This window comes from Bacillus sp. SG20033, from assembly GCF_044570195.1.
In the GTDB taxonomy this organism is placed as follows: domain Bacteria; phylum Bacillota; class Bacilli; order Bacillales; family Bacillaceae; genus Bacillus; species Bacillus subtilis.
Genome location: NZ_CP172606.1, coordinates 1 through 57,671, shown reverse-complemented (window position 1 = coordinate 57,671; position 57,671 = coordinate 1). Strand labels below are relative to the sequence as shown.

The window sequence follows — 57,671 nt, the reverse complement described above, 5'->3', positions numbered from 1 at the left end:
GCTGTGATTGGCTCACGGGATCTTGCTTTTCTGTCTTGACGCGCATAACCGTAATAAGGAATAACAATGTTAATCGTTTTTGCAGAAGCGCGTTTTAACGCATCTACCATAATCAGCAGTTCCATAATATGCTCGTTAACGGGGTCACTTGTAGACTGGATGATGTAACAATCACATCCGCGAATACTTTCTTCGATATTAATTTGGACTTCCCCGTCACTAAATCTTGTGACAGAACATTTCCCTAATTGAACTCCAACTATATCTGCGATTTCTTTTGCAAGCTCTGGATTCGAATTCAAAGAAAAAATCTTTAAATTCTTATCTCCGTATTGATTAGACATGGATAAACCTCCGAATTTAGGATTATTTTTTATGAATATTTTTCACATAATCGTCTTTATTTACTTGTCTCGCTCTGGCAATAGCAAGTGCTTTTCCAGGTACATCTTCCGTAACAGTGGAACCTGCCGCCACATAAGCGCCTTCTCCGACTGTAACAGGGGCAACCAAGTTGGAATTGCAGCCGATAAACGCGCCATCTTCAATTTTTGTCAAATACTTATTCTTTCCATCATAATTGACAGTAATTGAACCGCAGCCCAGGTTTACATCAGTGCCTACCTCAGCATCGCCGACATAGCTTAGATGAGATGCCTTGCTTCGGTCTCCGAATTGAGTCTTTTTAATTTCTACAAAATTCCCGATCTTCACTTCATTCCCGATGACAGAATCAGGTCTGATGTGAGCAAAAGGTCCTATGTTTACATCATTCCCCACTTTACTGTGATTGACTACCGATTGTTTAATAACCGTACGGCTGCCAATGGCACTATTCATAATCTCCGTATGAGGGCCAATAATCGTATCTTCTCCGATTTGCACCTCACCTTTAATTACAGTTCCAGGGTAAATCACAGTATCGCTTCCGATAACAGCGTCAGGAGAAATATACGTATTCATCGGGTCGATCAACGTCACGCCATTTTGCATATGCCGTTTATTAATGCGCTCTTTCATAAATTGTTCTGCCTGAGAAAGAGCAACTCTATCATTAACTCCGAGCGTTTCTTGGAAATTACCAGTCTGGTAAGCGGCAACAGTTTCGCCTTCATTTTTAAGAATCTCTATGACATCCGGCAAATAATACTCGCCTTGGGCATTATCATTAGACACCTGATCAATAGCCCAAAATAGCGCTTCATTGTCAAAACAATACGTACCGGTGTTGATCTCAGTTACAAGACGTTCTTCTTCAGAGGCGTCCTTATGCTCAACGATTTTTTGAACCGCTCCGTTTTCGCTGCGAATAATGCGGCCGTATCCGGTTGGATCTTCTGCAACCGCAGTTAAAATCGTAGCTTTTGCTTCTCTTTGTGTATGTTCTTTCAGCATCTGTTCCATCGTCTCTGCTGTCAAAAGCGGCGTATCTCCGCAAATGACAATCGTGACGCCTTTTTCGTCAGCAAGAAATGGCTGTGCCTGTTTTACAGCATGAGCAGTGCCAAGCTGTTCTGCTTGAAGCGCGTACTCGCTTTTATCACCAAGCTGCTTTTTCACTTCTTCCGCACCATGTCCGACAATCGTGACAAGCTTCGATAAAGATAATTTTAAGGCTTCGTCCACGACGTGCTCTACCATAGGCTTACCGCAAACTGGATGAAGGACTTTATAAAGCTTCGATTTCATTCTCGTTCCTTGTCCAGCCGCTAAAACAACTGCAAACCGCTTATCCATTTATTGGCCTCCAATATCCCTTTTATCCATAGAAAAATATATCCTAAATATCTTCTGATTTCAAGGAGACTTCATGAAGTGCAAGAATTTTCTATTGAGTGCAACTAAGTTTGAAAAATCAGAATTAAAAAAGGACCGCCGGCAAAAGGCTTATGTCAGCCCTTTCAGCAGTCCTTGCTTTTTGGTTATTTTTTAAGAAGCTCCAGCTTCTTCGAATTCTAATGCTTCAGTGTCACCCAGACGATGATACTCATTTAACACGGCATCTTGAATCTTTCCTCGCGTGCTTGAATTAATAGGATGAGCAATATCGCGGAACTCTCCATCAGGGGTGCGTTTACTCGGCATCGCAACGAAAAGACCATTGTTTCCATCAATCACACGAATATCATGTACAACAAATTCGTGATCCAGCGTGATGGATGCAATCGCTCTCATGCGACCATCGGTATTCACGCGGCGTAATCTTACGTCAGTAACTTCCACAGTAGTTCACCACCTTTTCCCTATATAAAAGCATTAGTGTATCAATTCCACGATTTTTTCTGAAATCCTGCTCGTTTTTAAAATATTTTTTGAAAAAATAGGATATAGTTACACAATTAGGTCATAAAGCTTTCATTTCGGGCATAAGGTAAATAAAAAAGTGATCCCGGGCTCTCCCAGAATCACTTTTCTTATTATTTCACCAGTGCAATAACTTCAATCTCGACTAACGCATCCTTCGGGAGTCTCGCGACTTCAACACAAGATCTCGCCGGTTTGTGAGTGTCAAAGTATTGTCCGTACACTTCGTTTACTTCCGCAAACTGTTCCATATCCGCGATAAATACAGTTGCTTTTACAACTGTTTCAAAAGAAGCACCCGCTTCTTCCAGAACCGCCTTTAAATTGCTGAATACTTGATGAGTCTGCTCCTTAATATCGCCGTTCACCATTTCGCCTGAAGGAGTCAAAGGGATTTGGCCTGAGCTGTAAAACATATTGTTGACGATAATCCCTTGTGAATAAGGCCCGATTGCCGCTGGGGCATGTTTTGTGTGGACTGCTTTTGTCATGATTCTGTCTCTCCATTCTTTAAAAGATTGTCTTTAAAAAAACGCAGAAAATTGCCATTCTGAATTTCAATGGACTTCTCTTTCATGTTGATGGTTGAAAGAGTAAGAAGTGACATATATTCATCAACAAGACGTTCATCTACTCCTTCGGCTTCAACTAAGACGCCGATTCCCGCCACATTTGCGTTAAACTCATCCAACAGGTTAATCATACCATTAATTGTGCCGCCTGCTTTCATAAAGTCATCAATAATGAGTACGTTTGAACCCGTTTTCATGCTTCTTTTCGCAAGTGACATTGTTTGAATGCGGTTTGAGGAGCCTGAAACGTAATTAATGCTGACTGTGGAGCCCTCTGTTACCTTATTGTCTTTACGAACGATCACAACAGGCACATTCAAATAGCTTGCAGCTGCGTACGCAAGAGGGATGCCTTTCGTGGCAACGGTCATGACAACATCAATTTCGCGCTCTGCAAACACGGAAGCAAACAGCTTCCCTACCTTGGAGAGTACAGATGGCTTTCCTAAGATATCCGTTAAATATACATAACCGCCCGGAAGGATACGCTCAGGATTTGCCAGCGACTGTCCAAGTGTCTGCACAAACTCTTCAGCTTCAGCCTGCTTCATTTTCGGAATATATTTAACGCCTCCGGCAGCTCCAGGAACAGTAAGCAAAGTACCAATCCCCTGCTGTTCAAAGGTTTGTTTAATAATTGTTAAATCTTCACTGATGGATGATTTTGCAGATTCATACCGCTCAGAGAAAAAGGTTAGCGGTATTAACTCGTGCGGATGGGTTAACAAATAATTTGTTAAGTCCACCAATCTGCCGCTGCGACGAAACTTCATGAACTTACCCCCAAAATCCGAATATTTTAAGATCAATATAACTTAACATACGGATTTAATCAAGAGCGTTCTGTTCGCCGATCATTCTCACCGCATAAACTTGATCGCAGAAGCCTCTTAACCCGTTATAAATTCTCTGCACCTTCGACTCATACTGAACCAGTCCAAACACTGTCGGGCCGCTCCCGCTCATTAACACGGCATCTGCACCAAAGCGTTTCATCTGGTTTTTGATCATCGCAACTTCAGGATGCATATCGAGTGTAACAGATTCAAGCACATTGCCTAAACGGCTGCACATCTTCTGAAAACTCTTTTCTTCTATCGCCTCGATCATGCCTTGTACATCAGGATGCTCTATACCATCCAGTTTCAGCGCTCTGTACACTTCAGCAGTTGAAACACCAATTGTCGGCTTCGCTAAAATGACCCAGCAGTGCGGAGGCGTGCTGATATGTTTAATTTTCTCGCCGCGCCCTGTTGCTAATGCAGTTCCGCCATAGACACAAAATGAAACGTCAGAGCCAATCTCCGCTCCAAGCTCAGCAAGCGTTTCCGCAGACAGATTTAAATTCCACAGTCTGTTCAGCCCTCTGAGCGTCGCCGCCGCATCACTGCTTCCGCCGGCAAGACCGGCAGCCACCGGAATTACCTTCGTAATCATGATGGAAACTCCCTTTTTCACGTTGTATCTGTCCTTGATCAGCTTGGCAGCCTGATAAGCTAAGTTTCTTTGGTCATCAGGCACAAATCGGTTGTGGGAGGAAACCCTCACTTCATCCTCTGCAAGCTCCGTCAATTCAATTCGATCAGCTAAATCAATTGTCGTCATGATCATTTCGACTTCATGATAGCCATCCGGGCGTTTTCGGGTGACGTCAAGTGACAGATTGATCTTAGCTGGCGCTTTTTCTAAAATACGCATAGCTTTCACCTACTTCTCCATCTAAACATAAGTATGAACATTGTATCACATTTGAAGTACAGGATGAACATATCCATATTCAGCCCATTATGTATTTATATCCAAAATAAAAAAACCAGGGAACAGCACGTCCCCCGGGTCACATCCTTATCGGTTATTCTGATTCTGAGCCATTTGCTGTTCGGCGATTTCAATGGCACGCTTCACCATGTTACCGGCATCGCGGGCCCGAATTTCACCCCAGCCGCCATTTTTTACTGTGTCATAAAAACCAAGGTCTTTAGCCAGCTCATATTTAAACTCATCTGACATAACTCCACGACGTCTGCCCAAACGAAACAACCCCTTTTTTAGAAGTGATAGCCATTCGTGCACGTCACGATAATATGTGACTGTTTTATCTTTTGTTAAATCAGATGGAACTTTCGTTAAAATTATTGGAAACCAAAAAAGGGCAAAACAAAAAGCAGTAAACAAAAGGTTCACTGCCCGTTAAAATGCCACTGAGCTTGCGGCGTCATCATTAAATGTCAGCTCAACAGTCTCAGTCAAAATATCAGCATAACTGTATGAAACTCTTTCAAACGAGTTCTCGTCTTGATCTAGTTGTATCACAAAAACAGAAGGGTACGTCTCAGCTAAAATGCCCGAACGCTCAATCGTTTTTCGGCGGCCACCGTTTGCTTTTAACGTCAGCCTTTTACCTAAATTCCCATCAAGCGATCTTTTAATATCGGACAACGTCTTCGCCATTGCATCCACCTCACTACATTTATTGTACAACACGAGCCCATTTTTGTCAAATAAAATTTAAATTATATCAACGTTAATAAGACGTTGTCAATAAAATTATTTTGACAAAATTCTATGATTCCTCAATTATGTTCCGCAAGTTTCGGTAAATTATGTATCATTATGTAAAATAAAAAACCCGCATAGCTCTCCTATGCAGGTTTTTAACTGTTAATTGGACTTATAAGGCATACCAATTCTCAGAACTCCTCTTGTTTCAATACCTCCAAGCCCTTTCTCTCTTGTCAGCGTATTACGGAGCACTTCCCATACATTAATCCGTTCCATAAACGGCGTAAAGCTGATCTTCGCGACGATATATACCGGATCAAGCGCATGAATATTGACTCTTGACGGTGAACTTGCAAAATTCGCACCCGCTCTGATGAGTGATTCAAAATGGGATTGGCAGGCCCCCGCAAAAATAACAAGCTGATCTAAGTGAGGGATCTTTTTTCGGGCTGTTTGAACAGTTTCAACAAAGTGCTTAGAATGTCTGTACGCATTCAAATCATCAATACCGCCCTTTTGCTTCGAATACGCATCATGCCCTGTGATCACCAGGATATCAGGTCGATATTTGTCGAGCAATTCTTCAATAGAAGCAGACATTTTCTTTTCATGGCAATGGATGCCATAGACCGGCACTCCAATTTTTTTATAGACATTCAGGCATTTTTTCAGATATGCTTCGTCACCATCCAGATGAAGCACTTTGCCCGGCATATGGAAATAATGCTCCTGATGCTGATATTGGCTTGTCGCATAGTACTCCTGTTTTTCTCTGAGCAGTTTATAATCCTGGCGGAGCAATTCGAGCGACTCATTCATTCTGCTCTCATCTTTCTTTTTCCGCATCATCTGCTCATCTTTTTTCACTGCTACCAGATCAGAAAAATCCGAATCAGCAATCAGCCTGACTTCATCTCCATGCAAAATGGCAATTGAATTTCCTTTGCTTGTTTGCTCTATTCCTATAATTCGAAACAAAACATCCATCTGATAGGATTTTCTGGCTACCATATCCCCTATTTGAAATTGCACGTTCCTCACTCCACACATAGACTAAGCCTCATCATGAAAGAAAGAGCCTTGAGAAAGCGCCTTTTTTCGCTGAGTCCAAGTTTTTTCTTATCATTGAATGAAAGGTCCTTCTCTAGCCTATGTAGCGGCAGTCCATGTGGTGCGCAAAACAAAAAGCCCTTTTAGAAAAGGGCTTTATACAATCCGTTAGACAGCGCTGCGAACTCCTCAATAGACAGGGATTCACCTCGGCGCTTACCGTCAATATTTGTTTCTTCGAGCACTTGCTCAATCGTTGATTTTTGTGCTTTTCCTTCAGGCAGATTGTTAACTAAGTTATTGAGCAGCGTTTTACGGCGCTGTGCAAAGCTTGCCTTGATGAGCTGAAAGAAAAAGGATTCGTTTTCCACGTCCACTGCCGGGCCGTCTCGGAGAACCAGACGGATGACTGCGGAATCGACATTAGGCTGAGGAACAAATACGGTTTTCGGAACGATCATCACCGTTTTGGCTTCTGTATAAAACTGCACCGCGATTGAAAGCGAGCCGTACTCCTTAGATGAAGGATCAGCCGCCATGCGCTCAGCCACTTCTTTTTGCAGCATGACCACAATTCCTTTCAGCGGAAGATGTTCTTCAAGCAGTTTCATGATAATCGGTGTTGTTACGTAATAAGGAAGGTTGGCAACTACCATGATCTCATCACAATCTTGAAATTGTTCTTCAATGACCGATTTGACATCAGCCTTTAACACGTCATGATGAATGACAGTAACATTGTCGTAAGGTGACAGCGTATCCTTCAGAATCGGCAATAATCGCTGATCAATCTCAAATGCCACGACCTTTTTCGCCCGCTTGGCAAGCTGTTCGGTTAAAGCCCCGATTCCCGGGCCGATTTCAATGACACCTGTTTTCTCAGTCACTTCCGCGTGATCAACAATTCTGTTTAAAATGTTCGTATCAATTAAGAAATTCTGTCCTAAGCTCTTTTTAAAAGAAAAACCGTATTTCTTCAGTATCTCTTTCGTTCTAATCGGTGTCGCAATATCTTTATTCATTCTGTTCCTCCCGCATAACGGTATCGAGCGCACTCATAAAATCACTTTTTTTAATTTGAAACATTTGCAGCCGTTTTTGAAGCTGTTTGCCATTTGTATAGCCGATTTTCAACAGATCACCCAGTCGTTCCCGGCGGCGTTTGGCCGCAGGCCCGCCTATTAGTCCGGCATGAATCAAATCCTCAGCTGAAATGTCACTCGGCTGCGCTTCCATCTCCTCATGCACATTTTCTAAACATGCCCTAATGCTTTCAACCGATGCATGCTCTACACCAATTCCCCGCTTGTTTTTAGGTTTGGCAAGATGTTTTGGCAAAAATGCATGCTTACAGCCGGGTACAGCCTCTGAGATGGTTTTGCGAATCTTCTCTCCCGGAAAGTCCGGATCCGTTAAAATAATGACGCCTCTGGTCTTCTGGGCCAAACGGATTTGGTCAATCACATGATCATCGATGGCTGAACCATTTGTTTCAATTGTGTCTGCATCAACAGCCAATTTGATGCGGGCCGTATCGTCACGCCCCTCGACCACAATGATCTCTTTAATTTTCATTATTTCCTCCAAGACAAAATAAAAACTTTTGTATATTCATGAAACTTTTTCTTATATCGAGCGTCTAATAAGCAGAAAATGCACTTTGTCTATTATAACGAAAAAAACAGAGGGCGCAAAACCCTCTGAATACATAAGTATATATTAATTTAAGATTTTAATTTTGACTGTTTTATTTCCCCATCGGTACGCCGATGATTTCTCTGGGAAAAAGACGTCTATTTTGTTCCCTTTAATCGCTGAACCGGTATCTGCAGCAATGGCATATCCATAGCCTTCCACGTGGACTTTGGAGCCTAGCGGAATGACATTTGGATCCACAGCGATGACTTTGGCATTCGGATTATTTTTCAAATTGACGCCTGTCGCTGTATGTCCTGAACAACCGCTGCAGCTTGCCGTATAAGCCGTAGATGATACAGTCATGACTTTGCCTGTTGATTCATTGCTGCGGGACACAACTGTTTTTGAATCACCTGAAGCACTGACCGTTTCAACTTTTGGACTGCTTTGCTTTGTGCCGACAGCAATCACTTTATCTTTGCTTTGCTCAGCTGTTTCTTCTTTTACAAGCTCTCTGGACACTTCTTTGCCGTTTTCTTTAACGACTTCAAAATGTTTTTTTAGCTTGCCTTCTTTTCCTTTTTGGACGACCTTTTCTTTCCCTTTTTCAAGAGAAGCGTCTTCTTGCTTTTTCACATCGAACGCAATCTTCTCTTCAACTACATCGGTGACCTTTTCGATACGAGTAATTGTAATATCAGCCTTTCCTTTCGTCAGCTTTGCATCTAACGCAGGCTTGATTTTATCTTCGTCTTTTATGTTCATCTTTTGCTGTTTTAAAAAGTCAGCGACCGTAGTCGAAGTCGTCCAGATTTTCTTTTGTTTCCCTGCATCATTCACAGTAACCTGAAATGCGGGCTCTATGTTAATCTTCATGTCTTTCGAAATATCTGTATCTATTGCAGGATCAATTTGATCTTGTTCTTTCACATCAACATCTTGTTCGTCCAGTAATGCACCGACCGTTTTTGCTGTTGACCATAACGTCTTTTCTTCCCCGTTTATTGTAAGCTTCACAGGTTTTGCAGCCTCATACACAACGTCCATGTCTGCTGTTATCTTTGTCTGTTTAGCAGGTGTGATCTTGTCCTCGTCTCTTGTCTTTATATCAAGCGTCTCCAAAAGATCACCGACTGTATTTGCATGTGTGCGTATATGTTTCTTTTTGCCATTGATAGAAACTGAGACTGATTGTTTCGTCAGCTCATGAGCCGCGTACGCAGTCCCGCTTCCTGCCAAAAGCAAACAAGCAGCAACCAGAATGACTTTGCTTTTGCTAAGCTTTACGGAAAACAGCTTTTTCATTTTTTGTGTGATGAAAAACGCCTCCTTCTCCTCGGAGAGATTATATAGAGTATCTAAAAGGCTGTCAACCCTCCCTTCTCTTTCTCCCAAAAGCTCAGTGTCTTCTTCATTATCCTGAAATACACTGAGAAACGGAAGAAAGACTTGTCGACAAACCTATCCTATGAGGAGAAGAAAGCATGTAGAACTTTTATAGAAAAACGCTGTAAGGGACAAGCTCTTACAAAACCCGCTAGCGTTTTTTGTCAGTTTATACGGAAAAGTCTTTTCGCATTTTCAGTCGTGATGGAAGCAATCTCTTCAAAGGTCATTTCTTTTAATTCGGCGATTTGTTCTGCCACATATTTCACATAGCTTGGCTCATTTCTTTTCCCGCGGAAAGGGTGCGGTGTGAGAAACGGGCAGTCCGTTTCAATCAGCAGCCAGTCATTGGGAATTTCCTTCACTACTTCCTTCGGTTTCTTCGCATTTTTAAATGTCACCGGTCCCCCAAATGATAAATAAAAATTCATTTTCATGCATTCTCTTGCCACTTCCGCACTTCCTGTAAAGCAGTGCATGATTCCGCCCACAGCTTCTGCGCCTTCCTCTTTCAAAATGGTCACGACATCCTCCGTTGCATCACGGTTATGAATGATAATAGGCAAATTGACCTCTTTCGCTAAGGCGATTTGTTTTCTAAACACCTCTTTTTGAATATCTTTAGGTGATTTATCCCAATGATAATCCAGTCCCATTTCCCCTATCGCTACCACTTTCTCATGAGCAGAAAGCTCTTTAATCCACGCCAAGTCTTCCTCTGTCATGTCAATAGCGTCAACAGGGTGCCAGCCAATGGCTGCATAAATAAAATCATATTCCTCAATCATTTCCATCGCACGGTTAATCGTCGGACGGTCAAAACCAACTACGACAATTCGTTCAACTTTTTCAGCTTTTGCCCGTTCAATAACCTCTTCAAGATCAGTATCATATTGTTCTGCATTTAAATGCGCGTGTGTGTCAAACAACATAAGTGAAAAACTCCTTTCTTGTCGAAACACAAAAGGTGTTCGACGAATTGTTACACGTGAAACACCTTTTGTTTTATCATTATTTAATTTTTGTGCCTTTTGGTAACGACTGATCGATAGACACGACCTTTAAAACGCCGTCTGCTTCTCCTGCAAGGATCATACCTTGAGAAAGCTCTCCTCTGAGTTTAACCGGTTTTAGATTTGTTACACAAACGAGTTTTTTTCCAACAAGCTCTTCAGGCGTATAATGCTTCGCAATGCCGGATACCACTTGGCGCTTTTCAAAACCAAGATCAAGCTGCAGCTTCAATAAACGGTCTGCTTTTTTCACTGGCTCTGCCTCAATGACCTCAGCTACGCGAAGCTCTACATCCATGAATTGATCAATCGTAATTTCAGGTAAACGATCGACCTCTTGCGGCTCTTCTTCTCTTGTTTCTTCTTTCGCTGGTGCCGAACCTTGCATTTTCCCTTTGATGTAAGCAATTTCTTCTTCTGCCTCTAAACGAGGGAACAACGGCTCGCCTTTTTGTACTTTTGTATCTTTCAGCTGGCCGAAAGCTGTAATGCTGTCCCAAGCTTTTAGAGAGTCATCAGTAATGCCCAGCTGCTCGAACATTTTTTCAGGTGTTTTTGTTAAGAATGGCTGAAGCAGTACCGCTGAAATACGCAATGATTCAGCGAGATGATACATAACTGATCGCAATTCTTCTTCTTTTGCCGGATCTTTCGCAAGCACCCATGGAGCTGTCTCATCAATGTATTTGTTTGTGCGGCTGATGAGCTGCCATAAAGTCGAAAGTGCTACCGAGAACTCCATATTTTCCATTGCTTTCTCATAAGCTTTCACTGTTTCTTCAGCAACAGAAGTGAGCGTTTGGTCAAATTCCGTAACAGCACCTTTGTAAGAACCAATTTGTCCGTCAAAATACTTATTGATCATCGCAACAGTACGATTCAATAGATTTCCTAAATCATTCGCTAAATCATAGTTGATTCGCTCAACAAATCCTTCCGGCGTGAAAACACCGTCTGATCCGAACGGCACTTCGCGAAGCAAGTAATAGCGAAGTTCGTCTAAACCATAGCGTTCAATTAATGTAACCGGATCTACAACGTTTCCTTTTGATTTCGACATTTTTCCGTCTTTCATCAAAAGCCATCCATGCGCGAATACTTGCTTTGGCAGCGGAAGATCCAGCGCCATCAGCATAATTGGCCAGTAAATAGTATGGAATCGTACAATCTCCTTACCGACTAAATGAACATCGGCAGGCCAATATTTTTGATAAAGCTCATCATTTTCTGTATCATAACCGAGTGCCGTTAAATAGTTAAATAGTGCGTCAATCCAAACATATACAACATGCTTTGGATTTTCCGGCACCTTCACGCCCCAATCAAAAGTGGTACGTGATACTGCCAAATCCTCAAGTCCAGGTTTGATAAAGTTATTAACCATTTCGTTTTTGCGTGATTCTGGCTGAATGAATGTCGGGTTTTCTTCATAGTATTTCAGAAGTCGATCCGCGTATTTCCCCATGCGGAAGAAATAAGATTCCTCTTTGATCAATTCAACTGGGTGACCGCTGTCAGGGCTTTTTCCGCCGATGACCTCTCCCTTTTCATTCCGCTCAATATCAACGAGCTGAGTTTCCGTGTAGAACGTTTCATCAGGGATGCTGTACCAGCCTTCATACTCATCAAGATAGATGTCCCCGTTATCAAGAAGCTTTTGAAACACCTTTTCAATGACAACTTTATGCCGTTTTTCTGTCGTGCGGATAAAGTCGTCGTTTGAGATTTCAAGCTGCTTCCACAGTTTTTGAATATCTGCCGCTGCGCGATCCACATACTCCTGAGGTGTAATGTTTTCCTGTTCAGCTTTTTGCTGGATCTTTTGTCCATGCTCGTCCGTTCCCGTTAAATAGCGAACATCGAACCCTTTTAATCTTTTGTAACGTGCCATTGCATCTCCCGCGACTGTCGTATATGCATGGCCGATATGTAATTTTCCGCTCGGATAATAAATCGGTGTTGTAATGTAAAATGTATTGTTTTCTTGCGGCATCTTGAAACCTCCTAATCAGAATGTCAAAAAGCTCCCGCCCAAAGGACGAGAGCGGCGATAAGTGCAAATCATATATGAATATTATTTATATTTATCCTTTATCTATGATACCATCTTAGCCTTTAAGATCAAGAATATATACATACGCCCTGAAAAAGAATAATTAAAATTAAAAATCTTTAATGAAAATAAAAAAAGTCTGTTCGTGTCGAATTTTGTCGTATATAATCAAATGAAATAAAAAACTTTGGTTCGAAAGTCTTGATTTAAAAGGATTTTTAGTAGGATAATAGCTTTATTAAATATTTATAAAATGCTGTTATTTCGGTAGTTTCTAAGACATTACTGACTATAAGAACTAATTCTTACAATCAATAGTAAACAAAATGATTGACGATTATTGGAAACCTTGTTATGCTATGAAGGTAAGGATTTTGTCGAATAATGACGAAGAAAAATATAATTTAAACAAATAAGTATCTCTTGGGAGGAGAATGTTTATGAAATCTACTGGTATTGTACGTAAAGTTGATGAATTAGGACGTGTAGTTATTCCTATCGAACTGCGTCGTACTCTTGGAATCGCAGAAAAAGATGCTCTTGAAATCTATGTTGATGATGAAAAAATCATCCTTAAAAAATATAAACCAAACATGACTTGCCAAGTAACTGGTGAAGTTTCTGATGATAACCTTAAACTTGCAGGCGGTAAATTGGTTCTTAGTAAAGAAGGCGCTGAGCAAATCATCAGCGAAATCCAAAACCAGCTTCAAAACCTTAAATAATCATTTCTTGTACAAAAAACGTTCTTGTTATGACACAAGAACGTTTTTTTATTGCTTAATATGGTAAGCATCGTACACTTCACGCTTTGGTACATTGCGATCGACTGCTGCTTTTTTAATGGCTTCTTTAGACGTAGCGCCTTTCGAGATGTAATGCTCGACATGTTCTTTCGCAGTGAGGGTTTCCCACCATTGTTCTTCCTCATCTACCTCTTCATTATTACTTCCTTCTACGACAAGACAAAACTCGCCGCGTATCTGATCCTCGTTTGCCCATCCAATGACCTCAGATATGGTTCCTCGGATAAACTCTTCATATTTCTTAGTGAGTTCACGCGTTACAGCAATTTCCCGATCTCCTAATATCTCTGCCATCACTGACAAGGTTTCCTTCAATCTGTGAGGCGCTTCATAAAAAATGATCGTTTCCCGCCGTTTTTTAAGGGCTTCAAGCTCCTTCTTCTTTTCTTTTTTCTGTCTGTTGAGAAAACCGTAAAAGAAAAAAGGCTGCGGTACAATACCTGAAGCAATAAGAGCTGTTAATGCAGCATTTGCTCCCGGCAACGGAACAACATAACCGCCTATATCCGTAAAATCCTTTACAATTTCCGCTCCGGGATCAGAAATCGTCGGCAGACCGGCATCACTGACAAGAGCAATGTTTTTTCCCGATTTCAGCCATTCAATAATTTTGTGCCCACTGCTTTCTTTATTGTGTTCGTGATAGCTGACGAGCGGTGTTTCAATTTCATATACATGACAAAGCTTTTTCGTTTGCCTCGTATCTTCCGCAGCAATCGCATCCACTGATTTCAGCGTGTCGATCGCCCGGAATGTCATGTCCTCTAGATTTCCGATTGGGGTTGGGACCAAGTAAAGAATTCCCATGTCCGACTTTCCATTAAAGCTCATTTGGCGCCTTAACATATACAGCCTCCTTGGTGTTCCGCTTTTCTTCTATATAAAGCTCTTTTTTCTTTCGAGTTAGTTTTTTGAAATAATATTCCGCCTGCATAGCTTCCCGCTTTGTTGAAAAGCTCTCGGCAAAAATTAATTCAACCGGACGTCTTACTTTAGTGTACTTTGCGCCCTTTCCATCATTGTGTGTTTTCACTCGTTTATGCAGATCGTTGGTATACCCGGCATACCAGCTATTGTCCTTACATTTCACGACGTAGAAGAAATGGTTATTTGTCTCCATATAAAATGGTCCTGATTTCTTTTGTATATTCATTTTGTTCATCATAAACGAATAAAGGAGGAAGAATTTTTAAATCCGGGCGCCCGCCTTTGATACCTTCAACCAAAATGGTATTGGCTTCTTTCCCTTGCTTCGGATAGACAAATTGTACACGTTTTGGCTCGATTTGATAAGCCTTCATCAGTTCAAAAATCTCTAGAAGCCTTCCCGGCCGGTGAACAAGAGCTGCTTTTCCCCCTTGCTTGAGTAGCTTGCTGCTGACTGAAATGACATCCTCCAGTGTGCAGTGGATTTCATGTCTTGCAATTCGGAGATGCTCATTCATGTTTTGTTCAGTTTGTTTCGGTGTTTTAAAATACGGCGGATTGCAGGTGACAACATCATATCGATTATGTCCAAGTTTCTCCGGCATGTTTTTCAGGTCATCATGTATGATCTGAATCTGATCCTGCAGCTTATTATACTCCACGCTGCGAACAGCCATATCATGCAGCCTTTCTTGTATTTCGACTCCCAGAATGTCTGCTTTTGATCTTGTACTGAGCAGCAGCGGCACAATACCATTGCCGGTGCATAAATCAACGATTTTCCCTTTTTGAATCGGAACGTACGCAAATTTGGACAGAAGCACAGCGTCCAACGAAAAAGCAAACACTGTTGGGCTTTGTATGATTTTCATGTCCTCTGCCAGCAAATAGTCTAATCTTTCATCATCATGTAATGAAACCATCTTCTTATCCTTTCAGTACCTTTGAAAAAGGCTCCCGTCTTATGCGGAAGCCTTTTCCCTATTTTTTATTTAAGAATGACAGACAGAAAAGACAATCCTCTTTTCGAACACTTCCATAGTGGACATTGCAGATATGAAATCCTTCTTGATACAGACGTGCTAGATTATCATATCCTTCCCCTATATCAGTTTGCTCTGTCTTCTGTGTTTTTGATTCTTTTTTATCAGCTTTGAACTTTTCAATCTGTTGCGTCGTATCGTCCAGCCGTTTGCGCAAATGCTTGTTTTCAAGCTGTAAATGATGATTTTCCTCAATCATCTCACCGATATGCTGCTTCAAATCCCCCAGCTGCCGGTACAGTGAGCCAATTTGTTCTTCTAAGTTAATGACTGTATCAAATAACTCTTTTTTATCCAAGGTTCCACACCTCGTTAATCTGTGGTTTGTGCGGATACGACGCCCTCTTCCAAGAGCTCTTCCCAAGTATATTCTATCACTTTTTCACGGTTTATCAGTTCCACCTGAAGCACCCGTTCCAGAATATTTAGTCCGACGACCTTCGCGGGACCGTTTGCTGTCGTAATCATTTCTCCTATATCCGGAAGCTGTTCTTTTGCCGTCTCATACTCATCGTTCTCATATTTTAGACAGCACATCAATCGTCCGCAAAGACCCGAAATCTTCGTAGGATTTAAAGACAAGTTCTGATCCTTGGCCATTTTAATGGAAACGGGTTCAAAATCTCCAAGAAACGTTGAACAGCAAAGCATTCTTCCACAAGGGCCGATCCCTCCGAGCATTTTTGCCTCATCCCTTACTCCGATTTGGCGCAGTTCAATTCTTGTCTTAAAGATAGAAGCCAAATCCTTTACAAGCTCTCTAAAGTCGACTCGGCCGTCAGCAGTGAAGTAAAAAATGACTTTATTGCGATCAAACGTGAATTCAACATCGACCAGCTTCATATCCAAGCCATGCTCAATCACTTTCTTTTGGCAGATATCAAATGCTGATAGTGCTTCCTGTTTATTTTCTTCTACAATGAGAAGATCGCGCTCGTCTGCCACACGTATCACTTTTCGAAGGGGAAGCACCACATCATGCTCATCCACCTGTTTATTTGCAATTACGACCTGGCCGTACTCAACGCCTCTGACAGTTTCTACAATTACGCAGCTGTCATGTTCTATATGAAATCCATTCGGATCAAAATAATATATTTTACCCGCTTTCTTAAAGCGGACACCAATTACATTGTACAAGCTTATCCCTCCTGCAACATTAACACCAAGTGCTCCATTAATCCTTGTACATTCACATTGGAATGAAGCCGTTTCTTTGCTTCTAAAACAGCAAGTATCTGATTCGTAACGCTTTGTTGTGTTGATTGTAGCGCATGCTGTTTTATTGATTGGAATAAGTCTTGATAAATCAATTTATCTTCATTTCCTATTTGGATGGACAACACATCACGATATATCAATAAGAGCATATCAAGACCCATTTCTTGATGGGTTTTTTCTTTGAAAAAGGGCATCCATTGATCTTGAATAAAGAAAAAAGCATGTCCTTTCCGCTGGTGTAGGACTTCATACAATTTTATCACTTTCGCTCTAGACTCTGCAAACTCATCATTTCGACTTAATTCGACTGCTTCTGCTACATTATTAGTCATGTTGGCCAGAAGCCTTGCCATATGAGGCGAGACGTCCTGTTCGATCAGTCTGTCTTCAATTGCCTTCGGCTGCAAAGGCTGAAAAGGAAGGGTTTGGCATCTTGAAATGATGGTATCCAATAACCTTTGGGGCTGCTCAGTGATGAGGACGGCCATAGTGTCTTTGTTCGGTTCTTCTAAAAATTTCAGCAGGCTGTTCGCCGCATTTGCTGTCATTTGATCTGCGTGCGAAATAATATACAGCTTTTTATGCGATTCAAGTCCTGTCTTAGAAAACTCTTCTTGGAGCGCTTGAATTTGCGCCTTTTTGATTGATAAGCCATCAGGCTGAACAAGATGGAGATCAGGATGGTTCCCTGACTCTATCCGTTTACAGTTTCGGCAGCTCTCACAAGGCTCCGCGCCATCCTCCAGACAAAAGAAGCTTTTTGCAAGAAGCAGCGCGGCATCAAGCTTGCCTGTTCCTTTTTTCCCCTCAAACAAATAAGCGTGTGATAGTCTGTCCTTCTCAATACTATTATATAAAAGCTTCATCACTCTGGGCTGAAGCTCGTTCATTTCCTTCCAGGATATTGCCATTGTATCACTCTCTATGTGTAAAGGTTAATTAATAAACCTTTTATTTCGCCAATACGCTGCAGCAAATCTATTGCCGGTTTTTCCTGATCCATCATCTCTTCCGTAAGCTGTATCAATTTGTCATCTATTTCTTTCACAAGTCCCAGCGTTCTGCTGTTCCCGTAAAGGTCAAAGCTTTTCGATGTTTCATGTGAAAGACCGCTGTCCACAGCTTCTTTGACAAAACGTTTCACAAGTCCTTTAAATCTCGCTAAGTCTTTAAAATTCCGAGATTTCGTTAGCCTTTTTCCGAATGCCTCTATATCAGATAACAGCCTGGTAAGCTGATCAAGCTTCATTTTGCTGCTTTGGTTTTCCATTGATGTTTTAAACGATGCTGTGATCTCTGATGTTTTCACAGAGGGAATCTGCTTATTATCTATAAATGTACGTATATCTTTATTAATTTTCACAGTTTCAGATCCTTAAAATTGATGAAATTCATCGACTGGAAGGACAAATACTGTCGCTCCGCCAACTTCAACTTCAACTGGATAAGGGACATAAGAATCAGCATTTCCACCCATTGGAGATACAGGGGCAATCATCTGATCACGTTTCTGCCCGTTTTCTTTAATGAGACTCAACGCTTTATTGACGCGTATATCCTCGACACCGATCATAAACGTTGTATTGCCTGATTTAAGAAATCCTCCTGTCGTCGCAAGCTTTGTGACTCTGAAGTTGTGATCCGTTAAGGTTTTCAAAAGTCTGTTGCTGTCCTGATCTTGTACAACTGCCACTATCAATTTCATCTGTGAAGGCCTCCTTTAGATTGGAAACAACGTGATCTCGTTTACATTATTATATCAACTATTGGGAAACAGGTCACAATTGAATTTTTTTCAACGCTTCATCGATTACCTTTAGAACATCCTGAACGACGAGGTCTTTGGATTGCCCGGCATCAACTGAATGAAATCTTTCCGGAAATCGCTTCATCAGCTCTTGATAACCTTCTTGTACTTTTGTATGGAAGTCCAGTTTCTCTAAATCGAGCCTGTTTTTCTCCCGTGAGCCGTTTGCGTAAATACGCTTCAGTCCTTCTTCCGGATCAATTGAAAAATAAACCGTTACATGGGGCATCATATCTCCAATGGCAAATTCATTAATGGACAGAACCTCATCAATTCCAAGCCCTCTTGCATATCCTTGATACGCAAGAGAACTGTCTATGAATCTGTCGCAAAGAACGATAAACCCCTGTTCTAAAGCAGGTTTTACTTTTTCAACTAAATGCTGGCGTCTTGCAGCCGCATATAAGAGAGCTTCTGTTTTTGGGTCCATTAATGTATTGTTCTCATTCAGAATAACCTCTCGAATTTGTTCTGCAATATCTATTCCGCCTGGCTCTCGAGTTGCCATAACCTGAAGGCCTTCTGCTGTCAGTATGTTTTTGATCTCCTGCAGAACAGTCGTTTTCCCTGCACCTTCAGGACCTTCGAATGTAATAAATAAACCGCTCATGATTTCTCCTCTTCTATATAAACAAGTAGTTGTTTCTCTTTGATTTTCATATTCCCTTGAACATGCGTTTTCATGCTGATCAAGCGGCTGAGCTTTTGCACACTTTCTTTTGTTATTCTTTCTCCCGCCATAATCATCGGGATACCCGGAGGATAAGGGATGATATCTTCTGCATTCAGCCGGCCAGCTGCTTCCTCAAAGCTCACATATTCTTTCTTAAACGAATGTAAGACCTTTTTTGGATAAGGCAAGACAGTAACAGGCTGCACACCCCATTCTGCAGAAACAAACGTCTGATCCGGAGGCGTTTTCTCAATTTCTTCATCGATGCTTCTAATGGTTTCAGCGTTTATTCTCCGTTTTCCTCCCAATGGGAGAACGAGCAGAACTTGATTTTCATCAGCAAGCTCAGTGAATATGTTGGCACGCTCTAAAATGCTTTGCAGCGTATAGCCAGAATGCCCGCGTTTTGAACGAATTGTGAGCTTCAGCGGGTCCGTGATGATCAGTGGATTAGCAGGGTTAACAGCTTCTGCATTTGTAAGTGAATCAAACGTTTGTTTAAGTGTTTGTATCCGCTGCAGAATGTCAGAAAGCTTTTGTTCTTCTATAATATGCTGTACATAAGCGCGGGCAATATCTAACGAAGCCATAATCGGATAAGACGGGCTGCTGCTTTGTAATCGGTTTAAATACTCTGCAACCCGATCCCTGTTAATCCTGCAGCTGCTGTTGAGATGCAAATAAGAACCCATCGTCATGGCAGGCAACGTTTTGTGGGCCGACTGAACAACAATATCTGCCCCCATTTTTAAAGCTGAGACCGGAAAAGGCTCACCTAAAATAAAATGTGCGCCATGCGCTTCATCGACCAAAACAGGAATCCCGTAATGATGGGCTTCAGTAATGATCTCAGTCAAATCAGCACTATGTCCGTAATATGTCGGATTGGTCAGTACCAAGCCTTTCGCATCTGGATATGCTTCCAGGGCCTCTTTAATTGTTCCAAGCGGAACATGCGTAGGCACATGCATCGCTGAATCAACGTCAGGTGCAAGATAAACCGGCTCAGCACCGGACAAATCAACAGCATGAAATACAGATTTATGACAGTTTCTTTGAACCAGAATTGTATCACCAGGTTCACAAACAGATAAAACCATCGCTAAGTTTCCGACAGTCGTACCATTTACCAGAAAAAAACTTTCTGCTGATCCATATAATTGACTGGCAAGCTCCTGAGCTTCCTTAATCACCCCGGAAGGATGATGGAGATCATCCAGTCCTGCCAGTTCAGTTACATCAATGGTGAGAAGCGGATTGAATATTGACTTAGCGTCATCAAAAAAGACATCTCCATTGTGATGTCCCGGAACATGAAATGAATGAGAATTTCTTCTCGCATGTTGAATTAATGCTTTATATAAAGGTGTGTTCATGAAAACAATCCTTTGAATGTGTCTTCTTACACCTTATTATATCGTGCCTCTGAGAGAACTTAAAGCCAGACTTACTGGTAACTATCTTTCCTTTATTGTAAGCAGCTTTTGCTTCAGATCGCCTTCCATCATCATGAGCTCTTCTTCTGCCTGACGGCGTTTGATCCGTCCTTCTTCTTGTATAGTCAGTGTTTCTTCAAGCGTGCTTATTAAGCTTTCCTGCACCTTCTTCAAGGTATCTATATCAACAAGGCCTCGTTCATTTGCCCGTGCAGTTTCAATTGTATTGGTTTTTAAAAGCTCCGCATTTTTCAACAAAAGCTCATTGGTTGTATCAGATACTTTCTGCTGTGCATCCACTGCATTGCGCTGCCTTAAAAGCGTCAGTGCAATGGCAACTTGATTTTTCCATAACGGAATTGCTGTCACAATGGATGACTGAATCTTTTCAGCTAACGCTTGGTTTGTATTTTGAATCAGCCTGATTTGCGGTGCACTTTGGATTGTAATTTGCCTGCTCAGCAACAAATCATGAACCCTTTTATCTAACCGGTCAGCAAATTGAATTAAATCATTCACCTCTTGAACGGCCATTTGGTTATGATCACTCGATTCAGCCTGTTGCTTCAGTTCAGGAATTGTTTTAGTTTTTAATTCCTCCAGCTTCAGTTCTCCTGCAGCAATATAAACATTCAGCGCGGCAAAATATTCTTTATTTTTTTCATATAACTGCTCTAACAGCTTGTTGTCACTGATTAAAGCATTTTTAGAGTGCTCCAGCTTCAAGCTGATTCTGTCTATCTGCACACTGGTCTTTTGGTATTTAGACAGCACCTCTTGAAGAGAACTTGATACTCTTCCAAACATGCGTGCCAAAAAACCCTTTTTCTTAGATTGGAGATCATCAGGATTTACTTGCTCCAGCTTTTTCATCAGCTCTCCAAGTATTTCGCCAATCTCCCCGACATCCTTCTTTTGAACATGATTAATCATATCATGAGAAAAGTTCAGCAGTTTAGATTGAGCTTGTGAACCGTATAAGACAATGCTTTGCATATTTTTATGATCAATCTGTCCAGCAAGCTGAATTGCTTTTTCCTTGTTTTCCTCAGGAAGAACATCAACAAGCCGTACTTGCTCTTTCTCTGCTTTTACAGCTTCCGAACCTGGTATCTCTATGTTACCACCAAAAGGATCTGCCAATAATTCATCTATATGAAGGTCGCTTTGGTCTCGGTTCATCGCTCTTACCCTCTTCCCTTATTTCTTTAATGAATGTTTTGCTGCGTCTAATTCAAACTGCAACTCGTCAATTTCATCACCCATTACTTGAGTTAAATCTTCCTCTAAACGCTTGGTCAGTTCAGTAAGAGTGATGCGTGTCTCACTTAACGACATCGACAGTTCTTTGCTTTTTTTTGGGTGAGATGATAGAAAAGCATACTTCTCTGTCAATTCAACAACCGAATCGAGAGTTTGATAAAAAAATCGTTCTGCCTGATAAAACCGCTTTGGCTCTTTTTTGGTGAGGAGATAAATCCTTCTCACAATCCTTAGCATTTCTGCATTTTGCTTAAACATTTGAATGCTTTTAGCCTGAAACAAGGCTTTCCTAAGACGGATCATTTTCTGCCTTGCTTCCTCTAAGTTTTTCTTAATGTAAGCATACTCTCTTCCTGTCAATTCATGCTTTTTAAGAAATAACCGTCTTGCATTCCAGATGCCAGCTATATATACGGCTGCTCCAGAAGCAAGCCCATAAACAAAAGATAAAAAAAGCGACTGGTTTAAACCAAAAAAGCTCAATATTCCTATGAAAACAAAAGTCGCACTGCTAGTTAAACTCCACATCAAAAAGTGAAAAAATCTCTGCATGAGATAATCGACTCCTGTGTCTATACTCAGTTTTAATATTATTATCTACTACGTTCAATCCTTAAACAAGTTTCATCTTCTTTTTATTATTAAGAGTACAAAAAAAGACCTTTTCAGGTCTATGAATATAATGGCGGTGTATGAATGCTCTTTAGTTTTTTTACGTAAAACGCATAGTCAGGATCAGAAGTTGATGTAGAAATTACTTTTCTCTCACAATCTAAGCATATGAATTTCGTATAAAGATGAATGCCTCTATTCTTCTCTTGATCACAAATCACACATGTATGATTAAGTTTAACTTTTTCGTCCATCTTCTCCACCTCCGTACAATTAGCCTCCCCTTAAAACGGATATTGTATACACTATTTAGATCTTTTCGAAACTTGAAATCAGTATATGGGCTGTATAAGCCCTCGGTGTTTGTATTTGTTTGATTTTCTCGATCTTGAGTAAACAAAAAACCCAGCTCAATGAGCTGGGTTTAAGCTTGCTTGGCGGCGTCCTACTCTCACAGGGGGAAACCCCCGACTACCATCGGCGCTGAAGAGCTTAACTTCCGTGTTCGGTATGGGAACGGGTGTGACCTCTTCGCTATCGCCACCAAACAAATTGAGAGTGTTCTCTCAAAACTAGATAACAGGTGTGACATCATTCAAAAATATGGTTAAGTCCTCGATCGATTAGTATCTGTCAGCTCCATGTGTCGCCACACTTCCACCTCAGACCTATCAACCTGATCATCTTTCAGGGATCTTACTTCCTTGCGGAATGGGAAATCTCATCTTGAGGGGGGCTTCATGCTTAGATGCTTTCAGCACTTATCCCGTCCGCACATAGCTACCCAGCGATGCCCTTGGCAGAACAACTGGTACACCAGCGGTGCGTCCATCCCGGTCCTCTCGTACTAAGGACAGCTCCTCTCAAATTTCCTGCGCCCGCGACGGATAGGGACCGAACTGTCTCACGACGTTCTGAACCCAGCTCGCGTACCGCTTTAATGGGCGAACAGCCCAACCCTTGGGACCGACTACAGCCCCAGGATGCGATGAGCCGACATCGAGGTGCCAAACCTCCCCGTCGATGTGGACTCTTGGGGGAGATAAGCCTGTTATCCCCGGGGTAGCTTTTATCCGTTGAGCGATGGCCCTTCCATGCGGAACCACCGGATCACTAAGCCCGACTTTCGTCCCTGCTCGACTTGTAGGTCTCGCAGTCAAGCTCCCTTGTGCCTTTACACTCTGCGAATGATTTCCAACCATTCTGAGGGAACCTTTGGGCGCCTCCGTTACCTTTTAGGAGGCGACCGCCCCAGTCAAACTGCCCACCTGACACTGTCTCCCCGCCCGATAAGGGCGGCGGGTTAGAAGGTCAATACAGCCAGGGTAGTATCCCACCGATGCCTCCACCGAAGCTGGCGCTCCGGTTTCCAAGGCTCCTACCTATCCTGTACAAGCTGTACCAACATTCAATATCAGGCTGCAGTAAAGCTCCACGGGGTCTTTCCGTCCTGTCGCGGGTAACCTGCATCTTCACAGGTACTATAATTTCACCGAGTCTCTCGTTGAGACAGTGCCCAGATCGTTGCGCCTTTCGTGCGGGTCGGAACTTACCCGACAAGGAATTTCGCTACCTTAGGACCGTTATAGTTACGGCCGCCGTTTACTGGGGCTTCAATTCGCACCTTCGCTTACGCTAAGCGCTCCTCTTAACCTTCCAGCACCGGGCAGGCGTCAGCCCCTATACTTCGCCTTACGGCTTCGCAGAGACCTGTGTTTTTGCTAAACAGTCGCCTGGGCCTATTCACTGCGGCTCTCTCGGGCTTGCACCCTAACAGAGCACCCCTTCTCCCGAAGTTACGGGGTCATTTTGCCGAGTTCCTTAACGAGAGTTCTCTCGATCACCTTAGGATTCTCTCCTCGCCTACCTGTGTCGGTTTGCGGTACGGGCACCTCTCACCTCGCTAGAGGCTTTTCTTGGCAGTGTGGAATCAGGAACTTCGCTACTATATTTCGCTCGCCATCACAGCTCAGCCTTATGGGAAACGGATTTGCCTATTTCCCAGCCTAACTGCTTGGACGCGGATATCCAATACCGCGCTTACCCTATCCTCCTGCGTCCCCCCATTGCTCAAATGGTGAGGAGGTGGTACAGGAATATCAACCTGTTGTCCATCGCCTACGCCTTTCGGCCTCGGCTTAGGTCCCGACTAACCCTGAGCGGACGAGCCTTCCTCAGGAAACCTTAGGCATTCGGTGGAGGGGATTCTCACCCCTCTTTCGCTACTCATACCGGCATTCTCACTTCTAAGCGCTCCACCAGTCCTTCCGGTCTGGCTTCACAGCCCTTAGAACGCTCTCCTACCACTGTTCGAAGAACAGTCCGCAGCTTCGGTGATACGTTTAGCCCCGGTACATTTTCGGCGCAGAGTCACTCGACCAGTGAGCTATTACGCACTCTTTAAATGGTGGCTGCTTCTAAGCCAACATCCTGGTTGTCTAAGCAACTCCACATCCTTTTCCACTTAACGTATACTTTGGGACCTTAGCTGGCGGTCTGGGCTGTTTCCCTTTCGACTACGGATCTTATCACTCGCAGTCTGACTCCCAAGGATAAGTCATTGGCATTCGGAGTTTGACTGAATTCGGTAACCCGGTAGGGGCCCCTAGTCCAATCAGTGCTCTACCTCCAAGACTCTTACCTTGAGGCTAGCCCTAAAGCTATTTCGGAGAGAACCAGCTATCTCCAGGTTCGATTGGCATTTCACCCCTACCCACACCTCATCCCCGCACTTTTCAACGTGCGTGGGTTCGGGCCTCCATTCAGTGTTACCTGAACTTCACCCTGGACATGGGTAGATCACCTGGTTTCGGGTCTACGACCACGTACTCATGCGCCCTATTCAGACTCGCTTTCGCTGCGGCTCCGCATCTTCTGCTTAACCTTGCACGGGATCGTAACTCGCCGGTTCATTCTACAAAAGGCACGCCATCACCCGTTAACGGGCTCTGACTACTTGTAGGCACACGGTTTCAGGATCTCTTTCACTCCCCTTCCGGGGTGCTTTTCACCTTTCCCTCACGGTACTGGTTCACTATCGGTCACTAGGGAGTATTTAGCCTTGGGAGATGGTCCTCCCGGATTCCGACGGAATTTCACGTGTTCCGCCGTACTCAGGATCCACTCAGGAGAGAACGAAGTTTTGACTACAGGGCTGTTACCTCCTATGGCGGGCCTTTCCAGACCTCTTCATCTACCTCGTTCTTTTGTAACTCCGTACAGAGTGTCCTACAACCCCAAGAGGCAAGCCTCTTGGTTTGGGCTAATCCCGTTTCGCTCGCCGCTACTCAGGGAATCGCATTTGCTTTCTCTTCCTCCGGGTACTTAGATGTTTCAGTTCCCCGGGTCTGCCTTCTCATATCCTATGAATTCAGATATGGATACCACTCCATTACGAGTGGTGGGTTTCCCCATTCGGAAATCTCCGGATCAAAGCTTGCTTACAGCTCCCCGAAGCATATCGGTGTTCGTCCCGTCCTTCATCGGCTCCTAGTGCCAAGGCATCCACCGTGCGCCCTTTCTAACTTAACCGTTAAAAAGAATCACTATGTGATATCTTGTATTACTAATTGAATGTGATGTCTACTGTTATCTAGTTTTCAAAGAACACGTTGGTGGAGCCTAGCGGGATCGAACCGCTGACCTCCTGCGTGCAAAGCAGGCGCTCTCCCAGCTGAGCTAAGGCCCCGTTATATAAGATGGTGGGCCTGAGTGGACTCGAACCACCGACCTCACGCTTATCAGGCGTGCGCTCTAACCAGCTGAGCTACAGGCCCATCTTAACTTATTCAAGGAACAAAGTTCCTTCAAAACTAAACAAGACAGGGAACGTTCTGTTTATAAGACCCAAGGTCTTATATTCCGTATAATATCCTTAGAAAGGAGGTGATCCAGCCGCACCTTCCGATACGGCTACCTTGTTACGACTTCACCCCAATCATCTGTCCCACCTTCGGCGGCTGGCTCCTAAAAGGTTACCTCACCGACTTCGGGTGTTACAAACTCTCGTGGTGTGACGGGCGGTGTGTACAAGGCCCGGGAACGTATTCACCGCGGCATGCTGATCCGCGATTACTAGCGATTCCAGCTTCACGCAGTCGAGTTGCAGACTGCGATCCGAACTGAGAACAGATTTGTGGGATTGGCTTAACCTCGCGGTTTCGCTGCCCTTTGTTCTGTCCATTGTAGCACGTGTGTAGCCCAGGTCATAAGGGGCATGATGATTTGACGTCATCCCCACCTTCCTCCGGTTTGTCACCGGCAGTCACCTTAGAGTGCCCAACTGAATGCTGGCAACTAAGATCAAGGGTTGCGCTCGTTGCGGGACTTAACCCAACATCTCACGACACGAGCTGACGACAACCATGCACCACCTGTCACTCTGCCCCCGAAGGGGACGTCCTATCTCTAGGATTGTCAGAGGATGTCAAGACCTGGTAAGGTTCTTCGCGTTGCTTCGAATTAAACCACATGCTCCACCGCTTGTGCGGGCCCCCGTCAATTCCTTTGAGTTTCAGTCTTGCGACCGTACTCCCCAGGCGGAGTGCTTAATGCGTTAGCTGCAGCACTAAGGGGCGGAAACCCCCTAACACTTAGCACTCATCGTTTACGGCGTGGACTACCAGGGTATCTAATCCTGTTCGCTCCCCACGCTTTCGCTCCTCAGCGTCAGTTACAGACCAGAGAGTCGCCTTCGCCACTGGTGTTCCTCCACATCTCTACGCATTTCACCGCTACACGTGGAATTCCACTCTCCTCTTCTGCACTCAAGTTCCCCAGTTTCCAATGACCCTCCCCGGTTGAGCCGGGGGCTTTCACATCAGACTTAAGAAACCGCCTGCGAGCCCTTTACGCCCAATAATTCCGGACAACGCTTGCCACCTACGTATTACCGCGGCTGCTGGCACGTAGTTAGCCGTGGCTTTCTGGTTAGGTACCGTCAAGGTACCGCCCTATTCGAACGGTACTTGTTCTTCCCTAACAACAGAGCTTTACGATCCGAAAACCTTCATCACTCACGCGGCGTTGCTCCGTCAGACTTTCGTCCATTGCGGAAGATTCCCTACTGCTGCCTCCCGTAGGAGTCTGGGCCGTGTCTCAGTCCCAGTGTGGCCGATCACCCTCTCAGGTCGGCTACGCATCGTCGCCTTGGTGAGCCGTTACCTCACCAACTAGCTAATGCGCCGCGGGTCCATCTGTAAGTGGTAGCCGAAGCCACCTTTTATGTTTGAACCATGCGGTTCAAACAACCATCCGGTATTAGCCCCGGTTTCCCGGAGTTATCCCAGTCTTACAGGCAGGTTACCCACGTGTTACTCACCCGTCCGCCGCTAACATCAGGGAGCAAGCTCCCATCTGTCCGCTCGACTTGCATGTATTAGGCACGCCGCCAGCGTTCGTCCTGAGCCAGGATCAAACTCTCCGATAAATGGATCACAGGTTAATCTCACCGCATCCTGCGGCGACACCTGTGTGACCTGCGTCATGCAGGCCCTAGTTTGACTGACTACGCACATCGCTGTGCGATTTATAAAAAAATGAATTAACAGGTACGTTTTGTCTTGTTTAGTTTTCAAAGAACTTTGTTTACCGCTCGTTTAAGCGACTTTATTATCATAACATTTTCCGTCGCTACTGTCAACAACTTTTTAACATTTTCTTTTCAAAAAAGCTGTTCGTCATCAGCGACGTATATTAGAATAACACCTTCAGTTGTCTAAGTCAATACATAATATCAATTAAATGATAAATTGCTTAATAACGACTAACGCAGCTATTCCGGGTATCCCTAAAATTCCGCTGATAGCTGTTGTAACCAGATTAATCGGCACATGAATGCCAAGACTGCCGCCAAACATATTTACACAAACCAGCAGCAAAGCACCTGCCACAAATTTAACAGCTGTGATGCCAATCCACTTTAAAGGCTTCGCAGCTGAACCTGATAAAAAAAGAAGAATAACCAGTCCTAAAATAATCCCAATAATAAAAATAGGCTCCATGAATCTTCTCATCTCCTTCGCTTGTTCTAGTACAAGCTTATGAGAAGATCCAGGAGTTTAGACCACTTACTTCCACCGGCTGATTTTTAAATTTCGCTGCTTCGCTTCCCTTAAGTAAAAAAAATACTTCGCTTCAGCTACTTTCAGTTCGTATAACACTTCAGCAGACGGTTCTAAGCTTTTTTCAACCAGCTTTTTTTGCCTGTTCCACTCTTCCTTTTGCTTAAAAAGCTGCTCAGTTAGTTTTTCATCAAACTCTCTTCTTAATGTTTTCTTGCGAAGAAAACCCATGGATCGCTTTTTCCTCCTTACAATTCACGTCTTCCTTCAAGTGCTTTAGAAAGAGTGACCTCGTCAGCATATTCCAAGTCACCGCCGACGGGCAGTCCGTGGGCAATACGGGAGAGCTTAATACCAGACGGCTTGAGGAGCCTTGATATATACATCGCCGTTGCTTCCCCTTCTATATTAGGGTTTGTCGCGAGGATCACTTCTGTCACTTGATCATCCTGTAATCGTTTTAACAATTCTGGTATTTTAATATCCTCCGGTCCGATGCCGTCCATTGGAGAAATAGCGCCGTGAAGAACGTGATACTGTCCGTTGTATTCCTTCATTTTCTCCATAGCGATAACATCCTTAGGGTCTTGCACAACACAGATAACAGACTTATCCCTGCGCGTATCTTCACATATATAGCAAGGGTCCTGATCTGTAATATGCCCGCAAACTGAGCAATATGTCAGGTTGCGTTTCGCATTTACTAATGCTTTCGCAAAATCTAATACTACATCTTCTTTCATACCTAGAACAAAAAAAGCCAGACGAACCGCTGTTTTCGGTCCGATCCCTGGCAATTTCATAAAGCTGTCAATCAGCTTTGATATTGGTTCAGGATATTGCATGTTCTTTTATCCCCCTAGAATAAACCTGGCATGTTCATTCCCTTTGTAAATTGACCCATTGTTTCGTTTGTGATTTCGTCAACTTTTTTCAAAGCTTCATTCGTTGCAGCAAGCACTAAATCTTGAAGCATATCAATATCTTCAGGATCAACGACTTCTTCTTTGATGATAACATCCAGGATTTCTTTTTGGCCGTTTGCTTTTACTGTTACCATACCGCCGCCTGCAGTTCCTTCAACAACCTTTTCTGCAAGCTCTTCTTGAGCCTTCGCCATGTCCTTTTGCATTTTTTGCATTTGTTTCATCATTTTTTGCATATTACCCATTCCGCCACGCATAGCATTCACTCTCTTTCATTTTGTTAGTCTTTTATTTCAATTAAATCCGCTCCAACAAGCTTTTTCGCTTCGGCAATAAGCGGGTCTTCTTCAGCCGGTTCATTTGATCCTTCATTTTCCTGCTGATGATCTTCTAAAAATTCTTCTCTTATTTTACCCCATTGTGCTTCTGGAACGCCAATCAAATCCATTCTTTTTCCGAGCATCGATTCTAAAATCTGCTCAAGATTAGTCCGGACTCCGTTGTTATCCTCAGCGACCATTTTACAATGAATTTCATATTTGAATTTCAGAACAAATGCCGCCGATCCGGCAGCCACAGGTTCACTGTCATTCAGCAAAGCGGCATGTGATACTTTGTTTTGCTGTTTGAGATGAGCAAGAAGCTTGCCCCAACTGTTTCTGAGCAGATCAAGATCCGGTCTTGTGGCTTCCTTCAAAATCTCATGAATTCTTCCTACTGGCGCTTTGTAATTGGATTTCCCGCCCTTTGGCACACGCGGCGCTTCTTTTTTCGGGCTTTCCGCAGCTGCTTTTATGCCCGTTGTTTTGAGCCGCTCTACTTCCTGTTCGAGCTGCTGGATTTTTTTCATCAGCATATCCACTTCCGGGAGATCAGCAGCAGATTGATGTGAGGTTTGGCAAATCTTCACAACGGCCACTTCGAAAAAGATGCGCGGATGATTTGTCCATTTCATTTCCTGATGGCTCTTGTTCAGAATATCAATCATTTCATATAGGGCCTGAGCCGGAATTTGTTCACTTAGTTCCCGGAACGTTTCATCGACTTTTACTTTCTCAAGCACTCCCTCTAAGCCAGGGGCTGTTTTGTACAGCAGCATGTCCCTGAAATAGAAAATCATATCTTCTATCAGCTTAGCTGGATCTTTTCCTTGCTGAAGCAATTCATTTAATGTTTCCAGTGCGTCAGAAACGTTTTTATCATGCAGGGATTGTGCAAGCTTCCCGATATATAATTGAGAAACAGCACCCGTAATTAAAAGCGCATCTTCGACTTTCAGGATATCGCCGCTGAATGATATGGCCTGATCAAGAAGGCTCAGGGCATCCCTCATCCCTCCGTCTGCAGCACTCGCGATGATATCCAGCGATCCTTCCTCCACCTGCAGCTGTTCAGCATCAACAATTTTATTCATGCGCCCTACAATCGCTTGGGAGGTAATTCGTTTAAAGTCAAAACGCTGACATCTAGAGATAATGGTTAAAGGAATTTTGTGCGGTTCAGTTGTTGCTAATATGAAAATACAATGCTCAGGCGGCTCTTCTAATGTTTTTAGTAATGCATTAAAAGCGCCGATAGAAAGCATATGCACCTCATCTATGATATATACCTTATATGTGACGGCCGACGGGGCAAACTTCACTTTATCGCGAATGTCACGAATCTCATCAACACCGTTATTAGAAGCGGCGTCAATTTCTATGACATCGGATATTGACCCGTTTGTTATCCCTTTACAGGCCGCACATTCGTTGCATGGCTCATCAACAGGAGCATGTTCACAGTTGACAGCCTTAGCAAATATTTTGGCTGCACTGGTTTTTCCGGTTCCTCTAGGCCCGGAAAACAGATAAGCGTGAGAAAACTTTTTTTGCAAAAGGGCATTTTGCAGCGTTTTTGTAATGTGTTCTTGTCCGACCACATCTTCAAAGCGCTGAGGCCTGAATACTCGATATAAAGCTTGGTAACTCACGGGTTTGCCCTCCTCCGTTATTCATCATTCCCATTATACATGAACCTTGTTTCGATTCCAAAAGCTCTTTTTTACATAACAAAAAACTCACCTAATATTAGGTGAGTCTGAAAATTTGATGATTGATTTACCGTGCACCTTCTGTCGATTCGCTACCCTAAGCGTTACTTAAGCAGTTAGCTCGGCCCAGGCAACCCTGCGGCACATGAGAGGTTTCACTTAATGCTGCTTCCTTCCGGACCTGACATGGTTCATGAATTCCCATTGCGCAGGACCCAAACGTCAACACCACTTACTTAAGGCAGGCCTTAAAGTAAACGAACCTCGAGAAGGGATTCGGCCCTGCTAGAGCGGATTGCAGGTACAGGGCACCGCTACCTCCCCGCTTAGCACGGCAAAATAAATATCAAATTTTATGTTGCATCTATTACGATGCACACTTAAGTATATCTGTTTCCCCTAAAAATTGCAACCGTACTATTCAGACAAGTTTTTCCTTGCGGCTTTCTTCTTTTTTCTTAGTTCTCTGAAAAACGCACTGAGCATTCCGCCGCATTCTTCCTCAAGTACACCGCTCACCACTTCAGCCTGATGATTAAAGCGTTCCTCCTGAAGAAGGTTCATTAGCGTGCCTGAACAGCCGCCTTTCGGATCAAATGCGCCAAAAACCACTTTTTCCACTCGAGAAAGTACGACTGCACCAGCACACATTGGACAAGGCTCAAGCGTCACATAAAGAGTCGCACCTTCCAGCCGCCATGTTCCCAGTGCCTTACACGCTTCATCAATCACAAGCATTTCTGCATGGGCAATAGATCGCTGTTCAGTCTCTCTTAAATTATAAGCACGCGCTATAATTTCATCATTAACGACAAGCACCGCACCTATTGGCACTTCACCTTTCTCTTCAGCCTTTTTCGCTTCTTTAATTGCTTCTTTCATATAAAGTTCATCTTGTGTCATAAGGATAAGCTCTCTTTTCAAAGTTTTTTCATTGCCTAAAAAGGCTACATATTAACTATAACTGAAACGGAAAGGAGACTGTCGATTGTCCAAAGCAGATACAGCCCTTCTCATTGTAGACATGATCAATAATTTTGAATTCGATATGGGAGAAACCCTCGCTAAAAAAACAGAAAAAATCGTTCCTCATATTTTATCATTAAAGGAGCATGCGAGACAAAATGAATGGCCGATTATTTACATCAATGATCATTATGGACTTTGGCAAGCTGACATTAAAAACATTCAGCAAGAATGCACAAATGAAAGAAGCAAGGATATCATCACAAAGATAGCTCCGGAAGATGCTGATTATTTTTTAATCAAACCAAAACATTCCGCTTTCTACGAAACTGCACTTCACACCCTTCTTACTGAGTTGCAGGTGAGACATATTATCTTAACAGGTATAGCCGGCAATATATGCGTGCTGTTTACCGCTAATGACGCTTATATGAGGGAATACAACATCACGATTCCTAAGGACTGTATCGCGTCAAATAGTGACGAAGATAACGAATTCGCCTTAACTATGATGGAGAATGTTCTTTTCGCAGAAATTACGACGGAAGAACAAATTACAGAAAAATAAACATGATCAGCGCTTTTCTTTCATACATTGATAGCGATATGAAAGGAGGCGTTTTTCATTCAAATTTATGTGGTAAAACAAGGCGACACTCTTTCTGCTATCGCTTCACAATACAGAACAACCGTAAGTGAAATCACTGAAACCAATGAAATACCGAATCCCGACAGCCTTGTTGTCGGACAAACCATTGTCATTCCAATAGCTGGCCAGTTCTATGATGTGAAGCGAGGTGATACCCTGACATCTATCGCCCGGCAGTTCAATACAACGGCAGCCGAGCTCGCAAGGGTTAACCGCATCCAGTTAAATACCGTGCTTCAGATTGGTTTCCGTATATACATCCCACCAGCTCCTAAACGAGACATCGAATCAAATGCTTATTTGGAGCCCCGAGGAAATCAAGTCAGCGAAAATCTCCAGCAGGCGGCCAGAGAAGCGTCACCCTACTTAACGTACCTTGGCGCATTCAGCTTCCAGGCACAGCGCAACGGAACCTTAGTCGCACCGCCTTTAACGAATTTAAGGAGCATTACAGAAAGTCAAAATACAACATTGATGATGATTATAACGAACCTAGAAAACCAGGCATTTAGCGATGAACTTGGCCGGATCCTTTTGAACGACGAAACTGTAAAAAGAAGGCTTCTAAATGAAATAGTGGAGAATGCCAAGAGATATGGCTTCCGTGACATTCATTTCGACTTTGAATATTTGCGGCCCCAGGATAGAGAGGCCTATAATCAATTCCTCCGCGAAGCAAGGGATCTTTTTCATCGAGAGGGCTTAGAAATTTCTACGGCTCTTGCTCCTAAAACAAGTGCAACACAGCAGGGCAGATGGTATGAAGCTCATGATTACAGGGCGCATGGCCAAATTGTCGACTTTGTTGTTCTCATGACATATGAATGGGGCTATAGCGGCGGGCCGCCTCAAGCGGTTTCTCCAATTGGACCTGTCCGTGATGTCATAGAATATGCTTTGACTGAAATGCCTGCGAACAAAATTGTCATGGGCCAGAATTTATATGGATATGACTGGACGCTGCCATATACAGCAGGGGGAACTCCGGCAAGAGCTGTAAGCCCTCAGCAAGCCATTGTCATAGCTGATCAGAACAATGCTTCCATTCAGTATGACCAAACCGCTCAAGCTCCTTTCTTCCGCTATACTGATGCAGAAAACAGAAGGCACGAGGTATGGTTCGAGGATGCCCGCTCGATTCAAGCAAAATTCAATTTGATTAAAGAGCTGAATTTAAGAGGCATCAGCTATTGGAAGCTGGGTCTTTCCTTTCCACAAAACTGGCTGCTGCTGTCTGATCAATTTAATGTTGTCAAAAAGACGTTTCGATAATTTGGAAACGTCTTTTTTTCATGGGGGCACCCAAGGGTTGTGATACAATATGAAGGTCGGTAACTGACGCACGTTTTTCAGATATAAGGAGGATTCCGATGAATACAGCCCCTTTTATTGCAATAGAAGGTCCTATCGGGGCAGGAAAAACAACTCTCGCAACGATGCTCTCACAAGAGTTCGGATTCCCTATGATCAATGAGATTGTAGAGGATAACCCGTACCTTGATAAGTTTTATGACAATATAGAGGAGTGGAGCTTCCAGCTCGAGATGTTTTTTCTTTGTCACAGATACAAACAGCTTGAAGACACCAGTGATCACTTTTTAAAAAAGGGACAGCCTGTAATAGCTGATTATCATATTTATAAAAATGTGATTTTTGCGGAACGCACCTTGTCTCCACATCAGCTGGAAAAATACAAAAAGATATATCACCTGCTAACGGATGATCTGCCAAAGCCGAATTTCATCATTTACATAAAGGCCAGTCTGCCTACATTGCTACACCGCATTGAAAAACGCGGGCGCCCCTTTGAGAAAAAAATTGAAACTAGCTATTTGGAGCAGCTGATTTCAGATTATGAAGTCGCCATCAAGCAGCTGCAGGAAGCAGACCCTGAACTTACAGTGTTAACCGTAGATGGTGATTCAAAGGATTTCGTTTTGAATAAGAGCGACTTTGAACGCATTGCCGCCCATGTAAAGGAGCTTATCGTATGAAGGAACATCATATCCCTAAGAATTCAATTATTACAGTAGCAGGAACAGTAGGTGTCGGAAAATCGACTTTAACAAAAACTTTAGCTAAACGGCTTGGATTTAAAACATCTTTGGAGGAAGTCGATCATAATCCATATTTGGAAAAGTTCTATCATGATTTTGAACGTTGGAGCTTTCACCTTCAAATTTATTTCTTAGCTGAACGCTTCAAAGAACAGAAAACAATTTTTGAAGCCGGCGGAGGTTTTGTACAGGATCGTTCGATTTATGAAGATACAGGAATTTTCGCAAAAATGCATGCTGATAAAGGGACAATGTCAAAGGTTGATTATAAGACTTACACAAGCCTTTTCGAAGCAATGGTAATGACACCGTATTTCCCACACCCAGATGTGCTGATCTATTTAGAAGGAGATCTGGAGAACATTTTAAACCGGATTGAACAACGCGGCCGTGAGATGGAGCTTCAGACAAGCAGGTCTTATTGGGAAGAAATGCATACACGCTACGAGAACTGGATAAGCGGTTTTAATGCCTGCCCTGTTTTAAAACTTCGCATTGAAGATTATGATCTTCTTAACGACGAAAACTCGATTGAAAATATTGTAGATCAAATTGCTTCAGTTATTCATGATAATCAAAAAAAGTGAATCTCAGTCGAGATTCACTTTTTCTTTAAAATAAAAAATCCGCCGCACCGAATGCAACGGACAAAACAATCTCCAATATATGCTTGTGTTTCATTAGAATTAAAATCAATATGGCGGAGGAAGAGGGATTCGAACCCCCGCGGGCTTTGACACCCCTGTCGGTTTTCAAGACCGATCCCTTCAGCCGGACTTGGGTATTCCTCCGTATCGACAAGACTTACTATATCACGTATGTTCTCGTGTGGTCAAGCATTTTTAAAAACTTTTTTTGTTTTTATGAAAATGCCGTGTTTACATAAGCAAAAAGGCGCACCTTGTCAGGCACGCCTTTCCATAATTTACGGTTTCATTACTTCTCTATTCCCCATATAAGGACGAAGCACTTTCGGAATCACAACGCTTCCGTCTTCCTGCTGATAATTTTCTAAGATAGCAGCAACTGTTCTTCCAACCGCCAGTCCTGAACCGTTCAGTGTGTGTACATGCTCAGGCTTGCCTTTCGCTTCACGTCTGAAACGAATATTCGCACGTCTCGCCTGGAACGCTTCGAAGTTGCTGCAAGAAGAGATTTCTCGATATGTGTCTTGGCTTGGAATCCAAACTTCGATATCGTATTTTTTCGCAGCCGTAAAGCCTAAGTCACCCGTACACATGCTCATGACACGGTATGGAAGCTCAAGCAGCTGAAGAACCCGTTCTGCTTGGTTTGTAAGTTTCTCTAATTCTTCATAAGAATCTTCAGGCTTCACAAACTTTACAAGCTCAACTTTATTAAATTGGTGCTGACGAATTAATCCGCGTGTGTCACGTCCTGCTGAACCAGCTTCAGAACGGAAGCAAGCACTGAATGCCGCATAGTTGATCGGCAGGCTGTCACCTGAAAGGATTTCATCGCGATGCATGTTTGTAATCGGCACTTCCGCCGTTGGAATCAAGAAATAATCTTCTTCTCTGATTTTAAATGCATCCTCTTCAAATTTAGGAAGCTGTCCTGTTCCCGTCATGCTTGCGCGGTTTACCATATATGGCGGGATCACTTCAGTGTAGTTATACTCATCCACATGCAGATCAAGCATAAAGTTATAAAGCGCACGCTCCAGACGAGCACCTAAGCCTTTATAGAACACGAAACGGCTTCCTGTTACTTTGGCAGCACGTTCAAAATCCAGAATGCCCAGCTCATCCGCAATATCCCAGTGCGGCTTCGGCTCGTAAGAAAATGAAGGCTTTTCACCCCATTTACGCACTTCTACGTTGTCGTCTTCTGTTTCACCGACAGGTACAGACTCATGCGGAATATTTGGGATTGAGAGCAGGATTGTATCAAGCTCAGCTTCCACTGTCCGTAATTCTTCATCGAGCTTTTTAATTTCCTCGCCGACTTCACGCATTTCTTTAATAATGTGATCCGCGTCTTTTTTCTCACGCTTCAGCACAGCAACCTGCTGAGAAACTTCATTTCGTTTTCCTTTTAACTCTTCAACCTTGCCGATAAGCTCTCTTCGTCTATCATCCAGCGCCTCAAACTTATCAAAATCAGTTAAGTCTTCGCCTTTGTGTACAAGCTTTGCTTTAATTTCTTGAAAATTTGCTCTCAGCATTTTCGTATCAAGCATGCGAAACACTCCTTTTTTTATTGATTTATCGAAAATAAAAAGAGCCCTCATCCCCATAAAGGGACGAGAGCTCTCGCGTTGCCACCCTGATTGAAAACAAATCAAAGACTCGTTTTCCACTTTCAAACATAACGGTTATCCCGTAAATGCCTACTCGCTTCAGCATTTCGCTCAAGGATGGATTCAGACAGCATCTTTCACCGATTCGCACCAACCATCGGCTCTCTTAGAAAGAGAGGCTCCCTACTAGTTCCTATCAACGCTTTTCGATCTTTATTTGTGCTTATAATGTACTATAAGTTTCCACAGCTTTCAACTGTTTTATACAAGTGCCTTTTGCTTATATTCCTCAACCATTTCAACAAACAGCTGCGTCACTCGGTGATCTTCTGTCAGCTCCGGATGGAATGAGCAGCCAAGGAATTGCCCCTGTTTCGCGGCTACAATACGACCATTATGCTCCGATAGAACTTCAACATTTTCACCAGCTTCTAAAATATGCGGAGCACGGATGAATACCCCTGTAAAAGGCTCGTCCAAGCCTTTAATTGTTAAATCAGCTTCAAAGCTGTCAACCTGCCGGCCAAATGAATTACGTTCTACAACCACATTCAGAAGACCTAAATGAGGATTATCTGAACCGGCAATTTCTTTTGCTAATATAATTAATCCGGCACATGTTCCAAACATCGGTTTGCCCTGAGCAGCGAATTCACGAAGCGGCTCCATGAATTGATACGTATCGATCAAACGGCGCATCGTTGTGCTCTCACCGCCCGGCAAAATCAACCCGTCAACTTCGTTCAGCTGCTCCGGACGTTTTACGACAAGACCAGCCGCGCCGCATGCTTCAATCGCATGGATGTGCTCTCTAACTGCTCCTTGAAGTCCTAGTACACCTATTGTTAACATGTCAGCAGCGCTCCTATGTTCTTACCAGCCGCGTTCTTGCATACGCTGTTCTGGAAGTAAGTTTGAGATTTCAATCCCTTTCATTGCAGTACCAAGCTCTTTTGACAACTCAGCGATTAATTTGTAATCAGTAAAGTGAGTTGTTGCTTCCACAATTGCTTTCGCAAATTTAGCAGGGTTGTCTGATTTAAAAATACCAGAACCAACAAATACTCCGTCAGCACCAAGCTGCATCATGAGAGCAGCATCAGCTGGAGTTGCTACGCCGCCAGCGGCAAAATTAACGACAGGAAGCTTGCCGTCTTTTTTAATTTGAAGAAGAAGCTCGTAAGGAGCACCTAGGTTTTTCGCTTCTGTCATTAGTTCATCCTCACTCATCGCAACTACTTTGCGCACTTGAGCGTTAACTTTGCGCATATGGCGAACAGCCTCAACAATATTACCTGTTCCAGGCTCACCTTTTGTGCGAAGCATAGAAGCACCTTCCGCAATACGGCGTGTTGCTTCACCAAGATCACGGCAGCCACAGACAAAAGGAACTGTGTATTCATTTTTATTTAAATGAAATTCTTCGTCAGCCGGCGTCAGAACTTCACTTTCATCAATATAGTCAACACCCATAGCTTCAAGCACACGCGCTTCAACAATATGTCCGATACGCGCTTTTGCCATTACCGGGATAGATACTGCATTCATTACTTCTTCCACGATTGTAGGGTCAGCCATACGGGCAACTCCTCCAGCCGCGCGAATATCTGCTGGCACACGTTCTAGCGCCATTACAGCGACAGCTCCAGCTTCTTCAGCGATTTTCGCTTGTTCCGCATTGATGACGTCCATGATGACGCCGCCTTTTTGCATTTCTGCCATTCCGCGTTTTACACGTTCAGTACCTGTTTGAGCCATTTCTTGGTCCCCCTAATCAAGGTATAGTTATATGATTTCTAATTCTTATTGTATCCTAGAAATCCAATAATTCATATGGATATATACTATTTTATTCGGTTTTTAGCGCTTTGAAAATCATTTTTTATTAAAAATTGGGTTTTTTCAGTATATTACGCGAAAGAGCCCTAACATCCATCAGAGCTCTTTCAATTGATTAAAACCAGCCGGTTACCGTATCAACAATGCTTCCCCAAATTCCGGCAAAAAATCCGCCGATACTGCGCATTGTCAAAACAAACCAGTTTGCTTTTTCTACATTTTCTTTTGTAACAAGGTCTACGCCAGCCAGATCGCTGTTAATGAATCCGTAATCCTTTTCATCACCTGTGTATTCCGCAGTCAGCTTCCCAACCTTGGTTCCTTTTTTCACAGGAGCAGTTAAGTTATCTTTATTCAGTGTGACCTTCGCTTTGTAATTCTTTTCTTCACCATTTTTGACAGGAAGAGAGAACGCCTTGTTTGTCACAATGCCTACTTCTTTCTCTTTACCCTTATCAACTGAAATTGTTTTATGGCCTTTTACTTGATCGCCTTCAGCATAAATTTCTTTCATGGAGAAATTGTCGAAAGCATAATCAAACATTTTCTTCGTTTCATCGAAACGGCCTGTATGAAGGTTGCCCTTTGCGTTTAAAACAACAGTGATGACACGCATACCGTTGCGTTCAGCTGTTCCTGTAAAGCATGAACCCGCAGAGTCAGTAGAACCTGTTTTCAGTCCGTCTACAGTCGCTTTTTTATACTCGCTGACAAGCCCCTTCAGCATAAAATTCCAGTTCGGCATGTCCATTTCATCATCGGTGCCTTCTCGGAATTTCGTTTTGGCGATACTGGAAGTCTCCAGTATCTCAGGGTAATCAGTAATCAAGTGATCCGCAAGAATCGCCATATCCTTTGCAGAAACTTCACTTTCTTCATTTACGCTTGTCCCCTCAGGCTGATGCCCGTGAAGATCTTTGTTTTCAAGACCTGTTGCGTTAACAAATTTGTAATCTGTTAAGCCTAGTTCTTTTGCTTTTGCATTCATTTTTTCAACAAACTTAGTTTCAGAACCGGCAACGATTTCTGCAATCGCAATAGCAGCAGCATTTGCAGAATAAATTGCTGTAGCTTGATATAATTCTTTTACTGTGTATTTCCCGTCTTTCCGAAGAGGAACGTTTGATAAGCTGTTATCTTGGGAAATTTCATACACATAGTCATCAGGCGTATAGGTTTGGTCCCATTTCACTTTACCTTGATCAATTGCTTCTAATAACAGATACTCTGTCATCATTTTTGTCATACTCGCAATTGGCAGTCTCTTATCTGCATTTTTACTGTAAAGAATTTTACCTGAAGAAGCTTCGATCATAATAGCAGCAGATGCATTGATATCAATTGGATCGCTGGCTGCTTTTGCTTTTGACATTGGAGCCAGACACGTGACAGCTAGAGTTAACACAACCAATGACATCAGTAGCTGTTTACATTTCTTGATGTTCAATCGTACGACCTCCGTATTTCATTTTCTTCATCTATAATTAAGCCGTTAAGGACATTTTCAATGCACAACAGTATAAATTTTATCATAATCAGTATAAAAAAAATAGACAGAGTCAGAGACCCTGTCAAATGTTTTTAATTTGTAACAATTTATTATGAAATTGTATAGTTAGGTGATTCTTTTGTAATCTGTACGTCATGCGGATGGCTTTCGCGAAGTCCTGCGCCAGTCATGCGAATGAACTGAGCTTCTTCTCTTAGCGCACGCAGATCTTTGGACCCGCAATACCCCATACCAGAACGAAGGCCTCCGACTAGCTGATAAACGGTTTCTTCAACTGGCCCTTTGTAAGGTGTGCGTCCTTCAATTCCTTCAGGAACAAATTTTTTGTTTTCTTCTTGGAAGTAACGGTCTTTACTTCCTTTTTCCATTGCAGCAACTGATCCCATGCCGCGGTATACCTTAAATCTTCTGCCTTGGTAGATTTCAGTTTCACCAGGGCTTTCTGATGTGCCTGCAAGCAAGCTTCCGAGCATAACAGCATGTCCGCCGGCTGCCAACGCTTTAGTGATATCGCCAGAGAATTTAATCCCACCATCGGCGATGATTGTTTTGCCGTGTTTTCTTGCTTCAGTCGCACAATCATAAATTGCTGTAATTTGCGGAACACCGACGCCGGCTACAACACGTGTAGTACAAATTGAACCAGGTCCTATTCCAACTTTGACAACGTCTGCTCCAGCTTCGATAAGCGCTCTTGTCGCTTCAGCTGTTGCCACGTTTCCAGCAATAATGTTTAATTCGGGATACGTTTCACGGATTTTTGTGACTGTGTTTAAAACGCCTTGAGAGTGTCCGTGAGCTGTATCGATAACAATCACATCAACATTGGCTTCAACAAGCTTTTTGACGCGAGTCATTGTATCGCCAGTTACACCAACTGCCGCGCCAACGATCAGGCGGCCGTGAATGTCTTTAGATGAGTTCGGGAACTCAATGACTTTTTCAATGTCTTTAATTGTGATAAGACCTTTTAATTTATTCTGGTCATCTACGAGAGGAAGCTTTTCAATTTTATGTTTCTGCAAAATCTTTTCAGCTTCATCCAGAGTAGTTCCTACAGATGCAGTAACTAGCTCTTCTTTCGTCATGACGTCGCTGATTTTCATTGAGTAGTCAGAAATAAAACGAAGGTCACGGTTTGTAATAATTCCAACAAGCTTCTGGTCTTCTTCGTTATTTACAATCGGAACACCTGAAATTCTGTATTTCCCCATCAAATGCTCCGCATCAAATACTTGGTGATCAGGAGTTAAAAAGAAGGGATTTGTGATAACGCCGCGCTCAGAACGCTTTACTTTATCAACTTGTTCAGCCTGCTGTTCAATGGACATATTTTTGTGAATGATGCCCAAGCCGCCCTGTCTTGCCATTGCAATTGCCATTGCTGATTCTGTTACAGTGTCCATACCTGCGCTGATGACAGGAATATTTAGCTTTAACGTTTTTGTAAGTTCTACAGATAAATCCACATCACGCGGAAGTACCTCAGACTTTGCTGGTACAAGCAGCACATCGTCGAACGTTAAGCCTTCTTTTGAAAATTTACTTTCCCACATTAGTAAATCCCCCTCTTTTCGGCAAAATATTATATGTAGATTATCAACTAGCCAAGAGCATGTCAAGGAAGCGGGAAAGAGTTGAAATATTTAGATAACGGAAAGGATTAAGAAATATACATGACATATCATGAGTGGAAAGACTTAGCGCTATTTTACTCCGTTGAATCAACCCAGAAATTTCTAGAAAAGGTTTATATCTTAAACGGTATTGACGATGCGAAAAAAAACTCTTTTAAAAACAGTGAACGGTTTATTTATTTCTTAAAGCATGCCGAATCGTTTTATAAACAAGCTGCATATTCTCCCTTAGAAATCAAACCGATTCTTTTATTTTATGGAATGGCACAGCTTATCAAAGCATGCTTAATTACACGTGATCCTCATTATCCAAGCCATACATCAGTACTGGCACATGGCGTAACAACAAGAAAACGAAAGAAACAAAATTATTGTTTTAGCGACGATGAAGTGAAAATACAACGGAATGGCCTATGCGTACATTTTATGAAACATTTATTTGGACAATCGGATATAGTAGATGAACGGTATACCATGAAAAAATTATTAATGGCCATTCCAGAACTTAGCGATATTTTCTACTTTCAGCAGAAAGAACGATTTATGACAAAAGTTGAGAAGGATAAGAACGAAATTTTTATACCGGAGGAAGTAGTAATCAATTACAAAATGTCTGATTCAAGGTTTGCTGAATACATGTCCCATCATTATCAATGGTCTTTTACAAAAAAAAATGAACACGGGCTGCTGTTCGAAATTTCACCACAAGACAAGGAGCCATGGACATCGACCAGCTTATTGTTTGACATGGAAAAGAACCAATATTATATCCCTTCTCAAAGGGAGCAATTTCTGAGGCTTCCCGAAATGACAATTCATTATTTGATTTTGTACAACGTTGGGATGATTGCAAGGTATGAAACAGAATGGTGGTATGAGTTATTAACACAGCATATAAGTGATGACTACGTGTTAATTCAGCAGTTTTTATTAGTATCAGAAAAGAAATTCCCTAAATACGCTTCACAGTTTCTTCTTCATTTTTAACAAACAAAAAACCCAGCTCAATGAGCTGGGTTTAAGCTTGCTTGGCGGCGTCCTACTCTCACAGGGGGAAACCCCCGACTACCATCGGCGCTGAAGAGCTTAACTTCCGTGTTCGGTATGGGAACGGGTGTGACCTCTTCGCTATCGCCACCAAACAAATTGAGAGTGTTCTCTCAAAACTAGATAACAGGTGTGACATCATTCAAAATGTGGTTAAGTCCTCGATCGATTAGTATCTGTCAGCTCCATGTGTCGCCACACTTCCACCTCAGACCTATCAACCTGATCATCTTTCAGGGATCTTACTTCCTTGCGGAATGGGAAATCTCATCTTGAGGGGGGCTTCATGCTTAGATGCTTTCAGCACTTATCCCGTCCGCACATAGCTACCCAGCGATGCCCTTGGCAGAACAACTGGTACACCAGCGGTGCGTCCATCCCGGTCCTCTCGTACTAAGGACAGCTCCTCTCAAATTTCCTGCGCCCGCGACGGATAGGGACCGAACTGTCTCACGACGTTCTGAACCCAGCTCGCGTACCGCTTTAATGGGCGAACAGCCCAACCCTTGGGACCGACTACAGCCCCAGGATGCGATGAGCCGACATCGAGGTGCCAAACCTCCCCGTCGATGTGGACTCTTGGGGGAGATAAGCCTGTTATCCCCGGGGTAGCTTTTATCCGTTGAGCGATGGCCCTTCCATGCGGAACCACCGGATCACTAAGCCCGACTTTCGTCCCTGCTCGACTTGTAGGTCTCGCAGTCAAGCTCCCTTGTGCCTTTACACTCTGCGAATGATTTCCAACCATTCTGAGGGAACCTTTGGGCGCCTCCGTTACCTTTTAGGAGGCGACCGCCCCAGTCAAACTGCCCACCTGACACTGTCTCCCCGCCCGATAAGGGCGGCGGGTTAGAAGGTCAATACAGCCAGGGTAGTATCCCACCGATGCCTCCACCGAAGCTGGCGCTCCGGTTTCCAAGGCTCCTACCTATCCTGTACAAGCTGTACCAACATTCAATATCAGGCTGCAGTAAAGCTCCACGGGGTCTTTCCGTCCTGTCGCGGGTAACCTGCATCTTCACAGGTACTATAATTTCACCGAGTCTCTCGTTGAGACAGTGCCCAGATCGTTGCGCCTTTCGTGCGGGTCGGAACTTACCCGACAAGGAATTTCGCTACCTTAGGACCGTTATAGTTACGGCCGCCGTTTACTGGGGCTTCAATTCGCACCTTCGCTTACGCTAAGCGCTCCTCTTAACCTTCCAGCACCGGGCAGGCGTCAGCCCCTATACTTCGCCTTACGGCTTCGCAGAGACCTGTGTTTTTGCTAAACAGTCGCCTGGGCCTATTCACTGCGGCTCTCTCGGGCTTGCACCCTAACAGAGCACCCCTTCTCCCGAAGTTACGGGGTCATTTTGCCGAGTTCCTTAACGAGAGTTCTCTCGATCACCTTAGGATTCTCTCCTCGCCTACCTGTGTCGGTTTGCGGTACGGGCACCTCTCACCTCGCTAGAGGCTTTTCTTGGCAGTGTGGAATCAGGAACTTCGCTACTATATTTCGCTCGCCATCACAGCTCAGCCTTATGGGAAACGGATTTGCCTATTTCCCAGCCTAACTGCTTGGACGCGGATATCCAATACCGCGCTTACCCTATCCTCCTGCGTCCCCCCATTGCTCAAATGGTGAGGAGGTGGTACAGGAATATCAACCTGTTGTCCATCGCCTACGCCTTTCGGCCTCGGCTTAGGTCCCGACTAACCCTGAGCGGACGAGCCTTCCTCAGGAAACCTTAGGCATTCGGTGGAGGGGATTCTCACCCCTCTTTCGCTACTCATACCGGCATTCTCGCTTCTAAGCGCTCCACCAGTCCTTCCGGTCTGGCTTCACAGCCCTTAGAACGCTCTCCTACCACTGTTCGAAGAACAGTCCGCAGCTTCGGTGATACGTTTAGCCCCGGTACATTTTCGGCGCAGAGTCACTCGACCAGTGAGCTATTACGCACTCTTTAAATGGTGGCTGCTTCTAAGCCAACATCCTGGTTGTCTAAGCAACTCCACATCCTTTTCCACTTAACGTATACTTTGGGACCTTAGCTGGCGGTCTGGGCTGTTTCCCTTTCGACTACGGATCTTATCACTCGCAGTCTGACTCCCAAGGATAAGTCATTGGCATTCGGAGTTTGACTGAATTCGGTAACCCGGTAGGGGCCCCTAGTCCAATCAGTGCTCTACCTCCAAGACTCTTACCTTGAGGCTAGCCCTAAAGCTATTTCGGAGAGAACCAGCTATCTCCAGGTTCGATTGGCATTTCACCCCTACCCACACCTCATCCCCGCACTTTTCAACGTGCGTGGGTTCGGGCCTCCATTCAGTGTTACCTGAACTTCACCCTGGACATGGGTAGATCACCTGGTTTCGGGTCTACGACCACGTACTCATGCGCCCTATTCAGACTCGCTTTCGCTGCGGCTCCGCATCTTCTGCTTAACCTTGCACGGGATCGTAACTCGCCGGTTCATTCTACAAAAGGCACGCCATCACCCGTTAACGGGCTCTGACTACTTGTAGGCACACGGTTTCAGGATCTCTTTCACTCCCCTTCCGGGGTGCTTTTCACCTTTCCCTCACGGTACTGGTTCACTATCGGTCACTAGGGAGTATTTAGCCTTGGGAGATGGTCCTCCCGGATTCCGACGGAATTTCACGTGTTCCGCCGTACTCAGGATCCACTCAGGAGAGAACGAAGTTTTGACTACAGGGCTGTTACCTCCTATGGCGGGCCTTTCCAGACCTCTTCATCTACCTCGTTCCTTTGTAACTCCGTACAGAGTGTCCTACAACCCCAAGAGGCAAGCCTCTTGGTTTGGGCTGATCCCGTTTCGCTCGCCGCTACTCAGGGAATCGCATTTGCTTTCTCTTCCTCCGGGTACTTAGATGTTTCAGTTCCCCGGGTCTGCCTTCTCATATCCTATGAATTCAGATATGGATACCACTCCATTACGAGTGGTGGGTTTCCCCATTCGGAAATCTCCGGATCAAAGCTTGCTTACAGCTCCCCGAAGCATATCGGTGTTCGTCCCGTCCTTCATCGGCTCCTAGTGCCAAGGCATCCACCGTGCGCCCTTTCTAACTTAACCGTTAAAAAGAATCACTACGTGATATCTTGTGTTACTAATTGAATGTGATGTCTACTGTTATCTAGTTTTCAAAGAACACGTTGGTGGAGCCTAGCGGGATCGAACCGCTGACCTCCTGCGTGCAAAGCAGGCGCTCTCCCAGCTGAGCTAAGGCCCCGTTATATAAGATGGTGGGCCTGAGTGGACTCGAACCACCGACCTCACGCTTATCAGGCGTGCGCTCTAACCAGCTGAGCTACAGGCCCATCTTAACTTATTCAAGGAACAAAGTTCCTTCAAAACTAAACAAGACAGGGAACGTTCTGTTTATAAGACCCAAGGTCTTATATTCCGTATAATATCCTTAGAAAGGAGGTGATCCAGCCGCACCTTCCGATACGGCTACCTTGTTACGACTTCACCCCAATCATCTGTCCCACCTTCGGCGGCTGGCTCCTAAAAGGTTACCTCACCGACTTCGGGTGTTACAAACTCTCGTGGTGTGACGGGCGGTGTGTACAAGGCCCGGGAACGTATTCACCGCGGCATGCTGATCCGCGATTACTAGCGATTCCAGCTTCACGCAGTCGAGTTGCAGACTGCGATCCGAACTGAGAACAGATTTGTGGGATTGGCTTAACCTCGCGGTTTCGCTGCCCTTTGTTCTGTCCATTGTAGCACGTGTGTAGCCCAGGTCATAAGGGGCATGATGATTTGACGTCATCCCCACCTTCCTCCGGTTTGTCACCGGCAGTCACCTTAGAGTGCCCAACTGAATGCTGGCAACTAAGATCAAGGGTTGCGCTCGTTGCGGGACTTAACCCAACATCTCACGACACGAGCTGACGACAACCATGCACCACCTGTCACTCTGCCCCCGAAGGGGACGTCCTATCTCTAGGATTGTCAGAGGATGTCAAGACCTGGTAAGGTTCTTCGCGTTGCTTCGAATTAAACCACATGCTCCACCGCTTGTGCGGGCCCCCGTCAATTCCTTTGAGTTTCAGTCTTGCGACCGTACTCCCCAGGCGGAGTGCTTAATGCGTTAGCTGCAGCACTAAGGGGCGGAAACCCCCTAACACTTAGCACTCATCGTTTACGGCGTGGACTACCAGGGTATCTAATCCTGTTCGCTCCCCACGCTTTCGCTCCTCAGCGTCAGTTACAGACCAGAGAGTCGCCTTCGCCACTGGTGTTCCTCCACATCTCTACGCATTTCACCGCTACACGTGGAATTCCACTCTCCTCTTCTGCACTCAAGTTCCCCAGTTTCCAATGACCCTCCCCGGTTGAGCCGGGGGCTTTCACATCAGACTTAAGAAACCGCCTGCGAGCCCTTTACGCCCAATAATTCCGGACAACGCTTGCCACCTACGTATTACCGCGGCTGCTGGCACGTAGTTAGCCGTGGCTTTCTGGTTAGGTACCGTCAAGGTACCGCCCTATTCGAACGGTACTTGTTCTTCCCTAACAACAGAGCTTTACGATCCGAAAACCTTCATCACTCACGCGGCGTTGCTCCGTCAGACTTTCGTCCATTGCGGAAGATTCCCTACTGCTGCCTCCCGTAGGAGTCTGGGCCGTGTCTCAGTCCCAGTGTGGCCGATCACCCTCTCAGGTCGGCTACGCATCGTTGCCTTGGTGAGCCATTACCTCACCAACTAGCTAATGCGCCGCGGGTCCATCTGTAAGTGGTAGCCGAAGCCACCTTTTATGTTTGAACCATGCGGTTCAAACAACCATCCGGTATTAGCCCCGGTTTCCCGGAGTTATCCCAGTCTTACAGGCAGGTTACCCACGTGTTACTCACCCGTCCGCCGCTAACATCAGGGAGCAAGCTCCCATCTGTCCGCTCGACTTGCATGTATTAGGCACGCCGCCAGCGTTCGTCCTGAGCCAGGATCAAACTCTCCGATAAATGGATCACAGGTTAAGTTCACCACATCCTGCGGCGACACCTGTGTGACCTGCGTCGTGCAGGCCCTAGTTTGACTGACTACGCACATCGCTGTGCGATTTTTAAAAACTGAATTAACAGGTACGTTTTGTCTTGTTTAGTTTTCAAAGAACTTTGTGTGCTTCTCTCGAAGCGACTACTTAATAGTAACATTTTTAGTTAACTAGGTCAATACTTTTTTAAAAAAGTTTTTACTAGTCATAATGGTCATGCTTGTGTCTTTAAAAAGACAACAGAAATGATTATACCATAATTTTTATGACTGTAAAGGGTTATGACACAAAAAAGCGCAGCTATTTCAGCTGCGCTTTTTCTCACACTTCTTCTTGTTCTTCTTCATTCTCATCTTCTTCGTTTTTCTCTACTAAAGCTACTGTAGCAACATGCTCTTCTTCTGCCATTCTGATGAGACGCACACCTTGAGTGACACGTCCGGTGATGGAGATATCATTGATGTCCATTCTGATGAGTACGCCGCTAGCTGTAATAATCATTAGATCCTCTTCACCTTTAGTAGCTTTCACTGCTACTAGTTGGCCGTTGTTCTCGGTGATTTTCGCTGTTTTGAGTCCTTTTCCGCCCCGACTTTGGGTTCTGTACTCTTCAGCCGGAGTTCGTTTTCCGTACCCTTTTTCAGTTACGATAAGGACGTGTGATTCTTCCTCTAATATCTCCATGCCGACAACAACGTCGTCATCCGTCAGGGTGATGCCTTTTACGCCCGCCGCAGTTCTTCCCATCTCCCGGACATCTGTTTCAGGGAAACGGATCAGTAAACCGTTTTTCGTTCCAATGATGATTTGTTTTGTGCCATCAGTCAGACGTACACCCATCAGTTCATCATCTTCACGAAGACCCAGAGCGATTAGACCATTGTTGCGGATATTAGCGAATTGAGATAGCGATGTTCGTTTTGAAACCCCATGCTTTGTAGTGAAGAAAAGGTAAAGCTCCGCATTGAATTCCGTGACTGGAATAATCGCGTTGATCCACTCACCCTTTTCTACCTCCAGCAGGTTAATAATCGGGATTCCTTTTGCCGTTCTGCCGTATTCAGGGATTTCATACCCTTTTGCACGATACACTTTCCCTTTGTTCGAGAAGAAGAGAATCGTGTCATGAGTTGACGTAGAGATCAAATGTTCAACGAAATCATCTTCGTTTGTTCCCATACCTTGTACACCTTTTCCGCCTCGTTTTTGACTGCGGTAAGTTGATGCAGGAAGACGTTTGACGTATCCGTTGTGCGTCAGAGTAACTACGATATTTTCTCTCTCGATGAGATCTTCATCTTCAATTGTCTCCAGTCCAGAAGTGACGATCTCAGTACGTCTTTCATCGTTAAAACGCTCTTTGATTTCCGTGAGTTCTTCACGGATGATCTCAAGCACTTTATATTCATTTGCCAAGATGTCTTTTAGCTCTGCAATTAATTTAACAAGAGATTGGTATTCTTCTTCTATCTTTTCACGTTCCAGTCCCGTTAAACGCTGGAGCCTCATATCAAGGATCGCTTGTGCTTGCTTCTCTGTCAGTGAGAATTGTTCAACTAAACCTGTTCTCGCAATTTCAGCCGTTTGAGAATTACGGATAAGGGAGATAACTGCATCGAGATGATCCAGTGCAACTCTCAATCCTTCCAAGATATGAGCTCTCGCTTCTGCTTTACGCAATTCATAAGCAGTACGGCGTCTAATAACAACTTTTTGATGGTCAAGGTAATGCTCCAGGCATTGCTTAAGAGTTAAAACTTTCGGCTGGCCATCAACAAGTGCCAGCAGGTTGATGCCAAAAGATGTTTGTAGAGCAGTTTGTTTGTACAGATTGTTTAAGATGACATTTGCATTTGCGTCGCGTCTGATTTCAATGACAATTCTCATACCTGTACGATCTGACTCATCACGCAGATCTGTGATACCCTCTATCTTTTTGTCCCTTACAAGATCGGCAATTTTCTCAATTAATTTCGCCTTATTTACTTGGTAAGGTAACTCTGTAACGATAATTCTTTCTTTACCCGAAGATGTTTGTTCGATCTCAGCTTTTGCCCGGATCGTGATAGAGCCTCGGCCTGATTCGTATGCTTTCCGGATACCGCTGCGTCCCAAGATTTGACCCGCAGTCGGGAAATCAGGCCCTGGAATGACTTCCATAAGCTCTGGAATTGTAATGTCCGGATTCTCACTGACAGCAAGTACACCGTCAATGATTTCTCCCAGCTGGTGCGGAGGAATGTTTGTTGCCATACCTACCGCAATGCCGGCAGCACCGTTCACGAGCAGATTCGGGAACCTTGAAGGCATAACGACAGGTTCTCTTTCTGACCCGTCATAGTTATCCTGGTAATCGATTGTGTCTTTTGTGATGTCACGAAGAATCTCCATTGAGATTTTAGACATTCTTGCTTCTGTATAACGCATGGCCGCCGCTGAGTCTCCGTCAACAGAACCGAAGTTTCCGTGACCGTCAACGAGCATATAACGGTAGTTGAAATCCTGAGCCATTCTGACCATGGATTCATATACCGCTGAATCACCGTGCGGGTGGTATTTCCCGATAACTTCTCCAACGATACGCGCGGATTTTTTATAAGGCTTGTCACTTGTCATGCCTAAATCATTCATTGCATACAAAATCCGTCTATGAACTGGTTTTAAACCGTCTCGAACATCTGGAAGAGCACGGGACACGATAACGCTCATTGCATAATCCAAGAAGGACGTACGCATTTCCTGACTGATATTTATTTCACGAACTTGTGGTGTGTTTTGTTCACTCATTAAAAAACCTCCCTGAAGTATCACATGAAATATGTGGGAGTAGATTGTCCATTATGACCTTCAATACGATTTCACTATTCTCCATTATATCAATAAACTTATGATTATACACATAAAATTGCTAGAATATATAGGTATTGCAAGCATTGCTGCATCTGATCTTGTTCAGAAAAAAGCCTTATTTCTTATTGGAAATAAGGCTTTTTATGATTAGATGTCAAGATTTTTAACGTATCTCGCATTCGCTTCTATGAAGTTTCGGCGCGGTTCTACCTTGTCGCCCATAAGCATTTCAAAAGTCTCGTCCGCATCCATTGCATCTTCAAGAGTTACCTGAAGAAGTGTTCTGGAACTAGGATCCATGGTTGTCTCCCATAGCTGGGTGGCATTCATTTCACCAAGACCTTTGTAACGCTGCAGTCCAGGCTTAGGCGTTTGAGGAAGAGTTTTTAACAGCTCTTCAAGCTCCTTGTCATTGTACGCATATTCAACGCGTTTCCCCTGTTGAACCTTGTAGAGCGGCGGCTGCGCAATGTACACGTAGCCATTTTCGATAATTTGGCGCATATATCTGTAAAAGAACGTTAACAGAAGTGTTCTGATGTGCGCGCCGTCAACATCGGCATCTGTCATAATGACAACTTTGTGGTAACGGGCTTTCTCAAGGTTGAAGTCTTCCCCGATACCTGTGCCGAGCGCTGTGATCATAGAGCGAACTTCGTTGTTAGAAAGGATTTTATCCAGTCTGGCCTTTTCAACGTTTAGGATTTTACCTCTAAGCGGCAAAATGGCTTGGAAATGTCTGTCGCGTCCTTGTTTAGCAGATCCTCCGGCAGAGTCACCCTCTACGATATATAACTCGGAGATGCTCGGATCTTTCGAAGAGCAGTCCGCTAACTTACCGGGCAGGTTTGAAATTTCCAAAGCACTCTTACGGCGTGTTAGTTCACGCGCTTTTTTCGCAGCCATTCTTGCTCTTGCCGCCATTAAGCCTTTATCGACAATTTTTTTAGCCGCATCTGGATTTTCCAGCATAAATGTTTCCATCGCCGTAGAAAATAACGTATCGGTGATCGTCCGTGCTTCTGAGTTGCCCAGCTTTGTTTTCGTTTGGCCTTCAAACTGCGGATCAGGGTGTTTGATTGAAATAATCGCTGTCAGCCCTTCCCTTACGTCATCTCCGCTTAGGTTTGGATCATTTTCTTTAATAAGCCCTTTTTTTCTGGCGTAATCGTTGATAACACGAGTCAGGCCCGTTTTGAAGCCAGCTTCATGGGTACCGCCTTCGTACGTGTTAATGTTGTTTGTAAACGAGTAAATGTTGCTTGTGTAGCTGTCATTGTATTGCAAAGCCACTTCAACCGTAATGCCGTCCTTTTCGCCTTCAATGTAAATCGGCTCTTCATGGACAACCTCTTTAGAGCGGTTTAAATACTCTACATAACTTTTAATTCCGCCTTCGTAATGGTATTCATTTTTGCGCTCTTGTCCTTCACGTTTATCTTCAATCGTGATGTTTACGCCCTTTGTTAAAAAGGCTAATTCACGCACGCGGTTGGCAAGCAGATCGTAATCATACTCGGTTGTTTCTGAGAAAATTTCAGGGTCCGGGACAAAATGTGTCGTCGTTCCTGTATGATCCGTTTCGCCAATGATTTCAAGGTCTGTAACCGGAACTCCGCGTTTATAGGTTTGGCGGTGAATTTTACCGTCACGGTGAACCGTCACATCAAGCTCTGTTGATAGTGCGTTTACGACCGACGCACCTACACCGTGTAATCCTCCGGATACTTTATAGCCGCTTCCGTCAAATTTTCCTCCGGCATGAAGCACCGTCATAATGACTTCTACCGCAGGACGGCCCATTTTTTCATGAATACCGACTGGAATACCGCGGCCATTATCTACAACCGTGATACTGTTGTCTTTTTCGATTTGGATATTGATATCCGTACAATAACCGGCGAGGGCTTCGTCAATACTATTGTCGACAATTTCCCATACCAGGTGGTGAAGGCCTTTGCTGTTTGTCGAACCGATATACATCCCCGGTCTTTTACGAACAGCTTCCAATCCTTCTAGTACCTGTATCTGATTTTCATCATAACTGTTTTGCTGCTGTTCCATAGCCACGTCATTCACCTACACTTTTCTAAACGATATATTCGTGATAAAAAATTTCTAAGAATCTATTTCAAACATAAATTGCGCACGTTTTTTTAATGTGCTGGAAGATAAGGGAGAGTAATATATATTCTGAACCGTGACTACGATAGATTTGGGCGTGCCGTTTACGGAAGGCACCACCTTGTGTTTCTGTTTTTTCAGAAATTCTTCAACAATAGGCGACATGTTGGCTTTAAAGTCAAAAATGCCGACAATATCTCGTGTTGAAACCACAAAGTCATCACCTAAATGAATATACAATTGCTCACCTCATTTCTTCACTTCACTAACGCACCATTTTGCACACGGAACATTCCTGCTTGACGTAAGGTTTCGTGATCAATGCCATCAACGCTTGTCGTTGTGACAAACGTTTGTACACGGCCTTGGATCGTATGAAGCAAGTGTGACTGGCGATAATCATCCAGTTCACTCAGTACATCATCCAATAGTAAAATGGGATATTCTCCGATTTCTTCATGGATCAGGTCAATCTCCGCCAGCTTAAGGGACAACGCCGTCGTTCGCTGCTGTCCTTGAGAACCATACGTCTGCACATCGCGTCCGTTCACATAGAAAAGAACATCATCGCGATGAGGCCCTGACAGCGTCACACCACGCTCAATTTCTTTTTCTCTTAATTTAGAAAACGCTTCTTGATAGCTATCTCCTATTTTCGACAAATCTAGGGGATCTGATACATCAAGAGCTGTATGGTATTTCAGGGTCAGTTCTTCAAGCCCTCTTGAGATGCCTGCATGGATGGGCTGCGCCCATTTCTCGAGCTGTGCTGTAAACTGCAGGCGTTTTACGACGACTTTTGCTGCAACTTCTACAAGCTGATCGGTCAGAACATCGAGCATCGTCCGGTCAGTTTGTTTTCTTGTTTGCAGCTGTTTCAAAAAATGATTCCGCTGGGAAAGGATTTTCTGGTAAAGAGAAAGATCATGAAGGTAGACGGGAGAAACCTGTCCGATTTCCATGTCAAGAAACCGCCTTCTCACTTGAGGGCTTCCCTTTACAAGATTTAAATCTTCCGGCGCGAACATAATCGTGTTGAGGGCCCCGACATACTGGCTGAGCTTTTGCTGTTCAATATGATTGACCTTGCCCTTTTTACCCTTTTTGGAGATGACGAGCTGCATCGGGATCGCCCCGTTTTGCTTCATCACTCTTCCCTCTATTTTAGCATAGTCTTTGTCCCACCGTATAAGTTCTTTGTCATTTGATGTCCGGTGCGATTTCGCCATGGACAAGACATAGATCGCCTCCATGAGGTTTGTCTTCCCCTGGGCGTTTTCTCCGATGATCACATTTACTTTATTTTCAAATTGAAGTTCAGCATGGTCGTAGTTGCGGTAAGATGTCAGTTCTAAGTTCTGGATATACAATCAGTGTCACCCGCTTTAATTGACGACTTGAAATGAACCAAATCCTTCAATCTCTACCACATCTCCAACATACAGCTTTCTGCCCCGGCGGTTGTCCGGCTCATCGTTCACAAGCACTTCATGCTCGCTTAAAAACCACTTCGCCATACCGCCAGACTGAATCACATCGGCTAATTTTAAAAATTGTCCGAGTGTAATCATCTCTGTATCAATTGAAATCGGATTTGCCATTATATCGACCTCTTTCAAATATCACTAATATCTAATTGTACTAAAAAAAAACGAATTAGGGAAAGGGAAAACTTGTCGGAGCAGATACCGAATAGAAAAGCTGCCGACAGGTCGGCAGCAGTGTATCGGATTAATAGGTTCTGACAGGGAGGATAAGCTGTACAATCGTTTCATCATTCGGCGTGCGAATTAAGAAAGGTCTCATTGCGCCTGTAAAGCTTACGCGTATTTCTGCTCCTTCAAGCACCTTTAGTGCATCCAGCATATATTTTGGACTAAAAGAGATATTTAATTCCTCACCTTCAATTTGATCCGCAACAATTGCTTCCACAACTTTACCGATTTCTGGCGAATTGGAAGAAATTTCAATGGATTCAGCCGGTTTTGCGGACAGTTTTACAACGTTGTTGCGTCCCTCTCTAGCTAAAAGAGATGCACGATCAATGGCCTGAAGGAATTCTTTTGTGTTCACAATGATTTCTGTTTTGCTGTCTTGCGGAATCAGGCTGGTTGTGTCTGGATAATTCCCGTCTAGAAGCCGTGAGAAGAATAAGACGTTTTTCGCTTTAAACAGAACTTGGGTTTCTGTGATGACGATATCTACAAGTTCCTGGTTGTCATCTAAAATCTTGCTGAGTTCAGTTAAACTTTTTCCCGGAATCACGACGTTATAAGATCTGTCTTCTGGAATATCAAGTTTCGCCTTTCTTAATGCAAGACGGTGGCTATCCGTTGCAGTGCATAATAATTCACTTTGCTCCACTTTCCAGTTTACACCTGTCAAGATAGGGCGTGTTTCTGAGGTGGACACTGCAAATACTGTTTGTCTGATTAGATTTTTTAACAAATCAGTTGGGATCTGAATCGCATGATGCTCTTCAATCTGCGGCAAGTGCGGATACTCGTCAGCATCCAGTCCGTTTAGATTAAATTCAGCTTTACCAGAACGGATAATCGTCAAATACTGATTTTGGACTTCGATTTCTACAGTTGCCATCGGCAATTTTTTTACAATTTCACTAAAAAAGCGAGCCTGTAAAACGATGCTTCCGGGCTGTTCAATAGTGACGATTTCTTTATCTCCTTCTTCTTTTGGAATGAAGGATTCAATAGAAATATCTGAGTCACTCCCTGTAAAGGATACTCCATCATCTGATGCAACAATTTTAATACCAGTCAGAATGGGAATCGTGGTTCTGGATGAAACTGCTTTTAATACATCTTGGACACTTTCAACAAGACGATCTTTTTGAATCGTGAATTTCATTTTTATCCTCCTAACGGATAACGTATTAATATATATATTTATAAAAAATAGTAGAAGTAATAGTAGGGCCTGTGGATTTGTGGATAAGTTGTGAAAAAGACAGGAAACACAGCCTATCCACATGTGGACAGACTGTGTATGACTTCCGAAAAGTTATTCACACTTTCCCCGATTGATCCCTGGTCCTGCTATTTAAGCTGTTCTTTAATTTCTTTTACATGCTGCTGAAGCTGTTCATCATCTGCCAGCAGTTTCGAAATTTTTTCATGCGCATGAATAACGGTCGTATGATCACGTCCTCCAAACTCTTCACCGATTTTAGGAAGCGAGGAATCAGTCATTTCCCTTGATAAGTACATGGCGATTTGACGCGGAAAAGCTACTGACTTTGTCCGTTTTTTTGCTTTGAAATCCTCGAGTTTAATATTAAATTGCTGGCCTACTACCCTCTGAATTTCCTTTATCGTAATGACTTTCGGTTTTGAGGAAGGAATAATATCTTTCAACGCCTCAGCGGCCAGATCAGCATTAATATCTTTATTAATTAAAGATGAATAAGCGACAACTCTGATTAATGCGCCTTCGAGTTCCCGAATATTGCTGTCGATTTGATTCGCGATGTAAAGCATAACCTCGTTCGGAATATCGAGGCCTTCTGCTTTGGCTTTTTTTCTTAAAATTGCAATTCTAGTTTCTAGATCAGGCGGTGTGATATCTGTAATAAGTCCCCATTCAAAACGTGAGCGCAATCTGTCCTCAAGCGTCGGAATTTCCTTTGGCGGTCGGTCACTTGAAATGACGATTTGTTTGCTTTCTTCGTGCAATGTGTTAAATGTATGGAAAAATTCTTCCTGGGTTTGTTCTTTCCCCGCTAAAAATTGAATATCATCTATCAAAAGCACATCAACATTTCGATAGCGATTGCGGAAGTCGACGGCTTTATTATCTCGGATAGAGTTGATGAATTCGTTTGTAAATTTCTCAGAAGACAGATAAACCACTTTGGCAGAAGGATTATGATCTATTACATAATGGCCGATCGCATGCATTAAGTGCGTTTTCCCTAAGCCGACGCCCCCATAGATAAATAAAGGGTTGTAAGCTTTCGCGGGTGCTTCCGCTACTGCGAGGGAAGCAGCGTGTGCAAATCGGTTTCCAGATCCGATGACAAAAGTATCAAAAGTATATTTTGGATTGAGCATATTTTGAGGAAAATCAGATGTATCTTCTTTGACCGCTTTTTTGACTTGCGGTTTCGGCATAAAGTCCTCAACATCTTGATTTTGAGGAATGACAAACTTAATGCTCAATTCTTCCCCGGTTAATTCATATATAGTATCTGCAATCAGATGCAAGTATCTGGACTCCAGCCAGTCTCTGGCAAATTCATTGGGAGCCGTGATCGTTAATGTATCGCCTTGCAGTGAGTGGGCTTTGGTTGACTTCATCCAAGTCTCAAAACTCGGTTTGCTCAACTTTTTTTCAATTTGAGCAAGGGCTTGGTTCCACAGGTCTAATATATTTTCCAT

51 protein-coding genes, 5 tRNA genes, 6 rRNA genes, 1 other RNA gene and 1 other annotated feature (1 of these 64 running past the window's edge) are annotated in these 57,671 nt (G+C 43.7%); of the genes, 6 read left to right on the top strand and 57 right to left on the bottom strand.

Annotation, left to right across the window (positions count from 1 at the left end; all coding sequences use genetic code 11):
* From ACFVP7_RS00315 to metG, 14 genes are all read right to left on the bottom strand, one after another.
* Positions 1-344: the 5' end (the start) of a ribose-phosphate diphosphokinase gene (locus tag ACFVP7_RS00315; RefSeq protein ID WP_003218353.1), read on the bottom strand. Its footprint begins 610 nt before the window's first position; the window shows 344 of its 954 coding nt (coding positions 1-344); it begins with the start codon at positions 342-344; its stop codon lies beyond the left edge, outside the window.
* 22 nt (positions 345-366) lie between these two features.
* A complete protein-coding gene (glmU, locus tag ACFVP7_RS00310) occupies positions 367-1,737 on the bottom strand; it encodes a bifunctional UDP-N-acetylglucosamine diphosphorylase/glucosamine-1-phosphate N-acetyltransferase GlmU (protein WP_041351140.1) in 1,371 nt (456 codons plus the stop codon).
* 192 nt (positions 1,738-1,929) lie between these two features.
* Positions 1,930-2,223, bottom strand: coding sequence for a septation regulator SpoVG (gene spoVG, locus ACFVP7_RS00305; RefSeq protein WP_003218346.1), 294 nt, complete (start codon positions 2,221-2,223; stop codon positions 1,930-1,932).
* Positions 2,224-2,417: 194 nt separating this feature from the next.
* On the bottom strand, positions 2,418-2,795 hold the full coding sequence (gene ridA / locus ACFVP7_RS00300; protein ID WP_003226738.1) for a 2-iminobutanoate/2-iminopropanoate deaminase: 378 nt from the start codon (positions 2,793-2,795) through the stop codon (positions 2,418-2,420).
* A complete protein-coding gene (purR, locus tag ACFVP7_RS00295) occupies positions 2,792-3,649 on the bottom strand; it encodes a pur operon repressor (RefSeq protein WP_003218342.1) in 858 nt (285 codons plus the stop codon). The genes ridA and purR overlap by 4 nt, the downstream gene beginning before the upstream one ends.
* A 55-nt stretch (positions 3,650-3,704) precedes the next feature.
* The gene (ispE, locus tag ACFVP7_RS00290) at positions 3,705-4,574 is read right to left on the bottom strand and encodes a 4-(cytidine 5'-diphospho)-2-C-methyl-D-erythritol kinase (RefSeq protein ID WP_003226742.1); all 870 of its coding nucleotides are present in this window, start codon (positions 4,572-4,574) and stop codon (positions 3,705-3,707) included.
* Between the two features lie 147 nt (positions 4,575-4,721).
* Positions 4,722-4,907 carry a small, acid-soluble spore protein, alpha/beta type gene (locus ACFVP7_RS00285; RefSeq protein WP_003218333.1) on the bottom strand — a complete coding sequence of 62 codons (186 nt, stop codon included), beginning with the start codon at positions 4,905-4,907 and terminating at the stop codon, positions 4,722-4,724.
* Positions 4,908-5,066: 159 nt separating this feature from the next.
* Complete coding sequence (veg, locus tag ACFVP7_RS00280) at positions 5,067-5,327, bottom strand: biofilm formation stimulator Veg (RefSeq protein ID WP_003218330.1); 261 nt, start codon at positions 5,325-5,327, stop codon at positions 5,067-5,069.
* 210 nt (positions 5,328-5,537) lie between these two features.
* Positions 5,538-6,410: a sporulation-specific protease PrtG gene (gene prtG, locus ACFVP7_RS00275; protein ID WP_014475574.1), complete on the bottom strand. Its 873-nt coding sequence runs from the start codon at positions 6,408-6,410 to the stop codon at positions 5,538-5,540.
* 161 nt (positions 6,411-6,571) lie between these two features.
* A complete protein-coding gene (rsmA, locus tag ACFVP7_RS00270; protein ID WP_029317169.1) occupies positions 6,572-7,450 on the bottom strand; it encodes a 16S rRNA (adenine(1518)-N(6)/adenine(1519)-N(6))-dimethyltransferase RsmA in 879 nt (292 codons plus the stop codon).
* The gene (gene rnmV / locus ACFVP7_RS00265; protein WP_015253010.1) at positions 7,443-8,003 is read right to left on the bottom strand and encodes a ribonuclease M5; all 561 of its coding nucleotides are present in this window, start codon (positions 8,001-8,003) and stop codon (positions 7,443-7,445) included. Before rnmV ends, rsmA begins: the two co-directional genes overlap by 8 nt.
* A gap of 144 nt (positions 8,004-8,147) precedes the next feature.
* A complete protein-coding gene (locus ACFVP7_RS00260) occupies positions 8,148-9,461 on the bottom strand; it encodes a ubiquitin-like domain-containing protein (protein ID WP_015715099.1) in 1,314 nt (437 codons plus the stop codon).
* Between the two features lie 155 nt (positions 9,462-9,616).
* A complete protein-coding gene (locus tag ACFVP7_RS00255) occupies positions 9,617-10,384 on the bottom strand; it encodes a TatD family hydrolase (protein WP_338731915.1) in 768 nt (255 codons plus the stop codon).
* 79 nt (positions 10,385-10,463) lie between these two features.
* A complete protein-coding gene (gene metG, locus ACFVP7_RS00250) occupies positions 10,464-12,458 on the bottom strand; it encodes a methionine--tRNA ligase (RefSeq protein WP_338731913.1) in 1,995 nt (664 codons plus the stop codon).
* Positions 12,459-12,952: 494 nt separating this feature from the next.
* Between metG and abrB the strand changes: the two genes are divergently transcribed.
* A complete protein-coding gene (abrB, locus tag ACFVP7_RS00245; RefSeq protein WP_003226760.1) occupies positions 12,953-13,243 on the top strand; it encodes a transition state genes transcriptional regulator AbrB in 291 nt (96 codons plus the stop codon).
* A 48-nt stretch (positions 13,244-13,291) separates the two neighbouring features.
* Here the strand turns inward: abrB and rsmI are convergent, their stop codons facing one another.
* From rsmI to tadA, 25 genes are all read right to left on the bottom strand, one after another.
* Complete coding sequence (rsmI, locus tag ACFVP7_RS00240; protein ID WP_038428262.1) at positions 13,292-14,170, bottom strand: 16S rRNA (cytidine(1402)-2'-O)-methyltransferase; 879 nt, start codon at positions 14,168-14,170, stop codon at positions 13,292-13,294.
* Positions 14,145-14,444 (bottom strand): GIY-YIG nuclease family protein, encoded by a 300-nt coding sequence (locus tag ACFVP7_RS00235; RefSeq protein WP_014475567.1) that lies wholly within the window; start codon positions 14,442-14,444, stop codon positions 14,145-14,147. Before ACFVP7_RS00235 ends, rsmI begins: the two co-directional genes overlap by 26 nt.
* Complete coding sequence (locus ACFVP7_RS00230) at positions 14,431-15,174, bottom strand: tRNA1(Val) (adenine(37)-N6)-methyltransferase (RefSeq protein WP_021479732.1); 744 nt, start codon at positions 15,172-15,174, stop codon at positions 14,431-14,433. Before ACFVP7_RS00230 ends, ACFVP7_RS00235 begins: the two co-directional genes overlap by 14 nt.
* 58 nt (positions 15,175-15,232) lie before the next feature.
* Positions 15,233-15,592, bottom strand: a complete 360-nt coding sequence (gene yabA, locus ACFVP7_RS00225) for a replication initiation-control protein YabA (RefSeq protein ID WP_003218308.1) — start codon at positions 15,590-15,592, stop codon at positions 15,233-15,235.
* 14 nt (positions 15,593-15,606) lie between these two features.
* A complete protein-coding gene (gene ricT, locus ACFVP7_RS00220; RefSeq protein ID WP_003226767.1) occupies positions 15,607-16,434 on the bottom strand; it encodes a competence/sporulation regulator complex protein RicT in 828 nt (275 codons plus the stop codon).
* A 2-nt stretch (positions 16,435-16,436) separates the two neighbouring features.
* Positions 16,437-17,426: a DNA polymerase III subunit delta' gene (gene holB / locus ACFVP7_RS00215; protein ID WP_003226770.1), complete on the bottom strand. Its 990-nt coding sequence runs from the start codon at positions 17,424-17,426 to the stop codon at positions 16,437-16,439.
* 11 nt (positions 17,427-17,437) lie between these two features.
* Positions 17,438-17,878 (bottom strand): YaaR family protein, encoded by a 441-nt coding sequence (locus ACFVP7_RS00210; RefSeq protein WP_338731907.1) that lies wholly within the window; start codon positions 17,876-17,878, stop codon positions 17,438-17,440.
* A 12-nt stretch (positions 17,879-17,890) separates the two neighbouring features.
* Positions 17,891-18,220: a cyclic di-AMP receptor DarA gene (gene darA, locus ACFVP7_RS00205; protein ID WP_003242755.1), complete on the bottom strand. Its 330-nt coding sequence runs from the start codon at positions 18,218-18,220 to the stop codon at positions 17,891-17,893.
* Between the two features lie 73 nt (positions 18,221-18,293).
* Complete coding sequence (gene tmk, locus ACFVP7_RS00200; protein ID WP_015253015.1) at positions 18,294-18,932, bottom strand: dTMP kinase; 639 nt, start codon at positions 18,930-18,932, stop codon at positions 18,294-18,296.
* Positions 18,929-20,371: an aminotransferase class I/II-fold pyridoxal phosphate-dependent enzyme gene (locus ACFVP7_RS00195; protein ID WP_396582892.1), complete on the bottom strand. Its 1,443-nt coding sequence runs from the start codon at positions 20,369-20,371 to the stop codon at positions 18,929-18,931. The genes tmk and ACFVP7_RS00195 overlap by 4 nt, the downstream gene beginning before the upstream one ends.
* A gap of 81 nt (positions 20,372-20,452) precedes the next feature.
* A complete protein-coding gene (locus ACFVP7_RS00190) occupies positions 20,453-21,613 on the bottom strand; it encodes a toxic anion resistance protein (RefSeq protein ID WP_015715091.1) in 1,161 nt (386 codons plus the stop codon).
* An 18-nt stretch (positions 21,614-21,631) separates the two neighbouring features.
* Positions 21,632-22,246, bottom strand: a complete 615-nt coding sequence (locus tag ACFVP7_RS00185; protein WP_017696386.1) for a 5-bromo-4-chloroindolyl phosphate hydrolysis family protein — start codon at positions 22,244-22,246, stop codon at positions 21,632-21,634.
* Between the two features lie 119 nt (positions 22,247-22,365).
* Complete coding sequence (gene csfB, locus ACFVP7_RS00180) at positions 22,366-22,560, bottom strand: anti-sigma-G factor (RefSeq protein WP_396582891.1); 195 nt, start codon at positions 22,558-22,560, stop codon at positions 22,366-22,368.
* Between the two features lie 178 nt (positions 22,561-22,738).
* Positions 22,739-22,854, bottom strand: a 5S ribosomal RNA gene (rrf, locus tag ACFVP7_RS00175).
* A 55-nt stretch (positions 22,855-22,909) separates the two neighbouring features.
* Positions 22,910-25,837, bottom strand: a 23S ribosomal RNA gene (locus tag ACFVP7_RS00170).
* 81 nt (positions 25,838-25,918) lie between these two features.
* Positions 25,919-25,994: transfer RNA gene (locus ACFVP7_RS00165), tRNA-Ala, on the bottom strand.
* An 11-nt stretch (positions 25,995-26,005) separates the two neighbouring features.
* Positions 26,006-26,082 (bottom strand) — tRNA-Ile (locus ACFVP7_RS00160).
* Positions 26,083-26,184: 102 nt separating this feature from the next.
* Positions 26,185-27,734, bottom strand: a 16S ribosomal RNA gene (locus ACFVP7_RS00155).
* Together the 16S, 23S and 5S rRNA genes with 2 tRNA genes alongside form the textbook arrangement of a ribosomal RNA operon.
* 310 nt (positions 27,735-28,044) lie before the next feature.
* Positions 28,045-28,308 carry a sigma-K factor-processing regulator BofA gene (gene bofA / locus ACFVP7_RS00150; RefSeq protein WP_003225421.1) on the bottom strand — a complete coding sequence of 88 codons (264 nt, stop codon included), beginning with the start codon at positions 28,306-28,308 and terminating at the stop codon, positions 28,045-28,047.
* Positions 28,309-28,374: 66 nt separating this feature from the next.
* Entirely contained in the window at positions 28,375-28,599 is a 225-nt protein-coding gene (locus ACFVP7_RS00145; protein ID WP_003242387.1) for a YaaL family protein, read from the bottom strand.
* Positions 28,600-28,616: 17 nt separating this feature from the next.
* Positions 28,617-29,213, bottom strand: a complete 597-nt coding sequence (recR, locus tag ACFVP7_RS00140) for a recombination protein RecR (RefSeq protein ID WP_003225425.1) — start codon at positions 29,211-29,213, stop codon at positions 28,617-28,619.
* Between the two features lie 14 nt (positions 29,214-29,227).
* Complete coding sequence (locus ACFVP7_RS00135) at positions 29,228-29,551, bottom strand: YbaB/EbfC family nucleoid-associated protein (protein WP_003225427.1); 324 nt, start codon at positions 29,549-29,551, stop codon at positions 29,228-29,230.
* Positions 29,552-29,574: 23 nt separating this feature from the next.
* Positions 29,575-31,266 carry a DNA polymerase III subunit gamma/tau gene (dnaX, locus tag ACFVP7_RS00130; RefSeq protein WP_029317164.1) on the bottom strand — a complete coding sequence of 564 codons (1,692 nt, stop codon included), beginning with the start codon at positions 31,264-31,266 and terminating at the stop codon, positions 29,575-29,577.
* Positions 31,267-31,396: 130 nt separating this feature from the next.
* An RNA gene (gene ffs / locus ACFVP7_RS00125) (signal recognition particle sRNA large type) lies at positions 31,397-31,661 on the bottom strand.
* A gap of 82 nt (positions 31,662-31,743) precedes the next feature.
* Positions 31,744-32,229 (bottom strand): tRNA adenosine(34) deaminase TadA, encoded by a 486-nt coding sequence (gene tadA / locus ACFVP7_RS00120; RefSeq protein ID WP_338731897.1) that lies wholly within the window; start codon positions 32,227-32,229, stop codon positions 31,744-31,746.
* A gap of 85 nt (positions 32,230-32,314) precedes the next feature.
* Here tadA and ACFVP7_RS00115 point away from each other — a divergent pair, with 85 nt between their 5' ends.
* The 4 genes from ACFVP7_RS00115 (at position 32,315) to dck (ending at position 35,585) form a co-directional block, all read left to right on the top strand.
* Positions 32,315-32,860, top strand: a complete 546-nt coding sequence (locus ACFVP7_RS00115) for an isochorismatase family cysteine hydrolase (protein WP_338731895.1) — start codon at positions 32,315-32,317, stop codon at positions 32,858-32,860.
* A gap of 69 nt (positions 32,861-32,929) precedes the next feature.
* Positions 32,930-34,213 (top strand): glycoside hydrolase family 18 protein, encoded by a 1,284-nt coding sequence (locus ACFVP7_RS00110; RefSeq protein ID WP_338731893.1) that lies wholly within the window; start codon positions 32,930-32,932, stop codon positions 34,211-34,213.
* A gap of 98 nt (positions 34,214-34,311) precedes the next feature.
* Positions 34,312-34,935: a deoxyguanosine kinase gene (dgk, locus tag ACFVP7_RS00105; RefSeq protein ID WP_003226790.1), complete on the top strand. Its 624-nt coding sequence runs from the start codon at positions 34,312-34,314 to the stop codon at positions 34,933-34,935.
* Positions 34,932-35,585 carry a deoxyadenosine/deoxycytidine kinase gene (gene dck, locus ACFVP7_RS00100; RefSeq protein ID WP_003226792.1) on the top strand — a complete coding sequence of 218 codons (654 nt, stop codon included), beginning with the start codon at positions 34,932-34,934 and terminating at the stop codon, positions 35,583-35,585. The genes dgk and dck overlap by 4 nt, the downstream gene beginning before the upstream one ends.
* A 111-nt stretch (positions 35,586-35,696) precedes the next feature.
* On the opposite strand, the gene ACFVP7_RS00095 is transcribed toward dck, so the two are convergent.
* From ACFVP7_RS00095 to guaB, 6 genes are all read right to left on the bottom strand, one after another.
* A tRNA-Ser gene (locus ACFVP7_RS00095) sits at positions 35,697-35,789 on the bottom strand.
* Positions 35,790-35,923: 134 nt separating this feature from the next.
* Positions 35,924-37,201 carry a serine--tRNA ligase gene (serS, locus tag ACFVP7_RS00090; protein ID WP_041339595.1) on the bottom strand — a complete coding sequence of 426 codons (1,278 nt, stop codon included), beginning with the start codon at positions 37,199-37,201 and terminating at the stop codon, positions 35,924-35,926.
* A 56-nt stretch (positions 37,202-37,257) separates the two neighbouring features.
* Positions 37,258-37,470, bottom strand: a binding site (T-box leader).
* A 52-nt stretch (positions 37,471-37,522) separates the two neighbouring features.
* Positions 37,523-38,113, bottom strand: a complete 591-nt coding sequence (gene pdxT / locus ACFVP7_RS00085; RefSeq protein WP_003226797.1) for a pyridoxal 5'-phosphate synthase glutaminase subunit PdxT — start codon at positions 38,111-38,113, stop codon at positions 37,523-37,525.
* Positions 38,114-38,134: 21 nt separating this feature from the next.
* Complete coding sequence (pdxS, locus tag ACFVP7_RS00080) at positions 38,135-39,019, bottom strand: pyridoxal 5'-phosphate synthase lyase subunit PdxS (RefSeq protein ID WP_003247145.1); 885 nt, start codon at positions 39,017-39,019, stop codon at positions 38,135-38,137.
* Between the two features lie 196 nt (positions 39,020-39,215).
* The gene (dacA, locus tag ACFVP7_RS00075; protein ID WP_032676922.1) at positions 39,216-40,547 is read right to left on the bottom strand and encodes a D-alanyl-D-alanine carboxypeptidase; all 1,332 of its coding nucleotides are present in this window, start codon (positions 40,545-40,547) and stop codon (positions 39,216-39,218) included.
* Positions 40,548-40,699: 152 nt separating this feature from the next.
* Complete coding sequence (guaB, locus tag ACFVP7_RS00070) at positions 40,700-42,166, bottom strand: IMP dehydrogenase (protein ID WP_003226803.1); 1,467 nt, start codon at positions 42,164-42,166, stop codon at positions 40,700-40,702.
* A gap of 120 nt (positions 42,167-42,286) precedes the next feature.
* Here guaB and ACFVP7_RS00065 point away from each other — a divergent pair, with 120 nt between their 5' ends.
* The gene (locus ACFVP7_RS00065) at positions 42,287-43,234 is read left to right on the top strand and encodes a YaaC family protein (RefSeq protein WP_015715083.1); all 948 of its coding nucleotides are present in this window, start codon (positions 42,287-42,289) and stop codon (positions 43,232-43,234) included.
* Between the two features lie 39 nt (positions 43,235-43,273).
* Here the strand turns inward: ACFVP7_RS00065 and rrf (ACFVP7_RS00060) are convergent.
* From rrf (ACFVP7_RS00060) to dnaA, 12 genes are all read right to left on the bottom strand, one after another.
* Positions 43,274-43,389: ribosomal RNA gene (gene rrf / locus ACFVP7_RS00060) — 5S ribosomal RNA — on the bottom strand.
* A gap of 54 nt (positions 43,390-43,443) precedes the next feature.
* A 23S ribosomal RNA gene (locus ACFVP7_RS00055) occupies positions 43,444-46,371 on the bottom strand.
* 81 nt (positions 46,372-46,452) lie between these two features.
* Positions 46,453-46,528: transfer RNA gene (locus ACFVP7_RS00050), tRNA-Ala, on the bottom strand.
* 11 nt (positions 46,529-46,539) lie between these two features.
* Positions 46,540-46,616 (bottom strand) — tRNA-Ile (locus ACFVP7_RS00045).
* 102 nt (positions 46,617-46,718) lie between these two features.
* Positions 46,719-48,268 (bottom strand): 16S ribosomal RNA (locus tag ACFVP7_RS00040).
* Between the two features lie 353 nt (positions 48,269-48,621).
* Positions 48,622-51,087 carry a DNA topoisomerase (ATP-hydrolyzing) subunit A gene (gyrA, locus tag ACFVP7_RS00035; protein ID WP_396582890.1) on the bottom strand — a complete coding sequence of 822 codons (2,466 nt, stop codon included), beginning with the start codon at positions 51,085-51,087 and terminating at the stop codon, positions 48,622-48,624.
* Positions 51,088-51,297: 210 nt separating this feature from the next.
* Complete coding sequence (gyrB, locus tag ACFVP7_RS00030; RefSeq protein WP_003226808.1) at positions 51,298-53,214, bottom strand: DNA topoisomerase (ATP-hydrolyzing) subunit B; 1,917 nt, start codon at positions 53,212-53,214, stop codon at positions 51,298-51,300.
* A gap of 54 nt (positions 53,215-53,268) precedes the next feature.
* Positions 53,269-53,514 carry an extracellular matrix regulator RemB gene (remB, locus tag ACFVP7_RS00025; protein ID WP_003219266.1) on the bottom strand — a complete coding sequence of 82 codons (246 nt, stop codon included), beginning with the start codon at positions 53,512-53,514 and terminating at the stop codon, positions 53,269-53,271.
* Between the two features lie 17 nt (positions 53,515-53,531).
* Complete coding sequence (gene recF, locus ACFVP7_RS00020) at positions 53,532-54,644, bottom strand: DNA replication/repair protein RecF (protein WP_003243515.1); 1,113 nt, start codon at positions 54,642-54,644, stop codon at positions 53,532-53,534.
* 15 nt (positions 54,645-54,659) lie between these two features.
* Positions 54,660-54,875, bottom strand: coding sequence for a ribosome maturation protein RlbA (rlbA, locus tag ACFVP7_RS00015; RefSeq protein WP_003226810.1), 216 nt, complete (start codon positions 54,873-54,875; stop codon positions 54,660-54,662).
* A gap of 130 nt (positions 54,876-55,005) precedes the next feature.
* A complete protein-coding gene (gene dnaN / locus ACFVP7_RS00010; protein WP_003242509.1) occupies positions 55,006-56,142 on the bottom strand; it encodes a DNA polymerase III subunit beta in 1,137 nt (378 codons plus the stop codon).
* A 188-nt stretch (positions 56,143-56,330) separates the two neighbouring features.
* On the bottom strand, positions 56,331-57,671 hold the full coding sequence (gene dnaA / locus ACFVP7_RS00005; RefSeq protein ID WP_003242674.1) for a chromosomal replication initiator protein DnaA: 1,341 nt from the start codon (positions 57,669-57,671) through the stop codon (positions 56,331-56,333).

Bases quoted from the DNA above. Each gene is read 5' to 3' on its own strand.
- rlbA (WP_003226810.1), bottom strand. From the start codon at position 54,875: ATGGCAAATCCGATTTCAATTGATACAGAGATGATTACACTCGGACAA.
- bofA (WP_003225421.1), bottom strand. From the start codon at position 28,308: ATGGAGCCTATTTTTATTATTGGGATTATTTTAGGACTGGTTATTCTT.
- rsmA (WP_029317169.1), bottom strand. From the start codon at position 7,450: ATGAATAAAGATATTGCGACACCGATTAGAACGAAAGAGATACTGAAG.
- ispE (WP_003226742.1), bottom strand. From the start codon at position 4,574: ATGCGTATTTTAGAAAAAGCGCCAGCTAAGATCAATCTGTCACTTGAC.
- glmU (WP_041351140.1), bottom strand. From the start codon at position 1,737: ATGGATAAGCGGTTTGCAGTTGTTTTAGCGGCTGGACAAGGAACGAGA.
- guaB (WP_003226803.1), bottom strand. From the start codon at position 42,166: ATGTGGGAAAGTAAATTTTCAAAAGAAGGCTTAACGTTCGACGATGTG.
- darA (WP_003242755.1), bottom strand. From the start codon at position 18,220: ATGAAATTGATAGTGGCAGTTGTACAAGATCAGGACAGCAACAGACTT.
- gyrB (WP_003226808.1), bottom strand. From the start codon at position 53,214: ATGGAACAGCAGCAAAACAGTTATGATGAAAATCAGATACAGGTACTA.
- rsmI (WP_038428262.1), bottom strand. From the start codon at position 14,170: ATGTTAAGGCGCCAAATGAGCTTTAATGGAAAGTCGGACATGGGAATT.
- metG (WP_338731913.1), bottom strand. From the start codon at position 12,458: ATGCCGCAAGAAAACAATACATTTTACATTACAACACCGATTTATTAT.
- veg (WP_003218330.1), bottom strand. From the start codon at position 5,327: ATGGCGAAGACGTTGTCCGATATTAAAAGATCGCTTGATGGGAATTTA.
- rnmV (WP_015253010.1), bottom strand. From the start codon at position 8,003: ATGAAAATTAAAGAGATCATTGTGGTCGAGGGGCGTGACGATACGGCC.
- tmk (WP_015253015.1), bottom strand. From the start codon at position 18,932: ATGAGCGGTTTATTTATTACATTCGAAGGTCCTGAAGGTGCAGGGAAA.
- ACFVP7_RS00145 (WP_003242387.1), bottom strand. From the start codon at position 28,599: ATGGGTTTTCTTCGCAAGAAAACATTAAGAAGAGAGTTTGATGAAAAA.
- pdxS (WP_003247145.1), bottom strand. From the start codon at position 39,019: ATGGCTCAAACAGGTACTGAACGTGTAAAACGCGGAATGGCAGAAATG.
- ACFVP7_RS00135 (WP_003225427.1), bottom strand. From the start codon at position 29,551: ATGCGTGGCGGAATGGGTAATATGCAAAAAATGATGAAACAAATGCAA.
- csfB (WP_396582891.1), bottom strand. From the start codon at position 22,560: ATGGACGAAAAAGTTAAACTTAATCATACATGTGTGATTTGTGATCAA.
- serS (WP_041339595.1), bottom strand. From the start codon at position 37,201: ATGCTTGATACGAAAATGCTGAGAGCAAATTTTCAAGAAATTAAAGCA.
- ACFVP7_RS00230 (WP_021479732.1), bottom strand. From the start codon at position 15,174: ATGGTTTCATTACATGATGATGAAAGATTAGACTATTTGCTGGCAGAG.
- ACFVP7_RS00195 (WP_396582892.1), bottom strand. From the start codon at position 20,371: ATGAACACACCTTTATATAAAGCATTAATTCAACATGCGAGAAGAAAT.
- recR (WP_003225425.1), bottom strand. From the start codon at position 29,213: ATGCAATATCCTGAACCAATATCAAAGCTGATTGACAGCTTTATGAAA.
- purR (WP_003218342.1), bottom strand. From the start codon at position 3,649: ATGAAGTTTCGTCGCAGCGGCAGATTGGTGGACTTAACAAATTATTTG.
- abrB (WP_003226760.1), top strand. From the start codon at position 12,953: ATGTTTATGAAATCTACTGGTATTGTACGTAAAGTTGATGAATTAGGA.
- holB (WP_003226770.1), bottom strand. From the start codon at position 17,426: ATGGCAATATCCTGGAAGGAAATGAACGAGCTTCAGCCCAGAGTGATG.
- dnaA (WP_003242674.1), bottom strand. From the start codon at position 57,671: ATGGAAAATATATTAGACCTGTGGAACCAAGCCCTTGCTCAAATTGAA.
- dgk (WP_003226790.1), top strand. From the start codon at position 34,312: ATGAATACAGCCCCTTTTATTGCAATAGAAGGTCCTATCGGGGCAGGA.
- dnaN (WP_003242509.1), bottom strand. From the start codon at position 56,142: ATGAAATTCACGATTCAAAAAGATCGTCTTGTTGAAAGTGTCCAAGAT.
- ACFVP7_RS00235 (WP_014475567.1), bottom strand. From the start codon at position 14,444: ATGGAGACAAATAACCATTTCTTCTACGTCGTGAAATGTAAGGACAAT.
- ACFVP7_RS00185 (WP_017696386.1), bottom strand. From the start codon at position 22,246: ATGCAGAGATTTTTTCACTTTTTGATGTGGAGTTTAACTAGCAGTGCG.
- ridA (WP_003226738.1), bottom strand. From the start codon at position 2,795: ATGACAAAAGCAGTCCACACAAAACATGCCCCAGCGGCAATCGGGCCT.
- dck (WP_003226792.1), top strand. From the start codon at position 34,932: ATGAAGGAACATCATATCCCTAAGAATTCAATTATTACAGTAGCAGGA.
- ACFVP7_RS00255 (WP_338731915.1), bottom strand. From the start codon at position 10,384: ATGTTGTTTGACACACACGCGCATTTAAATGCAGAACAATATGATACT.
- ACFVP7_RS00065 (WP_015715083.1), top strand. From the start codon at position 42,287: ATGACATATCATGAGTGGAAAGACTTAGCGCTATTTTACTCCGTTGAA.
- gyrA (WP_396582890.1), bottom strand. From the start codon at position 51,087: ATGAGTGAACAAAACACACCACAAGTTCGTGAAATAAATATCAGTCAG.
- ACFVP7_RS00190 (WP_015715091.1), bottom strand. From the start codon at position 21,613: ATGAACCGAGACCAAAGCGACCTTCATATAGATGAATTATTGGCAGAT.
- tadA (WP_338731897.1), bottom strand. From the start codon at position 32,229: ATGACACAAGATGAACTTTATATGAAAGAAGCAATTAAAGAAGCGAAA.
- pdxT (WP_003226797.1), bottom strand. From the start codon at position 38,113: ATGTTAACAATAGGTGTACTAGGACTTCAAGGAGCAGTTAGAGAGCAC.